At 64.3% G+C, this 54,106-nt stretch carries 64 protein-coding genes and 5 pseudogenes (1 of these 69 cut by a window edge); 51 read left to right on the forward strand and 18 right to left on the reverse strand.

The features are described from left to right. Window positions 1-161 precede the first annotated feature (161 nt). From BLS74_RS27905 to BLS74_RS34600, 7 genes are all read right to left on the reverse strand, one after another. Window positions 162-1,142, reverse strand: coding sequence for an acrylyl-CoA reductase (NADPH) (locus BLS74_RS27905; RefSeq protein WP_093110395.1), 981 nt, complete (start codon window positions 1,140-1,142; stop codon window positions 162-164). A 9-nt stretch (window positions 1,143-1,151) separates the two neighbouring features. Beyond that, window positions 1,152-1,787, reverse strand: a complete 636-nt coding sequence (locus tag BLS74_RS27910; protein ID WP_093110396.1) for a TetR family transcriptional regulator C-terminal domain-containing protein — start codon at window positions 1,785-1,787, stop codon at window positions 1,152-1,154. A 21-nt stretch (window positions 1,788-1,808) separates the two neighbouring features. Further along, on the reverse strand, window positions 1,809-2,693 hold the full coding sequence (locus BLS74_RS27915) for an enoyl-CoA hydratase (protein WP_093110397.1): 885 nt from the start codon (window positions 2,691-2,693) through the stop codon (window positions 1,809-1,811). 28 nt (window positions 2,694-2,721) lie between these two features. Beyond that, window positions 2,722-3,981, reverse strand: a complete 1,260-nt coding sequence (locus BLS74_RS27920) for a CaiB/BaiF CoA transferase family protein (protein ID WP_093110398.1) — start codon at window positions 3,979-3,981, stop codon at window positions 2,722-2,724. A gap of 21 nt (window positions 3,982-4,002) precedes the next feature. Continuing rightward, window positions 4,003-5,667 (reverse strand): GMC family oxidoreductase, encoded by a 1,665-nt coding sequence (locus tag BLS74_RS27925; RefSeq protein ID WP_093110399.1) that lies wholly within the window; start codon window positions 5,665-5,667, stop codon window positions 4,003-4,005. 87 nt (window positions 5,668-5,754) lie between these two features. Next, the gene (locus BLS74_RS27930; protein ID WP_093110400.1) at window positions 5,755-6,390 is read right to left on the reverse strand and encodes an acrylate utilization transcriptional regulator AcuR; all 636 of its coding nucleotides are present in this window, start codon (window positions 6,388-6,390) and stop codon (window positions 5,755-5,757) included. A gap of 211 nt (window positions 6,391-6,601) precedes the next feature. Beyond that, window positions 6,602-6,748, reverse strand: a complete 147-nt coding sequence (locus tag BLS74_RS34600; RefSeq protein ID WP_170855738.1) for a hypothetical protein — start codon at window positions 6,746-6,748, stop codon at window positions 6,602-6,604. Between the two features lie 111 nt (window positions 6,749-6,859). On the opposite strand from BLS74_RS34600, the gene urtA reads away from it, so the two are divergent. The 10 genes from urtA (at window position 6,860) to BLS74_RS27980 (ending at window position 17,329) form a co-directional block, all read left to right on the forward strand. After that, the gene (urtA, locus tag BLS74_RS27935) at window positions 6,860-8,053 is read left to right on the forward strand and encodes an urea ABC transporter substrate-binding protein (protein ID WP_093110401.1); all 1,194 of its coding nucleotides are present in this window, start codon (window positions 6,860-6,862) and stop codon (window positions 8,051-8,053) included. A 39-nt stretch (window positions 8,054-8,092) separates the two neighbouring features. Then, the gene (urtB, locus tag BLS74_RS27940; RefSeq protein WP_093110402.1) at window positions 8,093-8,995 is read left to right on the forward strand and encodes an urea ABC transporter permease subunit UrtB; all 903 of its coding nucleotides are present in this window, start codon (window positions 8,093-8,095) and stop codon (window positions 8,993-8,995) included. A 3-nt stretch (window positions 8,996-8,998) separates the two neighbouring features. Next, window positions 8,999-10,045, forward strand: a complete 1,047-nt coding sequence (urtC, locus tag BLS74_RS27945; RefSeq protein ID WP_093110403.1) for an urea ABC transporter permease subunit UrtC — start codon at window positions 8,999-9,001, stop codon at window positions 10,043-10,045. A 65-nt stretch (window positions 10,046-10,110) separates the two neighbouring features. Then, window positions 10,111-10,845 (forward strand): urea ABC transporter ATP-binding protein UrtD, encoded by a 735-nt coding sequence (gene urtD / locus BLS74_RS27950; protein WP_093110404.1) that lies wholly within the window; start codon window positions 10,111-10,113, stop codon window positions 10,843-10,845. A gap of 10 nt (window positions 10,846-10,855) precedes the next feature. Beyond that, window positions 10,856-11,545 carry an urea ABC transporter ATP-binding subunit UrtE gene (gene urtE / locus BLS74_RS27955; protein ID WP_093110405.1) on the forward strand — a complete coding sequence of 230 codons (690 nt, stop codon included), beginning with the start codon at window positions 10,856-10,858 and terminating at the stop codon, window positions 11,543-11,545. 50 nt (window positions 11,546-11,595) lie between these two features. Next, window positions 11,596-12,633: an aliphatic amidase gene (locus BLS74_RS27960; protein WP_093110406.1), complete on the forward strand. Its 1,038-nt coding sequence runs from the start codon at window positions 11,596-11,598 to the stop codon at window positions 12,631-12,633. 64 nt (window positions 12,634-12,697) lie between these two features. Continuing rightward, window positions 12,698-13,504: a CbbQ/NirQ/NorQ/GpvN family protein gene (locus BLS74_RS27965; RefSeq protein ID WP_244504039.1), complete on the forward strand. Its 807-nt coding sequence runs from the start codon at window positions 12,698-12,700 to the stop codon at window positions 13,502-13,504. Window positions 13,505-13,519: 15 nt separating this feature from the next. Next, complete coding sequence (locus BLS74_RS27970) at window positions 13,520-15,505, forward strand: nitric oxide reductase activation protein NorD (protein WP_244504040.1); 1,986 nt, start codon at window positions 13,520-13,522, stop codon at window positions 15,503-15,505. A 41-nt stretch (window positions 15,506-15,546) separates the two neighbouring features. Continuing rightward, the gene (locus BLS74_RS27975) at window positions 15,547-16,698 is read left to right on the forward strand and encodes a transporter substrate-binding domain-containing protein (protein WP_093110408.1); all 1,152 of its coding nucleotides are present in this window, start codon (window positions 15,547-15,549) and stop codon (window positions 16,696-16,698) included. A 1-nt stretch (window position 16,699) separates the two neighbouring features. After that, on the forward strand, window positions 16,700-17,329 hold the full coding sequence (locus BLS74_RS27980) for an ANTAR domain-containing response regulator (protein WP_244504041.1): 630 nt from the start codon (window positions 16,700-16,702) through the stop codon (window positions 17,327-17,329). Window positions 17,330-17,568: 239 nt separating this feature from the next. Here BLS74_RS27980 and BLS74_RS34605 read toward each other — a convergent pair whose 3' ends face one another. Beyond that, complete coding sequence (locus BLS74_RS34605; protein ID WP_170855739.1) at window positions 17,569-17,706, reverse strand: hypothetical protein; 138 nt, start codon at window positions 17,704-17,706, stop codon at window positions 17,569-17,571. Window positions 17,707-18,056: 350 nt separating this feature from the next. On the opposite strand from BLS74_RS34605, the gene BLS74_RS27985 reads away from it, so the two are divergent. After that, window positions 18,057-18,497 carry a hypothetical protein gene (locus BLS74_RS27985; protein ID WP_093110409.1) on the forward strand — a complete coding sequence of 147 codons (441 nt, stop codon included), beginning with the start codon at window positions 18,057-18,059 and terminating at the stop codon, window positions 18,495-18,497. Between the two features lie 51 nt (window positions 18,498-18,548). Here the strand turns inward: BLS74_RS27985 and BLS74_RS27990 are convergent, their stop codons facing one another. After that, window positions 18,549-19,868 carry a heavy metal sensor histidine kinase gene (locus tag BLS74_RS27990; RefSeq protein WP_280142670.1) on the reverse strand — a complete coding sequence of 440 codons (1,320 nt, stop codon included), beginning with the start codon at window positions 19,866-19,868 and terminating at the stop codon, window positions 18,549-18,551. Next, window positions 19,865-20,548, reverse strand: coding sequence for a heavy metal response regulator transcription factor (locus BLS74_RS27995; RefSeq protein WP_093110411.1), 684 nt, complete (start codon window positions 20,546-20,548; stop codon window positions 19,865-19,867). Before BLS74_RS27995 ends, BLS74_RS27990 begins: the two co-directional genes overlap by 4 nt. Before the next feature lie 164 nt (window positions 20,549-20,712). Between BLS74_RS27995 and BLS74_RS34035 the strand changes: the two genes are divergently transcribed. From BLS74_RS34035 to BLS74_RS28005, 3 genes are all read left to right on the forward strand, one after another. Next, on the forward strand, window positions 20,713-21,102 hold the full coding sequence (locus BLS74_RS34035) for a DUF4148 domain-containing protein (protein ID WP_139191761.1): 390 nt from the start codon (window positions 20,713-20,715) through the stop codon (window positions 21,100-21,102). A 204-nt stretch (window positions 21,103-21,306) separates the two neighbouring features. Next, complete coding sequence (locus BLS74_RS28000) at window positions 21,307-21,804, forward strand: cupredoxin domain-containing protein (protein WP_093110412.1); 498 nt, start codon at window positions 21,307-21,309, stop codon at window positions 21,802-21,804. A 78-nt stretch (window positions 21,805-21,882) separates the two neighbouring features. Next, a complete protein-coding gene (locus tag BLS74_RS28005; RefSeq protein WP_093110413.1) occupies window positions 21,883-22,233 on the forward strand; it encodes a copper-binding protein in 351 nt (116 codons plus the stop codon). 162 nt (window positions 22,234-22,395) lie between these two features. On the opposite strand, the pseudogene BLS74_RS35260 reads toward BLS74_RS28005, so the two are convergent. Together BLS74_RS35260 and BLS74_RS28015 are read right to left on the reverse strand one after the other, a co-directional pair. After that, window positions 22,396-22,545: pseudogene (locus tag BLS74_RS35260) on the reverse strand (NrsF family protein); the annotation flags it as partial. After that, window positions 22,542-22,838: pseudogene (locus BLS74_RS28015) on the reverse strand (sigma factor); the annotation flags it as partial. The pseudogenes BLS74_RS28015 and BLS74_RS35260, both read right to left, overlap by 4 nt. A gap of 185 nt (window positions 22,839-23,023) precedes the next feature. Here BLS74_RS28015 and BLS74_RS28020 point away from each other — a divergent pair. The 5 genes and pseudogenes from BLS74_RS28020 (at window position 23,024) to BLS74_RS28035 (ending at window position 25,880) form a co-directional block, all read left to right on the forward strand. Beyond that, window positions 23,024-23,290, forward strand: a complete 267-nt coding sequence (locus BLS74_RS28020) for a ribbon-helix-helix domain-containing protein (RefSeq protein ID WP_093110416.1) — start codon at window positions 23,024-23,026, stop codon at window positions 23,288-23,290. Beyond that, a pseudogene (locus tag BLS74_RS28025) lies at window positions 23,287-23,606 on the forward strand (type II toxin-antitoxin system RelE/ParE family toxin). The gene BLS74_RS28020 and the pseudogene BLS74_RS28025 overlap by 4 nt, the downstream one beginning before the upstream one ends. Window positions 23,607-23,960: 354 nt before the next feature. After that, a complete protein-coding gene (locus BLS74_RS35585; RefSeq protein WP_280142671.1) occupies window positions 23,961-24,110 on the forward strand; it encodes a YlcI/YnfO family protein in 150 nt (49 codons plus the stop codon). A gap of 220 nt (window positions 24,111-24,330) precedes the next feature. Continuing rightward, complete coding sequence (locus tag BLS74_RS28030; RefSeq protein WP_093110417.1) at window positions 24,331-25,536, forward strand: SorT family sulfite dehydrogenase catalytic subunit; 1,206 nt, start codon at window positions 24,331-24,333, stop codon at window positions 25,534-25,536. Between the two features lie 20 nt (window positions 25,537-25,556). Next, window positions 25,557-25,880: a SorU family sulfite dehydrogenase c-type cytochrome subunit gene (locus BLS74_RS28035; protein WP_244504043.1), complete on the forward strand. Its 324-nt coding sequence runs from the start codon at window positions 25,557-25,559 to the stop codon at window positions 25,878-25,880. A gap of 389 nt (window positions 25,881-26,269) precedes the next feature. Here BLS74_RS28035 and BLS74_RS28040 read toward each other — a convergent pair whose 3' ends face one another. Continuing rightward, on the reverse strand, window positions 26,270-26,581 hold the full coding sequence (locus tag BLS74_RS28040) for a HigA family addiction module antitoxin (RefSeq protein ID WP_093110419.1): 312 nt from the start codon (window positions 26,579-26,581) through the stop codon (window positions 26,270-26,272). An 80-nt stretch (window positions 26,582-26,661) separates the two neighbouring features. Further along, entirely contained in the window at window positions 26,662-26,853 is a 192-nt protein-coding gene (locus BLS74_RS28045) for a type II toxin-antitoxin system RelE/ParE family toxin (RefSeq protein WP_244504044.1), read from the reverse strand. A 49-nt stretch (window positions 26,854-26,902) separates the two neighbouring features. Between BLS74_RS28045 and BLS74_RS35590 the strand changes: the two genes are divergently transcribed. The 8 genes and pseudogenes from BLS74_RS35590 to BLS74_RS34610 all read left to right on the forward strand — a co-directional run bounded on the left by BLS74_RS35590 (window position 26,903) and on the right by BLS74_RS34610 (window position 30,710). Next, the gene (locus tag BLS74_RS35590; protein ID WP_280142672.1) at window positions 26,903-27,037 is read left to right on the forward strand and encodes a hypothetical protein; all 135 of its coding nucleotides are present in this window, start codon (window positions 26,903-26,905) and stop codon (window positions 27,035-27,037) included. A gap of 88 nt (window positions 27,038-27,125) precedes the next feature. Beyond that, window positions 27,126-27,698, forward strand: a pseudogene (locus BLS74_RS28050) (tyrosine-type recombinase/integrase); the annotation flags it as partial. Between the two features lie 94 nt (window positions 27,699-27,792). Then, the gene (locus BLS74_RS28055; RefSeq protein WP_093110422.1) at window positions 27,793-28,005 is read left to right on the forward strand and encodes a type II toxin-antitoxin system VapB family antitoxin; all 213 of its coding nucleotides are present in this window, start codon (window positions 27,793-27,795) and stop codon (window positions 28,003-28,005) included. Beyond that, window positions 28,005-28,388 (forward strand): type II toxin-antitoxin system VapC family toxin, encoded by a 384-nt coding sequence (locus tag BLS74_RS28060; protein WP_093110423.1) that lies wholly within the window; start codon window positions 28,005-28,007, stop codon window positions 28,386-28,388. The genes BLS74_RS28055 and BLS74_RS28060 overlap by 1 nt, the downstream gene beginning before the upstream one ends. Window positions 28,389-28,848: 460 nt before the next feature. Continuing rightward, a pseudogene (locus BLS74_RS28065) lies at window positions 28,849-29,237 on the forward strand (tyrosine-type recombinase/integrase); the annotation flags it as partial. A gap of 383 nt (window positions 29,238-29,620) precedes the next feature. Further along, window positions 29,621-29,875 (forward strand): AbrB/MazE/SpoVT family DNA-binding domain-containing protein, encoded by a 255-nt coding sequence (locus BLS74_RS28070; RefSeq protein WP_093110424.1) that lies wholly within the window; start codon window positions 29,621-29,623, stop codon window positions 29,873-29,875. Beyond that, window positions 29,869-30,189, forward strand: a complete 321-nt coding sequence (locus BLS74_RS28075; protein ID WP_093110425.1) for a type II toxin-antitoxin system PemK/MazF family toxin — start codon at window positions 29,869-29,871, stop codon at window positions 30,187-30,189. Before BLS74_RS28070 ends, BLS74_RS28075 begins: the two co-directional genes overlap by 7 nt. A gap of 176 nt (window positions 30,190-30,365) precedes the next feature. Beyond that, window positions 30,366-30,710, forward strand: coding sequence for a hypothetical protein (locus BLS74_RS34610; protein ID WP_170855741.1), 345 nt, complete (start codon window positions 30,366-30,368; stop codon window positions 30,708-30,710). Here the strand turns inward: BLS74_RS34610 and BLS74_RS28080 are convergent. From BLS74_RS28080 to BLS74_RS34615, 3 genes are all read right to left on the reverse strand, one after another. After that, the gene (locus BLS74_RS28080) at window positions 30,680-31,015 is read right to left on the reverse strand and encodes a DUF6454 family protein (protein WP_139191762.1); all 336 of its coding nucleotides are present in this window, start codon (window positions 31,013-31,015) and stop codon (window positions 30,680-30,682) included. The two genes, BLS74_RS34610 and BLS74_RS28080, sit on opposite strands and share 31 nt — an antisense overlap. A gap of 50 nt (window positions 31,016-31,065) precedes the next feature. Further along, entirely contained in the window at window positions 31,066-31,380 is a 315-nt protein-coding gene (locus BLS74_RS28085; RefSeq protein ID WP_139191763.1) for a hypothetical protein, read from the reverse strand. A 187-nt stretch (window positions 31,381-31,567) separates the two neighbouring features. Further along, the gene (locus BLS74_RS34615; protein ID WP_170855742.1) at window positions 31,568-31,711 is read right to left on the reverse strand and encodes a hypothetical protein; all 144 of its coding nucleotides are present in this window, start codon (window positions 31,709-31,711) and stop codon (window positions 31,568-31,570) included. A 402-nt stretch (window positions 31,712-32,113) separates the two neighbouring features. On the opposite strand from BLS74_RS34615, the gene BLS74_RS28090 reads away from it, so the two are divergent. After that, window positions 32,114-32,392, forward strand: a complete 279-nt coding sequence (locus BLS74_RS28090) for a hypothetical protein (protein ID WP_093110428.1) — start codon at window positions 32,114-32,116, stop codon at window positions 32,390-32,392. Next, window positions 32,389-33,162: a hypothetical protein gene (locus BLS74_RS28095; RefSeq protein WP_093110429.1), complete on the forward strand. Its 774-nt coding sequence runs from the start codon at window positions 32,389-32,391 to the stop codon at window positions 33,160-33,162. The genes BLS74_RS28090 and BLS74_RS28095 overlap by 4 nt, the downstream gene beginning before the upstream one ends. 979 nt (window positions 33,163-34,141) lie before the next feature. Here BLS74_RS28095 and BLS74_RS28105 read toward each other — a convergent pair. Continuing rightward, entirely contained in the window at window positions 34,142-34,405 is a 264-nt protein-coding gene (locus BLS74_RS28105) for a hypothetical protein (protein ID WP_139191764.1), read from the reverse strand. A gap of 478 nt (window positions 34,406-34,883) precedes the next feature. On the opposite strand from BLS74_RS28105, the gene BLS74_RS28110 reads away from it, so the two are divergent. The 22 genes from BLS74_RS28110 to mdcC form a co-directional block, all read left to right on the forward strand. Beyond that, a complete protein-coding gene (locus BLS74_RS28110; protein ID WP_093110432.1) occupies window positions 34,884-35,576 on the forward strand; it encodes a DUF2293 domain-containing protein in 693 nt (230 codons plus the stop codon). A gap of 169 nt (window positions 35,577-35,745) precedes the next feature. Then, entirely contained in the window at window positions 35,746-36,123 is a 378-nt protein-coding gene (locus BLS74_RS28115) for a hypothetical protein (protein ID WP_212733712.1), read from the forward strand. A gap of 20 nt (window positions 36,124-36,143) precedes the next feature. Further along, window positions 36,144-37,301 (forward strand): hypothetical protein, encoded by a 1,158-nt coding sequence (locus BLS74_RS28120; RefSeq protein ID WP_093110433.1) that lies wholly within the window; start codon window positions 36,144-36,146, stop codon window positions 37,299-37,301. 7 nt (window positions 37,302-37,308) lie between these two features. After that, complete coding sequence (locus BLS74_RS28125; RefSeq protein ID WP_093110434.1) at window positions 37,309-37,494, forward strand: hypothetical protein; 186 nt, start codon at window positions 37,309-37,311, stop codon at window positions 37,492-37,494. Between the two features lie 126 nt (window positions 37,495-37,620). Beyond that, on the forward strand, window positions 37,621-37,851 hold the full coding sequence (gene vapB, locus BLS74_RS28130; protein WP_093110435.1) for an antitoxin: 231 nt from the start codon (window positions 37,621-37,623) through the stop codon (window positions 37,849-37,851). Beyond that, window positions 37,852-38,256, forward strand: a complete 405-nt coding sequence (locus BLS74_RS28135; protein ID WP_093110436.1) for a type II toxin-antitoxin system tRNA(fMet)-specific endonuclease VapC — start codon at window positions 37,852-37,854, stop codon at window positions 38,254-38,256. 167 nt (window positions 38,257-38,423) lie between these two features. Further along, window positions 38,424-38,666, forward strand: a complete 243-nt coding sequence (locus BLS74_RS28140; RefSeq protein ID WP_093110437.1) for a CopG family ribbon-helix-helix protein — start codon at window positions 38,424-38,426, stop codon at window positions 38,664-38,666. A 25-nt stretch (window positions 38,667-38,691) separates the two neighbouring features. After that, window positions 38,692-38,940, forward strand: coding sequence for a type II toxin-antitoxin system RelE/ParE family toxin (locus BLS74_RS28145; protein ID WP_244504045.1), 249 nt, complete (start codon window positions 38,692-38,694; stop codon window positions 38,938-38,940). 418 nt (window positions 38,941-39,358) lie between these two features. Beyond that, window positions 39,359-40,270 carry a LysR family transcriptional regulator gene (locus BLS74_RS28150; protein ID WP_244504046.1) on the forward strand — a complete coding sequence of 304 codons (912 nt, stop codon included), beginning with the start codon at window positions 39,359-39,361 and terminating at the stop codon, window positions 40,268-40,270. Window positions 40,271-40,483: 213 nt separating this feature from the next. Beyond that, on the forward strand, window positions 40,484-41,410 hold the full coding sequence (locus BLS74_RS28155) for a Bug family tripartite tricarboxylate transporter substrate binding protein (protein ID WP_244504054.1): 927 nt from the start codon (window positions 40,484-40,486) through the stop codon (window positions 41,408-41,410). Window positions 41,411-41,436: 26 nt separating this feature from the next. After that, on the forward strand, window positions 41,437-42,324 hold the full coding sequence (locus BLS74_RS28160) for an amidohydrolase family protein (protein ID WP_093110440.1): 888 nt from the start codon (window positions 41,437-41,439) through the stop codon (window positions 42,322-42,324). Window positions 42,325-42,342: 18 nt separating this feature from the next. Then, on the forward strand, window positions 42,343-43,329 hold the full coding sequence (locus BLS74_RS28165; RefSeq protein ID WP_093110441.1) for a Bug family tripartite tricarboxylate transporter substrate binding protein: 987 nt from the start codon (window positions 42,343-42,345) through the stop codon (window positions 43,327-43,329). A gap of 38 nt (window positions 43,330-43,367) precedes the next feature. Then, entirely contained in the window at window positions 43,368-44,057 is a 690-nt protein-coding gene (locus BLS74_RS28170; protein WP_093110442.1) for an RraA family protein, read from the forward strand. Beyond that, window positions 44,054-44,980, forward strand: coding sequence for an NAD(P)-dependent oxidoreductase (locus tag BLS74_RS28175; RefSeq protein ID WP_093110443.1), 927 nt, complete (start codon window positions 44,054-44,056; stop codon window positions 44,978-44,980). Before BLS74_RS28170 ends, BLS74_RS28175 begins: the two co-directional genes overlap by 4 nt. Before the next feature lie 64 nt (window positions 44,981-45,044). After that, entirely contained in the window at window positions 45,045-45,992 is a 948-nt protein-coding gene (locus BLS74_RS28180; protein ID WP_244504055.1) for a Bug family tripartite tricarboxylate transporter substrate binding protein, read from the forward strand. A gap of 50 nt (window positions 45,993-46,042) precedes the next feature. After that, a complete protein-coding gene (locus tag BLS74_RS28185; RefSeq protein ID WP_093110445.1) occupies window positions 46,043-46,999 on the forward strand; it encodes a Bug family tripartite tricarboxylate transporter substrate binding protein in 957 nt (318 codons plus the stop codon). A 7-nt stretch (window positions 47,000-47,006) separates the two neighbouring features. Beyond that, window positions 47,007-47,894, forward strand: a complete 888-nt coding sequence (locus tag BLS74_RS28190) for an amidohydrolase family protein (RefSeq protein ID WP_093110446.1) — start codon at window positions 47,007-47,009, stop codon at window positions 47,892-47,894. A 63-nt stretch (window positions 47,895-47,957) separates the two neighbouring features. Beyond that, a complete protein-coding gene (locus BLS74_RS28195; protein ID WP_093110447.1) occupies window positions 47,958-48,893 on the forward strand; it encodes an SMP-30/gluconolactonase/LRE family protein in 936 nt (311 codons plus the stop codon). 712 nt (window positions 48,894-49,605) lie between these two features. After that, on the forward strand, window positions 49,606-50,520 hold the full coding sequence (locus BLS74_RS28205) for a LysR family transcriptional regulator (protein WP_093110534.1): 915 nt from the start codon (window positions 49,606-49,608) through the stop codon (window positions 50,518-50,520). A gap of 162 nt (window positions 50,521-50,682) precedes the next feature. Further along, complete coding sequence (locus BLS74_RS28210) at window positions 50,683-52,056, forward strand: SLC13 family permease (protein WP_093110449.1); 1,374 nt, start codon at window positions 50,683-50,685, stop codon at window positions 52,054-52,056. A 48-nt stretch (window positions 52,057-52,104) separates the two neighbouring features. After that, entirely contained in the window at window positions 52,105-53,787 is a 1,683-nt protein-coding gene (gene mdcA, locus BLS74_RS28215) for a malonate decarboxylase subunit alpha (protein WP_093110450.1), read from the forward strand. 14 nt (window positions 53,788-53,801) lie between these two features. Beyond that, on the forward strand, window positions 53,802-54,106 hold the 5' portion of the coding sequence (gene mdcC / locus BLS74_RS28220) for a malonate decarboxylase acyl carrier protein (RefSeq protein WP_093110451.1). 28 nt of this gene lie beyond the right edge of the window; the window shows 305 of its 333 coding nt (coding positions 1-305); its start codon is at window positions 53,802-53,804; its stop codon lies off the right edge, out of view.

Consider the following 54,106-nt stretch of genomic DNA (forward strand, 5'->3'; position numbering starts at 1 on the left):
GGCTTTGCGCGTGAAGACCTGCTGCTACGACTGGCCGGGCAGCTCGAGCAGTCGATGCCCTGGGCCGCCCGACGTCCGGCGCTTTGGGCAGGCCGACCGTAGGCCGAAGGCTCTCTGGAGGTCAAGGCCAAGTCTTCGCGGAAATGAACCGAGGGGGCGCCTCAGTCTGTCGTGCGGACAACGATGCGGCCTCTGATCTCGCCCGCCATCAGTGCATGGGCGGTATCGATGGCATCCGACAGCGTGATCTCGCGCGTGATGGTCTCGAGCAGCGACGCATCGAGATCCCGCGCGAGCCGTTTCCACGCTTCGTTGCGCAGTGCGAGCGGCGCCATCACGCTGTCCACGCCGAGCAGCGCGACGCCGCGCAGGATGAACGGCATCACTGTGGCGGGCAGGTCTGCCCCCTGTGCAAGGCCACAGGCCGCGACGGCGCCGCCGTAGCGCGTCTGCGCGCAGGCGTTGGCCAGCGTATGGCTACCCACCGCATCGACGACCGCGCGCCAGCGCTCCTTCTGCAAAGGCTTGCCCGGGGCCGAGAGTTCGGCGCGGTCCATCACCACCGCCGCCCCCAGCGCCTTCAGATACGGCGCCTCTGCGCTCTTTCCCGTCGTTGCAACGACTTGGTGGCCGAGCTTCGACAACAAGGCGACCGCCACCGACCCGACGCCGCCGGTCGCTCCTGTCACCAGCACCTCGCCCTCTCCCGGCTCGAGTCCGTGGCGCTCGAGTGCCATCACGCAGAGAATCGCTGTATAGCCCGCTGTCCCGATCGCCATGGCCTGCCGGGTCGTGAAGGTCTCCGGCAGGCGTACCAGCCAATCTCCGCTGAGGCGCGCGCGCTGCGCCAGGCAGCCCTTGTACTTCTCGCCGACGCCGAAGCCGTTGAGCACCACGCGGTCGCCGGGCCGCCAGGCCGGGTGGCTGCTTTCCCGCACGGTGCCTGCGCCGTCGACTCCGGCCACCATGGGCCACTCCCGCACCACGGGCGACCGGTTGGTGATGGCCAGAGCGTCCTTGTAGTTGAGCGTGGAGTAGTCGACATCGATCGTGACGTCGCCGGGAGGAAGAAATCCATCGTCGACCTCGCGAATTGCCGCGGCGAACTCGGGCGACTTGTCCAGCACCAGTGCCTTGAACATGCTTGCTCCTCAGATGTGAATCAATTGGTCGAAGTCTTCGACGACGAGCACCAGAGGTGCGGCAGTGCGCGCAAGGCGCGCGCGCAGAACGGCGCCTTCCCAGGCGGCCCAGAAACTTCGCGCCAGCCGGTCCGCGTCGAAATTGGCGCGCACCTCGCCCCCGTCCTGCGCCATCCGGATCGAAGCAGCCAGCTGAGTCTCCCAGTCCCGAATGGAAGCGTCCAGTCGCTTGCGGAAACCGTCATGGAGGCCGGCAACCTCCTGCCCCAGCGTGCCGACCAGACAGCCACGGCGCCATCGGAATCGACGCATGCCGACCGTGGATTCCGAGAGAAACGCCGCGAGCTTGTGAGTGAAGCTCGGATTGACCCCACTTGGCCGCGCGCCGAAGCATCTCTCCAGGCGCCTGAGAAAGTAGGCCTGATACGTCTCGAGCAGTGCGAAGCCGAAGTCGTCCTTGCTGCCGAAGTAGTGATAGAACGATCCTTTGGGAACACCGACGGTGGTCAGCACCTTGTCGACGCTGGTGCCTGCCCATCCGTTCTCCAGCACCGACTCCAGGCCGGCCCGGATCAGGTGCTCTCGGGTGTTCGAGCGTGCACCACGTCTTTGCACATGTGAACGGGGCATGTCAGTACATTTCATGACGAGTGGACGAACTGGCGTTCAGCGATGACGAAACACCGGCGCGCGTTTGCTCAGGAATGCGTGCATCCCCTCCTTCTGGCCGTCCGTGGCGAACGCGGCCTGGAACAGGCGCCGCTCGTGGAGCAGGCCCTCGGCCAGAGAGACTTCGTGCGCACGGTTCACGGCTTCCTTGGCCATGCGTACTGCGGGCGCGTTGTAGCCCGCGATGGTGTGCGCGGCCTCGAGTGCGGTCTGCAGGAGTTCGGCGGCGGGCACCACACGCGCGACGAGACCTGACGCTTTCGCCTCCGCGGCGTTGATGCTCCTGCCGGTCAGGATCAGATCCATCGCCAGCGCCTTGCCGACGGACCGCGTCAGGCGCTGCGTGCCACCGATGCCCGGAAGGATGCCCAGCTTGATCTCGGGTTGGCCGAAGTGCGCATCGTCGGCCGCAATGATGAAGTCGCACATCATCGCGAGTTCGCAGCCGCCTCCCAGGGCATAGCCGCTGACGGCGGCGATGATCGGCTTGGTGATGGCCTGCACGCCCTGCCATGCCGCGAAGACGTCGTTCGTCTGGAGCTCGGCCAAGGTCTTGTCGGCCATCTCGGCAATGTCCGCGCCGGCCGCAAAAGCACGCGGGCTTCCGGCGATCACGACGGCGCCGACGTTGGCGTCTGCATCGAATGCGCGAAGTGCCGCGACCACCTCGCGCGACAGCACTGTGTTCAGCGCGTTCAGGCTGCGTGGACGGTTGAGCGTGATCAGGCCAACGCGCTCGCGGCGTTCGACGAGGATCGTTTCGTACAGTGCCGGTACCGGTCCGTGCGGGGATGCGTTCCCTGCGGCGGGTTGGCGGTCTGTCTTGGCGATGGACGGCTGGGCGGTCAAAGCGGGCGAAGCCTTGGTTGCTGTGGCGGACATGTCTACTCCTTGTTTGGTGAGAGGTGCTTCAGGCTGTTTCGCTCAGAGTGGCATGCATAGCGCCTGACGGAACGTCTGCAGGACGCTTGGCCGGCGCGTAGTCGCCTGTCCCCGACATCAATTCGGCGAGGATGCGCTCGCGGTGTTCGTCCAGTCCTGGCGCCCGGATGGGGGTGTTCACGTCGATGTCTTCGAATCCGCTGAGCTTGATGGGATTGCCAGCCGTGTGCACGGAGCGCTCCGACGTACCCTGGACCTGAACGATCATGTTGCGTGCCAACAGTTGCGGATGCCCGAACAGCCTGTCGATGGTGTTGATGGGCGCGCATGGAACGCCAGCCTCGTTGAGGCGGTCGATCCAGTGCTCGATGGCCTTCGTGCCAGTGATGGCCTCGATGGCGGCGACCATCGCTGGCCGGTTGCGGCAGCGCAGGTCGTTGCTGAGGAAGCGCGCGTCGAGCGCAAGCTCCGGGCTGCCGAGCGCGTCGGCCATGAGCATGAAGAGCTGATCGTTCCCCGCGGCGATGACGAAGCGGCCGTCCTTCGCGGCGAAGGTTTCAAAGGGCGCCAGGGATGGATGGCTGTCGCCGGTTCTGGTCGGCACCTTGCCCTCGACATCGAAGCGTGCCAGGGCCGTCTCCATCAGCGCGGCCTGGCAGTCGAGCATGCCGATGTCGACCCGCATGCCTTGTGCATCCTGTGTGCGCTTGTAAAGGGATGACACGATGCCCACCGCCGCGAACAGGGCGGCGCTCAGGTCGCCGAAACTCGTTCCTACGCGGGCGGGCGGCGCGTCGGGCCAACCGGTCAGACTCATGACGCCGCCCATGGCCTGCACGACCATGTCGTACCCTGGCAGATCGCTGTAGGGGCCGGTGTGCCCGAAGCCGGAGATCGATGCGTAGACGATGTGTGGATGGGTGCGGGCGAGTCGTTCGGCGCCGTAGCCGAGACGGTCCATCACGCCTGGTCGGAAGTTCTCGACGACCACGTCGGCCTGCAAGAGCATCCGCTCGAGAAGGTCCCGGTCACGCGGGCTCTTGAGGTCGAGCGCGATGCTTTCCTTGCCTCGGTTGAAGCACATGAAGTAGGCCGACTCCTTCTCCACAAAGGGGCCGAAGGCGCGGGTGTCGTCGCCGGTGCCGAGCTTCTCGATCTTGATGACCCGCGCGCCGAGATCGGCCAGGATCATCGTGCAGTAGGGGCCGGCCAGAACGCGTGAGAAGTCAAGCACGGTGATGCCGTTGAGCGGTCCCTTGCGGCCGGTGTCCGTGGAAGATCTTTCCATTTCGTCGTCTCCTGTTGAGGTCTATTGCCCACCGGCGATCCAGCGCGAGGCCTTCTCGGCGATCATCAGCGTGGGGCTGTTGGTGTTGCCGCTGGTGATGGTTGGCATCACGCTGGCATCGACCACGCGCAGGCCCCGGAAACCGCGCACGCGCAGGTGGCTGTCGACCACCGCCATCTCGTCCGAGGCGTTGCCCATCTTCGCGGTGCCAACGGGGTGAAAAATCGTCGTGCCGATATCGCCCGCAAGGCGCGCGAGCTGTTCGTCGGTCTCGTACTGAGGCCCGGGCTTGAACTCTTGCGGCTGGTAGCGGGCCATGGCGGGTTGTGCTGCGATGCGCCGGGTGACGCGCAGCGAGTCGGCGGCAACCCGGCGGTCTTCCTCGGCGCTCAGATAGTCGGGCGCGATACGCGGCGCATCGGCGAAGTCGGCGCTTCGGATGCTGACGCTGCCTCTGCTCGTCGGATTGAGGTTGCACACGCTGGCCGTGATCGCAGGGAAGTCGTGCAAGGGCTGGCCGAAGGCATCCAGGCTCAGCGGCTGCACGTGGTACTGGATGTTCGCGTGGACGCGCGAGGCGTCGCTGTGCGTGAAGATGCCCAGCTGCGAAGGCGCCATGCTCATGGGGCCGCTGCGCTTCAACGCATACTCGAGTGCGATCCTCGCCTTGCCCAGGAGGTGGGTCGCCTGGGTGTTGAGGGTCGCTGCGCCCTGCACTTTGTAGACCGACCGTATCTGGAGGTGGTCCTGCAAGTTGCGCCCGACCCCCGGCACATGCGCGACCACAGGCACGCCATGCGACCGGAGCAGGGCGGCATCGCCGATCCCGGAGAGCTGCAGGATCTGCGGCGTGCCGATCGCGCCGGCGCTGAGGACGACCTCTCGGGTCGCCTTCACGGTGCGCCGCTCTCCGCCCTGCACGAGCTCGACGCCGCGGCAGACGCGAACGCCGTCGGCGTCCTGCTCGAACAGCAGACGGCAAACCTGTGCTCCGGTCCAGACCGCCAGGTTCCTGCGCTGCTTGCGAATGGGACGAAGAAACGCCTTTGAGGCATTCCAGCGCCATCCGCCACGTTGATTCACTTCGAAGTAGCTGACGCCGCGGTTGTCCCCGCCGTTGAAATCTTCGGTGGCCGGAATGCCGGCCTCCTGCGCGGCGAGGGCGAACGCATCGAGCACATCCCAGCGCAGCCTCTGTTTCTCAATGCGCCATTCGCCGCCCGTACCATGCAGTGCCCTGAAGGCCGTCAAGTCATCGGACTGGGCGGCCTTCGATGCATCGAGACGGTAGTGGTCCTCGTGCGCGCGGAAGTCGGGCAGGCAGTTGTCCCAGGTCCACGCAGCGTCGCCCGTCGCCTCTGCCCATTGCGCATAGTCGCGGGCCTGGCCGCGCATGTAGATCATTCCGTTGATGCTCGAGCATCCGCCCAGGGTCTTCCCCCGTGGATACAGCAGCGAGCGACCATTGAGTCCCGGGGATGCCTCAGTGCGGAAACGCCAGTCGGTGCGCGGGTTGTCGATGCAGTACAGATAGCCGACAGGGATGTGGATCCACGGGTAGCTGTCCGGACCGCCTGCCTCGAGCAGCAGGACGTCGCGATGGCTGTCCGCGCTCAGGCGGTTCGCCAGCAGGCAGCCCGCGGTGCCCGCCCCGATGACCACGTAATCGAAGGTCTGCACGCTCATGGCATGCCTGCGCGGTTTCTGCGTTCAAGGACTGTTGTCTTCATTTAATTAGACCGATCGTCTATTGAAAGTCAAAAAAAAGGGCGGTCAGGCCCCGATGCTTTGGCGAAAAATCCTGGCGAACATCTGAAGCGGTGCGGCCTTGCGTTCGAGCTTGGCGCGAAGCACCGCACCTTCCCAACCGGTCCACAGGAATGCGGCCCATTCCGTGCAGTCCGTCGATCTGTCGATCTCGCCGTCGCGCTGGGCCTGTTCGAGGACCGTCGCGGTACGGCGCTGCCAGCCAAGAAGCACGTCGGTCAGCTGCGCGCGAAAGGCTTCGGGCAGCGTGCCCATCTCCTGGCCCAGGTTGCCGACCAGGCAGCCACGACGGAACCCGAAGCGCTTCATGCCACGCTCGGCGTCGGCGAAGAAGGCATCGATGCGGTCCAGCGGAGACCTGGCTTCGTCCAGAAAGAAGCGGTCGAGCTTTCGAACGAAGTATTCGTCATAGCGTGCGATGAGCGCCGCGCCGAACGCTTCCTTGCTGGCGAAGAAATGATAGAAGGAGCCCTTCGGAACACCCACGGACTTGAGGATCTCGTCGATGCCGGTCGCCGAGAAGCCCTTCTCTGTCAGCACCGCCACGCCGGCATTGAGAAGGGCCTCGCGCGTCGCGCGATAGTCGCCTTCATCCTTGGCGGGGCGGCCACGTTTGCGTGGCAGGACAGCAGTGGAGTTCATGGCGCGATTATTAGACCATCTGTCTCAACAAATCAAGCAGTTTCGCGCGACGTCGGCCCTGCCCGAGATGCATCGGCAGCCATTCCTCCAATGAAAGGAATGGTCGAGCACATGGACCGGCCCTCGGTGGGATCCTCCTGAGCCTGCCGAATTAGACCGGTCGTCTTGGGTTTGTTATCGCAAACCCCTATTCGCAGCGGCAGGCTGCGTGCTAAATTTCTTCGCAGACGAGAACTTCGTCGCTCATCATTTCGCACCGACTGCCAGTGTTGCCAGTCAGGTGCAAGGCAACAAGGCCTGAACCGGTTAATCCCCGGGTCAGGCCTTTTTGCTTTTTCGGCTTCTGGAACGCCTTCATCGAAATGGACGCAGCTGCGCCCAGGGATGAACTCGGCCTCAAGGAATCGAGCGAGATGCCAGCGGTGGAGCCGTCAGACCCAAACACCTCAACCCTTGAAGGAGAGATCTGATGAGCCCAATGAATCGCCGCGACCTGGTCAAGACAGGCGGCACCATGTTTGTTCTTGGCGCTGCCTCGGGCACCGCGCTGTTCACCGCCGCCGCCAATGCGCAGGAGAGCGTCAAGCTCGGCCTGCTGCATTCGCTCTCGGGCACCATCGCCATCGCCGAGGCCTCGCTGGTCGATGCGGAAAAGATGGCCATCGACGAGATCAACGCCGCTGGCGGAGTGATGGGCCGCAAGATCGAGGTGGTGGTCGAGGACGGTGCGAGCGAGAACGCGGTGTTCGCCGAGAAAGCCCGCAAGCTCCTGGAACGCGACAAGGTCGCGGCGATCGTCGGCTGCTACACATCGGCTTCGCGCAAGGCGGTGCTGCCGGCGCTCAGCCGCGCCAAGGGACTGCTCTTCTACCCGACCTACTACGAGGGCCAGGAGCAGGACAAGCATGTGGTGTACACCTCGCAGGAGGCCACGCAATCGGTGGTTGCCGCCGTCGAGTGGCTTGCGCGCGAGAAGGGCAAGACCTTCTTCCTCGTCGGCTCCGACTACATCTATCCGCGCACCTGCAACAAGATCGCCAAACCCACGATCGCCAAGCTGGGCGGCAAGGTGCTGGGCGAAGAGTACGCGCCGCTGGGCCATACCGAGTTCTCCTCCATCATCAACAAGATCAAGGCCGCCAAGCCGGACTGCATCTACAGCACCGTCGTCGGCGGCTCGAACGTCGCGTTCTACAAGCAGCTGCGCGCGGCAGGGCTCGACGGCACGAAGCAGACGCTCCTGTCCACCGTCGTCTCGGAGAACGAGATCGAGGGAATCGGCAAGGACAACGCCGTCGGCTACTACGCCTGCATGGGCTACTTCCAGAGCGTGAAGAACCCCGCGAACGAGAAGTTCGTCAAGGCCTTCAAGGCGAAGTACGGACAGGATCGCGTCATCGGTGACCCGATGGAGGTCGCCTACAACTCGGTCTACCTGTGGAAGCTTGCGGTCGAGAAGGCCAAGTCCTTCGATCCGGAGAAGGTGCTGGCCGCAAGCGCGGGCGTCGAGCTCGATGCGCCCGAAGGCAAGGTGCGTGTGCACGCGACGAACCAGCACGTCTGGAAGACGGTGCGCGTGGGCAAGGCGCTGGCGAACGGGCAGTTCGACATCGTCTGGGAGTCGCCGAGCCTGATCGAGCCGAACCCCTTCCCCACGCTCTAACCGCCCGCGCGGGACACCCTCCAGACACCGGAGTCTTCCATGAACATCGACATTGCAGTGATGCAGGTCTTCAACGGCGTGAGCCTGTTCACGATCCTGCTCCTCATGGCCATCGGGCTGGCGATCGTCTTCGGCCTGATGGGCGTGATCAACATGGCGCACGGCGAGCTGATGGCGCTCGGCTCGTACGTGACCTACCTGACGGCGACGGCGTTCTCGAAGTTTGCGCCACAGTGGATGGGGGTCTACCTGTTCGCCGCGATCGCGCTCGCCTTCGCCGTCACCTACGTCTTCGGGTACTTACTGGAGCGCGGCTTCGTCAGGTTCTTCTACAACCGTCCGCTCGACACGCTGCTGGCGACCTGGGGCCTGAGCCTGATCCTGCAACAGGCCTATCGCTCGATCTTCGGCGCCCAGGAGGTGAGCGTGCCGCTGCCGCAATGGCTCAGTGGCGCGTGGGAGCCGGTGGCCGGTATCCAGCTGCCGATCAGCCGGATCTTCATCATCGGACTCACCATCGCGGTCGCTGTCGGCGTCTATCTCCTCCTGAACCGTACGCGCTGGGGTCTCAAGGTCCGGGCGGTGACGCAGAACCGCGCCATGAGCGAGGCCGTGGGCATCGACACGCAGCGGCTTGATGCGCTGACGTTCGCGCTCGGCGCCGGGCTGGCCGGCATCGCGGGTTGCGTGTTCACGATGATCGGCTCGACGAATCCGGGCACCGGCCAACTCTACATCGTGGACTCGTTCATCGTCGTCGTCTTCGGCGGCGTGCAAAGCCTGATCGGAACGGCGCTGTCGGGCTTCGCCATCGCGCAGTCGCAGACCACGCTGGAGTACCTCATGAGCGGTTCGATGGCGCGCGTCACGATCCTCCTGCTCGTGATCGTGGTGCTCTACTTCCGGCCCCACGGCCTGTTCGCAACCAAGTCGAGGAGCTGAGCGATGAGAACCCTTCTACGCGCCGCAGACACCCGTGCCACGATGCTCGTTGTCGCGCTGCTGATGGCCATGGTCGCGGTGCTCGATCCGTTCCGCCTGAACCTCATGGGCAAGTACATGGCCTTTGCGTTCGTCGCCCTCGGGATCGTGCTGCTCTGGGGCTACGGGGGCGTGCTGAGCCTGGGGCAGGGGCTTTTCTTCGGTGCCGGCGGCTACATGATGGCCATGTTCCTGAAGCTCGAAGCCTCGGCGCCGGAGCTTCCGGACTTCATGGTGTGGAGCAGCATCGAACACCTGCCACGGTGGTGGCAGCCCTTCCGCAGCCTGCCGCTGACGCTGCTGCTGATCTTGAGCGTCGCGCCGGTCGTGGCCTATCTGTTCGCCTATGCCATCTTCAAGAAGCGCGTGGGCGGCGTGTACTTCGCGATCGTGACACTCTCGCTGGCGCTTACCGGCACGGTCCTCATCGTCGGACAGCAGGGCGACACGGGCGGCGCCAATGGCATCACCGATTTCCGCACGCTGCTCGGCATGGACATCGTCAGCGACGACGCGAAGCAGGCCCTCTACATCATCGAGGCGGCAGCCCTTGGCGTTGCGATGCTGTGCTGCGTGGCGCTCATGCGAAGCCGCTTCGGCAAGGTGCTGATTGCCATTCGGGACAAGGAGGACCGCGTGCGCTTCAGCGGCTACAACACCGCCCACATGAAGGCGTTCGTGTTCGCGATCTCGGCCCTCCTGTCGTGCATCGGCGGCGCCTTCTACAGCCTCCAGGTCGGCTTGATCTCGCCGACCGCGGTGGGCGTGGTGGCCTCGATCGAGATGGTGATCTTTGCGGCCGTCGGCGGCCGCCTGTCCATCCCGGGTGCGGTGGTGGGCGCCTTGCTGGTGGGCTTCCTGAAGTCGTACCTGTCCGAGGCGTTCCCGGAGATCTGGCTCTATTTTCTCGGCGCGCTCTTCATCGCGGTGGTGGCATTCATGCCGCTGGGCATGGCTGGCGTCGTCCAGCGCCTGGCCCCGGGCCGCGTCGCGGCAAAGGTGACGCCATGAGTGCCGTGCTGCCGCTGTCCACTTCCAACTCGGGGAACCCCACCGTGTCTTCCGTTTCATCCGCCATGGAGCAGATTCTGCAGGTCGAGGACCTCACGGTCTCCTTCGACGGCTTCAAGGCGGTCGACGCGCTGAGCCTGTCCATCCACCGCGACGAGCTGCGCGTGATCATCGGCCCGAACGGAGCGGGCAAGACCACGCTGCTGGACATGATCTGCGGCAAGACGCGTCCCACCTCCGGCAGCGTGCGCTTCAACGGCCGCGAACTCGTCGGCCTGCCGGAGCACGAGATCGTGCGCGCCGGCGTCGGGCGCAAGTTCCAGACGCCCTCGGTCTACGAAGACCTCACGGTGATGGAAAACTTCGAGATCTCGATCCCCGGCGGACAGGATGTGCTGGGCTCGATCTTCTTCCGCCGCAAGGCGCACGTGCTCGACCACATCCATGCCGTGGCGCAGGAGGTGTTTCTGCAGTCGATGCTGCAGCAGAGGGCGGGCCGGTTAAGTCACGGCCAGAAGCAGTGGCTCGAGATCGGCATGCTCCTGATCCAGGCGCCCGAACTGTTGCTGCTTGACGAGCCCGTCGCGGGCATGAGCCCGCGCGAACGCGAGCAGACCGGCGACCTGCTGCGCCGCATCTCGCGCGGCAAGTCCGTGATCGTCATCGAGCACGACATGGATTTCGTCCGGCGCATCGCGAGCAAGGTCACCGTGCTGCATCAGGGGCGACTCCTCAGCGAAGGCAGCGCAGCGCAGGTGCAGTCGGACCCTCGCGTCATTGACGTCTACCTCGGTCACTGAAGGAGCGGACATGCTGGAAGTCAGCCATCTCAACGTCTTCTATGGGGAATCGCAAGCGATCCGCGATGTCTCGTTTCGTGTGGGCAACTGCGAATCGGTGGCCATCATGGGCCGCAACGGAATGGGCAAGACCACCTTGCTCAAGTCGCTGATCGGCATGCTCCCATCGCGCTCGGGCAGCATCCGCGTCGAGTCGCAGGAGCTGGCAGGCAGTCCGAGCCACGAGCGAGTCGCCAAGGGCTTGGCCTTCGTGCCGCAGGGCCGAATGATCTTCTCGCAGCTCACCGTCGAAGAGAACATTCTCGTCGGCCTCAGGAACGCCGCGCAGCGCACGGTGCCGGAGTACGTCTATCGCTTCTTCCCGGTGCTGGCGGAGATGAAGGCTCGCCGCGGCGGCAACCTGTCGGGCGGCCAGCAGCAGATGCTGGCCATTGCCCGTGCGCTCGTCACCGACCCCAAGGTGCTGATCCTCGACGAACCGACCGAGGGCATCCAGCCATCAATCATCAAGGACATCGCGCGCATCCTGAACCTGCTGCGCGTCGAGCGGCAGATCGCGATCGTGGTGTCCGAGCAGGTGCTGAGCTTCGCGCTCGACCTGGCCGACAGGTTTCTGGTCATCGACGGCGGGCGCATCGTCCACGACGAAGCGCGCGCGCGACTCGACCAGGAAAAGGTCAAGTCGTTCCTGACCATCTGACCTCGGCCTTTCTCACCCACTTCTTTCACCTCAACCACCAGGAGTCTGTTATGCGACACGGAGATATTGGAAGCAGCAACGATTGTGTCGGCGTGGCCGTCGTCAACTACAAGATGCCCCGCCTTCACACGAAGGGCGAGGTGCTCGCCAACGCGCGCAAGATCGGCGAGATGGTCGTCGGCATGAAGCAGGGCCTGCCGGGCATGGACCTGGTGATCTTTCCGGAGTATTCAACGCACGGGATCATGTACGACCCGAAGGAAATGTACGAAACGGCGTCGACCGTTCCGGGCGACGAGACCGAGATCTTCGCGGACGCCTGCCGCCGCGCGAACGTGTGGGGCGTGTTCTCGCTGACCGGCGAGCGCCATGAAGAGCACCCGAACAAGGCGCCTTACAACACGCTGATCCTGATGAACAACAAGGGCGAGCTTGTCCAGAAATACCGCAAGATCATGCCTTGGACGCCGATCGAAGGCTGGTACCCGGGCGACTGCACCTATGTGTCCGACGGCCCCAAGGGCATGAAGGTCAGCCTGATCATCTGCGACGACGGGAACTTCCCCGAGATCTGGCGCGACTGCGCGATGCGCGGCGCCGAACTCGTCGTGCGCTGCCAGGGCTACATGTACCCCGCCAAGGAACAGCAGATCATGGTCGCGCGCACGATGGCGTGGATGAACAACGTCTACGTGGCCGTGGCCAACGCGACCGGCTTTGACGGCGTGTATTCGTACTTCGGGCATTCGGCCCTGGTCGGCTTCGACGGTCGCAGCCTGGGCGATTGCGGTACCGAGGAAATGGGCATCCAGTACGCCGAGATGTCGGTGAACGCCATTCGTGACGCGCGCAAGAACCAGCAGTCGAACAACTTCCTCTACAAGCTGGTCCATCGCGGCTACACGGGCAAGATCAATTCCGGCGAGGGCGCGGCCGGGGTGGCGGGCTGCCCCTACGAGTTCTACGGCAAGTGGATCAAGGATCCCGAGGGCACCCGCAAGATGGTCGAGGGACTGACCCGGGCGACGCCCGGAACACCCGAGTGCCCGATCGAGGGCATCCCACACGAGGCGGCGCAACACCGCTGATTCCCACCGATCCATGGGGCGGTGGCAGGCGTCCACCGTCCCCTGCCATTCCAAGAGGAAAGCCGTGTCAGCCTCCATCAACAGCTACAGGTTGTCTGCAGAACCCTTCTACAAGCCGTCAGGCAACGAGATCGCGCTTTACGAACAGGCCTACGCCCATCGCATGCCCATGCTCCTGAAGGGCCCGACGGGTTGCGGCAAGACCCGCTTCATCGAGTACATGGCGTGGAAGCTCGACCGGCCACTGGTCACGCTCGCGTGCAACGAGGACATGACGGCATCCGACCTGGTCGGCCGCTACCTGCTGGACGCCGACGGCACGGCCTGGCACGACGGCCCGCTGACGCTGGCTGTTCGCCACGGCGGCATCTGCTACCTCGACGAAGTGGTCGAGGCGCGGCAGGACACGACCGTCGTGATCCACCCGCTGACCGATGCGCGGCGCATGCTTGCGCTCGACAAGAAGGGCGAGGTGGTGCAGGCGCACCCCGATTTTCAGCTGGTCGTGTCGTACAACCCGGGCTACCAGAGCCGCAGCAAGGACATGAAGCATTCCACGCGGCAGCGCTTCGCCGCGCTGGAGTTCGACTATCCCGAGGCCGGGACCGAGAGCGCCATCGTGGCGCAGGAGGCCGCGGTTCCGCTGGAAACGGCGCGCAGGCTGGTGAGCATCGCGCATCGGTCGCGCGCGCTGAAGCACCGCGGGCTCGACGAAGGCATCTCAACGCGCATGCTGATCTACGCGGGGCGGCTGATCGGCTCCGGCATCAGCCCACGCCAGAGCTGCGAGATGACGATGACGCGGGCCCTGACCGACGACCCCGATATGGCGAAAGCCCTGCAGGGCTTCGTCGAAGCACATTTCGACTGAACGGCAGTGGTCGCCATGATCTCCACCGGCGCCGATGACTTTACCGTCGTGGTGGATCGCGCACTGGCGTCCTCGCTCCAGTCGCCGACAGTGGGGCGACGCGAGCAGCTGCTGAGGTGGCTCCATGCGCTGCACGACGACGATCCGGGATGCGCGATCGCGGTGGCGGGCAAGCTCGCATTGCTCCTCGCACGCGCGCCCGTCGAGGCATTGGGTCGATGGATCGTGACGGGGCTGCGCGTGCATACCGGAGACCGAGCGCGGCTGCGCGCCTACCTTGCCCTGGCCGACCCCGGTGCGGTCGAGTCGCTGCATCGGGAGATCGCCGAAGGCGGTGTCCAGGGCGCTGCCACCTCACTTGGCTGGCTGTTGCAAGGACTGACGGAGCGCCCGATGGCGATCCACGCGCGCGACCCTGACCATCTGTACGCGGCGCCGTTGCGGCCCACGCTGACGCCGACCCACTTGCTGCTGCCCAACGACTACACCGCGCTGGACGGCGCGGATCGCTACCGGCTCTACCGTGCGGCGGCCGCACACGCGGCGGCCCATCTGCTGCATTCGACGCCAGCTCGTCCCACGGGCAAGCTCAAGCCGATGAGCCTGGCGGTCATCTCCGCGATCGAGGACGCGCGCGTCGAGCGCCTGCTGTTGCGCGACTATCCGGGCCTGCGCAGATGGTTCGCGGAGGCGCTTGCCCATGCGCTGCAACCTGGTGCCCTGAGCTTTTCGGGGCTCGTGTCGCGAATGAACCTCGCGCTCGTCGATCCGCAGTACCAGGACGACAACTACTGGGTCAACAAGGCGCGGGATCTTTTCGAGTCACAGGCATCGCTTCGGCTGGACGACTACGCCGCGTTCAGGCACATCGGATCCCTGCTCGCCAATGACCTGGGCCAGATGCGGGTGACCTTCAGAGCCGAACTCTACCGGGTGCCGGCCGCCTACCGGGACGACAACACCTTCTTGTGGGCCTGCGACGGCGAGCACGCACAGCCTCACGAAGTCGAACTCCAACACACGCCACCGGCACAACGCCGTCCACGCGCAGCGGAAGGGAGCGATGCCGACCCGCCCCCCGATGCATCTGGAATCCGTGAGGTCGAACTGGGCCGCCACGCATACCCCGAGTGGGACCATCGCGCAGCGGTCCTGCGCAGCGACTGGTGCACGGTGATCGACAAGCTGCCATCGTGGCGAACATTGCAAGGCGACCTTGCGAGCCCGGCCGTGCCGGGCGCGGGCGAGACACTGCGCCTGGTGTGTGCCCACCGGCTCAGCCGCGCCCATCGTCTGCGTCGACAGTGGGAGGGCGACGATCTCGACCTCAACGCGGCCATCGAGGTGACGGTGGCGCAGCGGGCGCGTACGGCCACCGACCCACGACTGTTCATCCGGTCCGACAGCCAGGCGCGCACAAGCAGCGTGCTGGTGTTGCTGGACCTCTCGGAATCCACCAACGCCAGGCTCGATGGTGCGGGCGCCAGCCTTCTCGACGTCGAAAAGCAGGCCGCGTTGCTGCTTGCGCGCGCGGTCGCCTGCAGTCCCGACCGGATCGCGATCCATGGCTTCTCCTCGAATACGCGTACCGAGGTCAGCAACTACCGGTTGCTCGAGTTCGGCTCGCCGCTGGACGAACTGGCCGAGGCCATGATCGCATCCGCGCCGGGTCGCCATTCGACGCGGATGGGGGCTGCACTGCGCCATGCGGTGCGCGCGTTCGCCGACGAACCCTCGGACAACCGGATCGTCCTGCTCGTGACGGATGGTGCGCCATCCGACGTCGATGTCCATGAGCCAAGCCACCTCGTCGAGGATGCTCGCGTGGCGGTACACGAGGCTCGCGGCGAGGGCGTTCACGTGCACTGCCTGGCGGTCGATCCTCAGGCGGACGCCTATGTCCGCAGGATCTTCGGATGGGGCCATTTCGACATCCTGGACGATCCCCACACGCTACCGGCCAGGCTATGCCGGCTGTATGCTCGCTTGAGTACCGCATGAAGCGCTGAAACAATCCGCAATCCAACCTGAGGACCCAGCCCGTGGCCAACAAAGATCCCGTTCGCGTAGGCGTGCTTTACTCGAAGACAGGGGTGACCTCGACCATCGGAAAGTCGCAGCTGCAGGGAACCCTGTTGGCGATCGACGAGATCAACGAGGCGGGCGGCCTCGACGGCCGGGAGCTGGTGCCGGTCTTCTACGACGCGCAGTCAACACCGGCGGTGTATGCCAAGCTGGCCGAGCGCCTGATCCTCGAAGACAAGGTCAACGTGATACTTGGCTGCTACATGTCGAGCAGCCGCAAGGCGGTCCTGCCGCTGGTCGAGAAGTGGAACAAGTTGCTGTTCTATCCGACTCTCTACGAAGGGTTCGAGTTCTCCAACAACATCATCTACACCGGTGCGGCGCCCAATCAGAACAGCGTTCAACTCGCAGAGTTCATGACTGCCAATTTCGGAGCGCGGGTGTACCTGATCGGGTCGGACTACATCTATCCGTACGAGTCGAACCGCATCATGAGCGAGTTGGTGCTCCAGCGGCAAAACAGCGAGAAGGTCGCGGAGCGCTATGTGGCGCTGGACGCCATCGAACAGGATTTCCGGCCGATCATCGACGAGATCCGGGAGTTGCAACCCGACTTCATTTTCTCCACCGTCGTCGGCGATTCCGCGGCCTGCCTGTACCGAGCCTATGCAGAAGCCGGCTTCGACCCCAGGACCATGCCCATCGGGAGCCTGACCACTTCGGAGGCCGAGGTATCGCAGATGGGCGGGGCCGGCATCGGGCATTTCACGTCGGCACCCTATTTCCAATCCATCAACTCCGAGACCAACCTGCGCTGTCTCGAACGGTTTCGGCAGCGATTCGGCGCGGATTGCGTTCCGAACCTGTGCTGGGAAGCGGCCTATTTCCAGACGCATGTGTTTGCGAATGCCTTCGTGCGCGCCGGAACCGACGATCTGACGCAGCTCATGCCCCAGATCCTCGGCAGCGAACTCGACGCACCGCAGGGCAGGATTCGCATCGATCCGACGAACCACCACACCTGTCTTTATCCGCGTATCGGCGTGGTCAACTCGAAAGAGCAGTTCACCATCGTCCGCGAAGCGACGCGCGCGGTGCACCCGGATCCGTACATGGTGACCCATTCGATGGGTGACTGGGCCGCCGAGCTGAGCACGCTGGAGCTTTGACGTGGAGATCGATTCCGTCCGTCAGAAGGCAGGTCCGACACCGACCCAGCTGAAGAATCTCCGGATGCTGCGGGTCGCAGTCTGTCATCCCGACGACGCAGACGGCCAGCAAATGACGCAGCAGCTTCGCCGCATCGGCTGCCATGTCCAGGCGTTCTGGCCGCCGCTGCCCGTGTTGCCGGAACTTACCGACGTGGTATTTCTGGCGGTTCGTCCCGACAGCATCGATATGAACTTCGAGTGGTTCAACGCGGACGAGGGACCCACCATCATCGCCGTGGTGAACTACGAGAACCCGACGATCGTCGAGATCGTTCTTCGCATCGGGGCCAAGGCGACGCTGCCGTCGCCGGTACGCTCCTTCGGCCTGCTGTCTGCGCTGGTGGTGGCTCGACAGGTACATGGCGATCTCAAAGCCCAGAAGCGTCAGCTTCGAAAGCTCAGCGGCAAGGTGCTTGGCGTGCGGCGTATCGAGGAGGCGAAGAATGTCCTGATGCGCTCAAGAAGCATCAGCGAAGCCAAGGCTTACGATCTGCTCCGCGAACAGGCTATGAGCAAGCGGGTCAGCATCGAGGAGATCGCCCAGACGATCTTGAACGCCAACGAAATCCTTTCGTTAGGCAAGACCTGAGGCTGCTCTCGCGGCGGGGTCCTACAACTCTGCGGACTCAGCGGCGGCGCCCGTGGTCATCAGTTCGATTCGGCTTGCAGCCAGCCAAATCCGATCACCGGCGTCAGAAGCTAAACCTGCGCTTTCAAGGCAGTCAAGAACCCCCTCACGCCAAGTGTGAGGCCGCTACGGTGCAGCATCCCAGCGCCCCCAGGCCTTGCAGCCAGCGGCGCCGCGTCAGGGCCAGGGCGCGGCCATGCTCAGTGCTTGGGCGTGCGGCCATCGAACGAAACCAGTTTGCCCAGCGGCTGGTAGTTCTCGCCGTCGAAGCGCATCAGCTGCAGGCTCTCGATGGGATAGGGGTCGGCGCCCGCGCGCGTGCTGAGTGAGATAGACATCAACTTGCGCGGCAGCATGCGCCAGGCGCGTCTGCAGGAGTGGCAGCGCCGCGAGCACGGCAATGAGCGGGCGTCATGAGTAGTCGCTTGTGTATGAGTTGAGGAACTGTCGAAGGCAGGCAGCCGCATTCTGCTTTCGGCGAGCGAGTGTTCTCGCTTCGATCTGCGGGGTATCTCTGTCCCAGCGCATCAGGGAAAAAACCGCCTTGATTACAAAACTGTAATCGCACAGTTCGCGTTCTGGTGGTTCAACTTCCTAAAGTTGGTGCACCGAAAGGGATGAAGCCATCGCGATGGAGGCCTCACCTCCGCCGGAGAACTCAATCACTCTCTCAATCAAAGGATCGAAAATGAAGCGCTCTTCCAGGACTCCCCTTGTGCTTGCCGTTCTTCTGACCGCAATCGCCGGCCCCGCCTTGGCGGGGAACTATGCCGAAGGCGATCCCAGGCCCGCGCCACTGACCGCTTCCACGAGCCGTGACGCCGTTGTCGCCGACACGCAGCGCTGGCTTCAAAGCTCGCCGGCCCAGGGGTATCCCGAAGGCAACCCGCGATCGATCGTCAGCGTCGCCCAGAATTCCCGCGCGCTGGTCCAGGCGGACACGATGATTTGGATGCAATCCGGCTTGGCCGCAGCACAGAACGGCGAAGCAGGTGCCGACGTCTCTCGCCCTGCCTACAGGCAAGCGGCTGCCGAGTACGCGCGACTGCGCTCCAGTTCCGAGTTCGGCGCGCTGGTGGAAAGCATCGCGCGCAAGGGGTCGGCATTCACGGCGACGGCCAGCCGCTGAGACACTACGCGGTGCTGCAGGGGGCGTTCAGCACGCCCTGCAGTCAGTCGGCTAGCTCTGGGCATGTGCGATGGAGAAGGAAATCTCGGTGATGCCTGATCCCGATACTGCGCGTGTTTCGCCCCCATGCATCCGCGCGATGGCGGCAACGATGGCCAAGCCCAGCCCGTGATTCTGGGACGACCCGGACCGCGAGCGCTCCGCCCGAAAGAAACGCTTGAAAAGGTGCGGCAGCGCTTCCGCTGGGATCTCCTGACCTCGATTGGCAATCTTCAGCCAAACGGACTCCTCCTGCCCCTCAATGGTGACAGCGATCGAAGAGTGCGCCGAGGCATAGCGGATCGCGTTACCCAGCAGGTTCGAGACAGCACGGCGGACTAGAGAGACGTCGATGCTGATCTGCGCATCGCCGGCGACCCGCACATTCAGCTGCGACGCCTCCAGCGCGGCCTCGTGAAACTCGGCTACCGCGCGTACCTGCTCCGCAAGGCTGACCGCCTTGGATCGCCGCGCGGTCACCCCCCGGTCCGCGTGGGACAGAAAAAGCATGTCGATCACGATCGCGGACAGGCGTCGTGCCTCTTCCAGGTTCGACAGCAGTGCTTCCTGCAACTCGCCTGTAGACCTCGGCCGGGCCAGTTCGACCTCGGCCGCACCGATCAGATTCGCGAGTGGCGTGCGCAGTTCATGCGCAACGTCGGCGTTGAACGACTCCAGTTGCTGGTAGGCCTGTTCGGCGCGTTCCAGTACTGCGTTGAATTGCGAAACCCAGGGGGCGATCTCCGAAGCGTAGAGCGTAGCATCGATGCGATGGCCGGGGTACTCGGGGCCGGTCGCTGCCGTTTGCTCGGCCAGCTTCTTCAAAGGTCGCAATCCCCGGCGAACAAGAAGAGCTCCTGTCAGCGATACGAGCAGTGTGCCGACGATGACGGCCCCGAGCAAGGTCCAGGCGAGGCGGCCCAGCAGCTTGGCGTCCTCCCTGACATCGATCCCGAGCCGTAGCTGCGTGACCGTATCCGCGCGCTGGACGTCTCTCCATTCAGTCGGCATCCAGACCCAGCGCGCCGATGATCGAGAGGGTGTGAAGGCATAGATCACCTCGCCGTTTCGTTGCAGCACGATGCTGATTTCGTCGTGAGACAAGAAGAAGTCATCCAGCTTGTGGCGCAGGTCGCCCCGATCCTGGCTGGCCCCGAATTCTTCGACCACGTGGCGGACCAACTCGGTGTTCCTCTCGAACTCGCTGGCCTGCTTGAGCTGGAAGCTCCAGGCGGTAACCGCATAGATCGCCGCGCAGATGATGCTCAGCCCGACGAAGGTCTGCACCGCAAACCATCGCGACAGGGACGCTTGGATCGACCCCGTACTCACGATGAGTCCCCTTGCCGGCTCTCCAGCACGTAGCCCATGCCTCGCACCGTGTGCAGGAGCTTCTCGTCAAAGGGATCGTCGATCTTGCTGCGCAGCCGCCTGACCGCTACCTCCACGACGTTGGTTTCGCTGTCGAAATTCATCTCCCACACCTGCTCGGCGAGCACGGTGCGCGACAGCACCTGCCCCTGACGGCGCATCAGCAGTGTCAACAGCGCGAACTCTTTTGCCGTGAGGTCGAGACGCTGGCCGTTTCGCGCAGCCTTGCGCGTGGTCAGATCCAGGCTCAGGTCTTTCAGGGCATAGCGGGTGACCTCCTGCAGCTTGCCTCGTCGCAACAAGGCCTGGATCCTGGCGAGCAGCTCCGAGAAAGCGAACGGCTTGGAGAGATAGTCGTCCGCACCGCTTTGCAGGCCTCGTACCCGATCGGCGACCTCATCGCGCGCGGTCAGCATGAGCACCGGCATGGCTTTGGACTTCCGGACGGCTTCCAGAACCGCAAAGCCATCGATGCCGGGGAGCATCACGTCCAGCACCAGCACGTCGTAGTCGCCGTCAAGCGCCAGATTGCGGCCTTCGATTCCGGTGCGCGCGAGGTCGACCGCAAAGCCGCTTTCGGAGAGGCCCTTGCGGAGGTAGTCGCCGAGCTTGGGTTCGTCTTCGATGACCAGGATTCGCATCGCTGAATGTTATGGCTCTTCAGCTGCATGCGCGGATTACATATTTGTAATCCATGTGTTGGGCAATTGACGGGTTGGATTCCTAAAGTAACTCGACATGCTGATCGATCGATTCGCATGGCCGGATCGGTTGTCGATCACGGCGAACTCAAAGGAGACTCATTATGCTGAACCGTAAAGGCCTTGCACTCGCGCTCGCTGTTGGCGCCACGTTTGCCGCACCGTTGGCAGCGTACGCGGATCCGTCCCACTTCGCTCCGACAGAAGCCGGTGTGATCTATCACCCCGAGCATGCCGGCGCTGGCATGCCCAGCACTCAGGTATCGGCTGAACTCGAGGCTGCGCGCAAACAGTCCAATTGGGACGCGGTGTCACGACTGGGTGCCTCGCCGGCTCGACCGATGGGAGATGCTGGCAAGACAAGCGCCCAGGTATCGGCTGAACTCGAGGCCGCCCGCCAGCAGCCCAACTGGGATGCCGTCTCGCGTTTGGGTGCCGCGCCCGTATCTCCCAAGAAGGGCACGGGCAACGCGAGTGCGGAGGTATCGCGATAGGTGCCGTGGCATTCTCGCTATGACCGATGCGTCGCTTGACTTGTGCTCCAGCGCAGCCTGCGCCGCGCCGCTGCGAGATGGAGGCTTGGACCTACGCTCCTCCGGGAGTGAGGTCCCAAGCTCCTGACAATTTTCTTCCGCAGGCCGGACGCCCGTGCATGCCGTTGACTCTACTTTCCGCAACCCCTGAATCAAAGGACCTTCATGAAAACCCTCCGTTACATCACATTGGCTGCGTTGACCGCTTTGGCAGCAACGGGCGCCTATGCCTCAGGGACGCATGCCGGCGGTCACCACGCCGAGGACCTCATCGGCAAAGCTGGCGTCGCCGCCAAGGCAACCCGTACGGTCAAGGTCGACATGACCGACGGCATGCGCTTCAACCCGGCCAGCATCGACGTGAAGCAAGGCGAGACCGTGCGCTTCGTCGTCACCAACTCCGGAAAGCTCAAACACGAGCTGGTACTCGGCACCGAGAAGGAACTGAAAGAGCACTACGAGGTCATGAAGAAGAACCCGGAGATGGAGCATGCCGACGCGAACATGGTGACACTGGCCGCCGGCAAGACCGGCGAAGTGGTCTGGCAATTCACGAAGGCCGGCAAGGTGGACTTCGCCTGCCTGCAGCCGGGCCACTACGACGCCGGCATGAAGGGCGCCGTGAACGTGACCAAGGCCTCAGAGAAGCCGGCACAAAAGTAATCCACACATCAAGAGAACTCGGCAGCCGAAACTGCGCCGAGCAGCTCGACATCTCTCATTCATTCGAAGGAATCGACAATGCACAAGCTTCGAAGCGCTCTCCTTGCTTCGGTTACAGCCCTCATGTTCGCCAGCGTTGCGCACGCACAGCCCGCTGTCGGCGACACTGCGTCGACGACCAATGCAAAGGATTTATCTGCCTCAACGGAACTTGCCGAAGGCGAGGTGCGCAAGGTCGATAAAGACAACAAGAAACTGACGTTGAAGCACGGCCCGTTGAAGAACCTCGACATGCCGGGCATGACGATGGTGTTTCAAGTCAGCGACGACGCCATGCTCGACAAGACACAGGCCGGCGACAAGGTCCGTTTCAGGGCCGAAAAAATCGACGGGAAGATCACTGTCACCAAGCTTGAACTTGCCCGCTAGGGCCGCTAGGGCCGCTGGTGGTCTGCAAAAACAGGCCCGCGACTTGCATGATCTGAAGCCATGATTGCCAAACGCGTGACCGCCTGTTGATTGGAGTTCAAGTTGGACCCACTATCAACTTGGTGACCGAACCGGCGTCAGCAGCGATGGTCCGGTTGCTATTCACCAACGCAGGAGCCGCTGGCCAATCGCGGCGCCGGCCAGCACCGGCAGCGTCATGCCGGCCACATACCAGATTGCCAGGAACGACGCGGCCAGTTCCGGGCAATGCAGCGCATAGACCGCGGCCCCCGCGCCACCGGCCATCGCGCCTCGCGGCTGGCCTTGCTGCGCAGCAGGTCGATCATCTTGTAGCGCGCGATCGCATGCACCCAGGCCGTCAGCGGCTGGTCGCTCTGGTAGGTGTGGCGCTGGTTGTGCATGGCGAGCAGGCATTCCTGGACAAGGCCTTCCACTTCGTCGGGCCAGCCGAACAGCCGCCTGCCCAGGAACGCGCGCAGGTGTGCGCTGAGCTTCTGCAGGAAGGCGTGGTAGGCCTGGGCGTCGGCGTCCAGGCCGCGCACGAACAGGTCGTGCAGCACCGTCTCCGCTTCGCCTTTTGCCATCGGGCCCCCACTTGTCGTGAGGTGTAGTAAAGATGCTTCTTTTGCGTAGTAAAGTTGCTCCATCTGAATTTCCTGACGCATCGTCCCCTGAAGCGCGCGAGCCGGCGATGGCGAATTGGCTCGCTGGACCTTCGTCGGTCGATTGTGTAGGATTTAATCCCATTGAACGAGTTGGGAGCGTGTTCATGCGCACAACGCAACAACTGAGCATCACGCTGCCCAAGGAGATGGCCGAGGCCGTGAAGGCGAAGGTCTCGGCGGGCGAATACGCCACCGAGAGCGAGGTCATCCGCGATGGACTGCGCGCCCTGATGGCGCAGGACCGCGCCATGCAGAGCTGGCTGCGAGATCAGGTCGGTCCGGCCTACGACGCGTTGAAGGCTGATCCATCGCGCGCCGTCACCGCCCGTCAGGTGCGCGCCAGGCTGGCGGCCGAGCGCGCCAAGGGGTGACGCCTTACCGCGTCGTCTTCTCGCCCGAGGCCGAGGAGCAACTGGCCAATCTGTACCACTACATCGCGCACGCGGCTTCTCCGGACATCGCGGCGAACTACGCCGAGGCGATCGGCGCCTACTGCGAGAGCCTTCAGACGTTCCCCCATCGCGGTACCAAGCGCGATGATGTGCGCCCGGTCTGCGCATCACCCACTACAGGAAGCGCACGGTTATCGCCTTCGATGTCGCCGCCGAACAGGTTTCCATCATCGGCATCTTCTACGGCGGACAGGATTACGAGAGCCTCTTGCACGACGAATCCGAGAACCCTTGAGCGTGGAGTCCTAACCTCACTCCGGCGTCCACCCCCGGCGATACCTGAAGCGCGAGCCGATCAGCGCAGCAGTTCCGGCAGCAACGCTACCTTCCGTCCCTGTGCCAGCATCGCCTCGACGAGGCGGCGGCTTTCACGCTCGACGCGTTCCGTCTCCAAGACCCGGATAGCCCCGATGCGCGAAGGTCACGCCGTAGCAAGGGCACGTGCCCAGAGCACACTCACAGCCTGGGCCGGGCTTGCCGGCCCGACCCCAACCGCGCTCTCACTTCTGACTTCGAGATGATCCATCCTCGGCGAGAGCAAAATATGGCCCATTTCGCACGCATAGCAATTGCACTACAATGCACATCTATGAAAAGCGCTCAATTGCCTCCGGTGCGCGTCACGCCAGCTGTGCGGCACCAGATCGAGAGCGTCCTGCATGACGGAGAAACGCTCTCTCAATTTGTCGAGCAGGCCGCAGTCCAAGCCGCGCAGCGCCGCCCGAGACGATGGCGATGACGGGCCATCGGAGCGTCGCGACCGTCATGGGGTACTTCCGGGCCGAGAGCGCACTGGGCAGCAGGGTCAGCCGGATGCTTGACGAAGATTGAATGCCTGCAAGCTGGGGTAATCGTTCCGTCGGTGCAGAGCCCCGAAGATGTCCTGTCAGTAACTACCCGGATGTGAGCTTCTTGTCTGGGCACTATGTTTGAATATCCTTGCCGACAGGGGCCCGTCCATGAAGTCCCATCCAGATCTCGCCCGTCGCAGCTTGCTTGCCGGGACCGCGAGCGCTTTGGCTGCAGCTGGCTTCCCAAGGCTGGCGCAAGCGCAGTCTGGTCCGGCATCTGCGCGCGCCAGCCTGCCGCCGTACGTCGCCTGGAAGAATGCCGACCACCTGATCGTACATACCGCTACGACGATCGAGACGAAGCGATCCGCCTACGGCACGAGCATCATCACTCCGGCGGACCGGCTGTACATCCGGAACAACTTGCCGGCGCCGGACGTCTCCATCGTCGCCAATCGCGACGTCTGGTCGGTATCGGTTGAAGGAGTCAGGCAGCCGCGCACGCTGACGGTTGCGGAACTGAAGATCGTGGGGTTGGAGACCGTGGCCGCGGTGCTGCAATGCTCCGGTAACGGACGCGGCTACTTTGCCGACAAGCCGAGCGGCACGAAGTGGACCATTGGAGCCGCCGGCTGCGTGATCTGGAGCGGGGTGCCGGTGCGAGACGTGGTGGCCGCGCTGGGCGGTATTGCGGAAGGAGCGCAGTTCATGACCGGCACAGGTGGCGAGATGCTGCCTGCGGGCCTGGATCCGAATTCCATCATCGTCGAGCGTTCCGTGCCGCTGCGCGCCTTCGAAGACGCGCTGCTGGCCTGGGAGATGAACGGCGAGCCGGTTCCACACGCCCATGGTGGACCGTTGCGCCTGGTTGTGCCCGGCTACAGCGGCGTGAACAACATCAAGTACATCAAGCGGCTCGCATTCACTCACGAGCAGACCGAGGCGGCGATCCAGAAGACAGGTTACCGCATCTCTCCACCTGGCGCGAAGGGAGATCCCAGCCATCCTTCGGTCTGGGAGATGGACGTCAAGTCCTGGATCAATGGGCCGGGGCACGAGACGGGGCCCGTCAGGGCCGGATGGGTCCAGATCCATGGTGTGGCCATGGGCGCGACTCGCGCGTTGCGGCGGGTGGATGTTTCACTAGATGGCGGGCAAACCTGGCGGGAGGCGCGCTTGGTGGGCCCCGACCTGGGCCCATTTGCGTGGAGGCAGTTCGTTCTGCCGGTGCGTCTCCAGCCGGGGCAGTATCTGCTCGCGTCGCGTGCTCAAGACGCCCAGTTCAACTGGCAGGTCGAAGCCACGCCGTCGAACGGCGGCGGATATTTGAACAGTGGGTGGCGCGTACATGCCTTGCCCATCACCGTCGTGTGATGCGACCCGCACTGTGGCACTTGACGCTCAGCGCGTATTTGGCAGGTGTCGCGCTGGCAGCCCATGCGGACCAGGAAGGTCGCCAACTGTTCATCTCGGTCGTGCCGGCATGCGCCCTCTGTCACACCCTGAAGGACGCCGGTGCGACTGGCGCGGTGGGGCCTTCGCTGGATGAGCTGAAGCCCGACGCACCGAGGGTTGCAAAAGCCGTACGCAACGGCATCGGCCAGATGCCTGCTTTTCCCCAGCTCACGGAAGCGCAGGTTCAGGCACTGGCCCGTTACGTCGAAGAAGCGACCAGGTCATCGGCCCCGACGGCGGGCGAGCATCGGCGACCGCATTAGAAGATGACCGATGACATCGGGAGTCATTGTCGAAATCCAGGGCAACGCGGATGCGCCGCATTGCCCTCCCTGCCATATCCATGCACCGCTAAGAAGAAGCAGGCGGCCATCTTCGACACTTCAGTTGAACGGCCCGCCTTGGGTGGGATCAAGTTCTGCAGACCATCCTTAGCTATTGGCCCGAAGCACGGCAAGCCGCGCACTGACGACAACCTCAAAAAAGCCGCGTTGACGCTTTGAAGGAGAGCAAGCGACCACGCGTGTGATGGGCAAGCGGGCGCAGGTTAGATCTGCTCGCTTGCGACTTGACACGGATCGAGGGCACAGCGGAAGCGGATTGGTCGACTTTGTGGACGCCAAGGGAGAAAAGCGCTCTGTGTACAGAGAGCTCAGGCGGAGATTGCATGCTCGCGCGGACGCACCTCTTTCTCGATCTGCTTCGCGGCCTCCTTCTCGGCCATCTTGAGGTCGTAGACGCTCTGCATGTTGAGCCACCATTGCGCCGAGCCGCCGAAGTAGCGGGACAGGCGCAGGGCCATCAGAGGGGAAACGCCGCGCTTTTCGCGCACGATGTCGTTCACGGTCGGCGCGGCGACGTGCAGTTCCTTTGCAAGCGCGCTGGCGCTCATCTTGAGGGGCTCCAGAAAGTCCTCCCGGAGCGTCTCGCCGGGGTGAACCGGGCGCATTCCGTTCTTAAACATGGCTCTTGCCTTTCTGCCCAAAGGGCGATTCGCATCTTGCGAAGATAAGTCGCTGGGCGTTTGGCGCCGCCCGGCCTGCGCTAGTGTGGGTCGTAAATCTTCACGCTCTCGGGCCCGTCGCCGATCCACTGCCAAGCTAGCCGCCACTGGTCATTGATCCTGATGTGCCAGAAGCCATCGTAGAACTTCAGGTCATTGCCCGGCGGCGAGCCCATGTCGTCGTTCGTGACAGCCGCGTCAAGCTGCGTCAGCTTGCGGGTTGCCACTCTCACGGAACTCTTCCGCAAAGGGAAGAACAAGAGGTTTGCAGCCATCGGTGTCATGTTCACACTCAAGACTCGGGGCGCGCTCGGCGTTCCCGACATCGCCAAGATTCTGAATGTGACGGTGGAAGCGGTGCGCCAGTCGACCACGCCGCGCGCAAGGCGGATGCGGCTTCCCAGCCCGGCCTGGTGAGCGAGCTGCCGCCGGACGTGCCCAGACGCGCCGCGCCTACGCCAAGCGCGGCGCGCGGCCGCGCAAGCAGCGCGCGCTCACCAGGGATCCGCTGCAGGCGGTGCTGGCGACCTGCGACGACACCCTGCGCGGAAAACGCGATCGCGCCCTCCTCCTGTTCGCATGGGCCACCGGCGGGCGACGGCGCTCCGAGGTCGCCTCGGCCACGCTCGAGAGCCTTCAGCGCGTTGGCGGGGATGGCGCCCGCTCCTATCTCTACACCCTCGCGCACTCCAAGACCAACCAGGCCGGCGCCGAGCGCCCCGAGGACGTGAAACCCCTGGTGGGCAGCGCAGGCCATGCAGGAGTGGCTCGCCGCGAGCGGCATCAAGGAAGGCGTCCTCTTCCGCCGCATCCGCAAGGGGGGCATTTAGGCGAGCCACTCGCGCCAGCGGCGGTGCGCGACATCGTGAAGGAGCGATGCGCGATGGCAGGGGTGGAGGGGAAGTTTTCTGCGCATTCGCTCAGGGCCGGGTTCATGACGGAAGCCGGCCGACAGAACATGTCGCTGCCCGAGACGATGGCCATGACCGGGCATCACAGCGTCGCGACCGTGATGGGCTACTTCCGCGCCGAAAGCGCGCTGGGCAGCAAGGTCAGCCGGATGCTGGATGAACCGTGAAGACGTTCTACCGCATTCTGTAGCCGAGAAGCTCCGGTAGCCTACCCACTCGCATCCAGATTGATGCACAATTGCATCATTTCAGGCGACTGACATGCGAACGACTGTGACAATCGACGATGCGCTGTACGCAAAAGCCCTGGATGTGGCAGATCCCGGGATGGATAAAGCCGAACTGTTTCGCGAGGCCATAGAAACCTTTGTTCGCGTCCGGGCTGCTAAGCGCCTCGCCGCGCTGGGTTCGTCTGCACCTAGCATGCGAAGTGTTCCTCGCCGGCGCCCTCGGCGCCCAGCAACGCACTCCTGATGGGGCCCGTTCTTGTCGACACCTCCGTGTGGGTCAGTCACTTCCGGCACCGGAACAACGCCCTGATGGCGCTGTTGCAGGCGGATCTCGTTCTGACACATCCGATGATCGTTGCCGAGCTGGCATGCGGGACGCCGCCGGAACCGCGACGGCGAACACTGGGCGATCTGGACCTTTTGCAGAAGGTTCAGCAGGCGACTCTCACCGAGGTCAGGGACTTCATCGAACGGGAACGCCTCTACGGGCTCGGTTGCGGTCTGGTGGATCTCTCACTGCTCGCATCCACGATGCTCATGCGGCCCGCCGAACTCTGGACGCTCGACAAAAAACTTGGCGCCCTTGCCGTGCGCTTGGGCGTCATGCATCGGCCAGCACTGCACTGAGCTCGCGCGATCCGCCGTAGTTTCGACTAGGTACGACTGGCGGCCACGGGTTCGAAGCCCAGGACTGCCTTCGTCTCGAAATGCGCCGCCAGTGTCATAGTGCTCGACGGGCGGCGCAGCGCGGGCGGCCAGATCTACCCCTCCGTCACCGACGCGTTGTCACGCTGGTCGACGAGCTCGGGCCGGACTCACGATCGCGGGCGTGGCGGGCGTGGCGCGCGAAGACGCGGGGGCGGCATCGGGCGTCGTCAATGCGGCGTATCAGCTGGGAGGCTCGCTGGGGCTCGCCATTCTGGTGCTCGTCTTCGTTGCCGCCGGCTCGGTCATGGGGACGCGCGGACCGTGCTCGCCCATCGCATCGGCAATGCCCTCGGCGTCGAGTCGCTCATGCTTGTGATGGCCTTTGTGCTCGTGATATCCCTCATCGTCCGTCCGCGCCCGGGTGCCGCGCCAACTTGAAAACTAGGCCGGCGCCGAACGCCCCGAGGACGTGAAACCCCTGGTGGGCAGCGCGGCGCAAGCCATGCAGGAGTGGCTCGCCGCGAGCGGCATCAAGGAAGGCGCCCTCTTCCGCCGCATCCGCAAGGGGGGGGTCATCTAGGGGAGCCACTCGCGCCAGCGGCGGTGCGCGACATCGTGAAGGAGCGATGCGCGATGGCAGGGGTGGAGGGGAAGTTTTCTGCGCACTCGCTCAGGGCCGGGTTCGTGACGGAAGCCGGCCGACAGAACATGTCGCTGCCCGAGACGATGGCCATGACCGGGCACCACAGCGTCGCGACCGTGATGGGCTATTTCCGCTCTGAAAGCTCACTCAACAGCAGGACCAGCCGAATGCTCGATGAGGAGTGAGGCGTTCCTGGTATCCGCGCTCGGCTTAATCGACGCCGCAAGCCATGGCCGTGCCGATCGACGGAGTTCACGTGCCGCCGCGGTCGCTCGGGGGCGTCGCGGACCGAGAAGCCTCAGACTCTAGGAATCTCGTCGCTGCCGCACAGCATAAGTGGCAGTCTTCGGCTGCGTCTGCGCCAGCAAGAGCCGCAGATACCCGATCGCGCGGGTCTTGCCGATGCGCGACAGTACGCCAGAGCTTCGCGATCGAACATCTGCGCAAGACGCGCATGACCACCGAGGACAGCAGCGGAGGCACAGGACAAGGAGTTACCACAAAATAATAACAACCCGCTTGACAGGTCGCGATGCACGGAATAACATTGTTGCCACCTGAGAAAGCCATGCAAGTCACCATTAGACCATTCGGAAACAGCAAGGGCGTTGTCCTTCCCAAGCCACTTCTGGCGCAGGCGGGACTGGGCGATGAGGAAGCTGCTGAGATGACCGTCGAGAAGGGGGCCATCGTCTTGCGCAAAGCGGCGCGTCCGGCGCGAGCCGGTTGGGCCGAGGCCGCTATGGCGCTGGCCGCCAACGGCGGCGACGAGTTGGTCATGGGTGAATTCAGCAACGAAGCCGATGCGGAGTTGGCTTGGTGAGGCGTGGGGAGATCTGGCTTGTGAACCTGGACCCCACGGTCGGTAGCGAGATCAAGAAATCCCGCCCTTGCGTGGTAGTGTCCCCGGCTGAGCTGAACGACCATCTGCGCACCGTGATTGTGGCGCCGATGACCTCCAAGGGGTTCGCGGCGCCGTTTCGGGTTGCGCTGACGCACGGCGGCACCAAGGGTTTGATCCTGCTGGATCAGGTGCGCACGGTCGACAAAGCTCGCTTGGCCAAAAAACTTGGCGCGGTATCAGCGAAGACACTGGCGGCGACATTGGCGACGCTGCAAGAAGTCTTTGCAGCCTGAACAAGGGCCGCGGGGACCATCGACACGGGCGAGGGAGTGGCCAAATTCAGGGGGCGCTTCCAGTAACTGACCTCAACAGCTGGATCCGGCGCGCCTGACGCAAACCGCCGAAGACGCTGCGCGCGCTCCTGCGCGAGGGCGAATCGGCCAACACGCGCGCCTCTTACGCCTCGGCAATGCGCTACTGGTGCGCCTGGTACGCCGCTTGCTATGACCAGGCGCTGCGAATGCCCGTTCCGGTACCGGTCGCCATCCAGTTCATCGTCGACCACGCCGCGCGCAAGGCGGATGCGGCTTCCAAGGCCGACCTGGTGAGCGCGCTGCCGCCGGACATCGACCAGGCGCTCGTGGCCAACGGCTATAGGACGCGGCTCGGCGGTGCAAACGACCGGTGGGCTCGGGCTGGCGCAGCGACGAGACCTGCGCCGGGGTCGCCGGCGAGAGGAAGTGCCTGCGGTGCCGTGGACCGCTTGGACGCCACGACGGCGGATCAGCGGTTCACCCAAGGAATCGCGTCGTAGATCAGCAGTTCGGCCTGATTGTCGGACTCGGCCATGAAGTAACCGCGCATCGACTTGCCATCGGCGTTCGGCTCGAGCCAGAACGCGTTGTGGGTCAGCGCCAGTGTGGCCTTCATGCCACTGCCTTCATCGATGAACAGGTTGACCGGAATCTGGTGCTCCAGGCGGTTGCTGCGCAGGTCCAGAAGCTCGAGTCCACCGAATGCGATATTGCCCAGCGGGCTCGAATAGCCGCCGACGCCGCGAGGGTGCTGTCGAAGTCGACTGTTGTCCAAAGGATGAGGCGGGCGCCCCAGCGAGCCCACCCGTGGACCATCGCGACCGCGGCCATCAAAGTGTTCTTTCCTCGCGTCCCCTACGCGACGCGCGTGATAGTGACGTTTATCTCGCCACGATTGTTCCAGTACGCAAACCAGGCATCGTTGGCGAATAGGTTCAGCTCTTCATCGCGGCTGCCGCCCTGCCCCTCATAGGTCCACTGAAGGTGCTTCCCAACTGGGAAAAAGTGTTCATCGGATCGTCCCACGGCACCGATCAGCTGGAACCATCTTCCTGACTTGCAGCGCAAGGCCCACTGCGCCATCGACTGCACGAAAGTGGGTCTGTCCCGCCCATCGGCATCTGAGTCGAGCTTCCAGTCCTGCCAGTGGCTCTTGTCCGCGGTGATCACGTATTTAGCGCCGCGCTTGAGGACCACACCGGTCGGAACGTAGCGGGAGGCGCTCGACACACACACGCTAGTGGACTGACCGATGGCTAGCTGCGCAGCGTGGCGCCTGTGTGCGCTCAACGCGCGCCCCTCGTACCTTGCGCGCCCTTGGCGCGTTGAGCATCCAAACAAGCCAAGATCATGGCGCTCATTGATCCGGTGCGTTGAAGTAGCAGGTCAGACCGTCTTCGTCGCCCTTGATCCCATAGATCTTCCGGTCGATCTCGTCTGCCTCCAGATCGCGCCGCGAACTCAGGATGCGTCCGAACACGTTCTGCATCTTCTTTGGCATCTTGTCCTGGACAAAGTACCCATGGCCGCCGCCGCCATTCCTCGCATTGGTGCAGCTGATGTAGGCGCATGTGGGGGACGCGAAGACGATCGGATGTTGGGTCTGTCCCGAGCTTCAGCTGTGTGTCGCCCGTCAAACCGTTGTCGGCGATGCTTGCTCCGGCTAAGACCGTTACAGCGCCGCAGGCGGGCTTGATGCGGGCCTTCATCATGCTGTCGGCAGTGAGCGTTTGACCTACGCGGCGCCGAGGGGCAGGAGTTGCACTTCAATATCGCGGTTCATCGCTCCATCATAGAGACTGGAGTCGGTGGCCGTCTAGGTCGGCGGACGGTAGCGCGCGGCCGCCGGTAGACCAGGAAAACATCTGCGAAGTTTCGACGCCGCGATGCTCCAATTCCTTGGATGCACCCGAACGACTTTCCACTCCTTCGCGCGGCCGCGCAGAGCTTGACTCGGCTCGACGCCGCCCTGGTGGTCATCAGCAATGGAATTGCGGACGGCGCCACTCGGAACGTCGCCCTCCAGGACGCGAAATTCACCCTCTCGAATGCTGTGGAAAACGCCTGGCGCAAGCACGTCAGCGATCACTACTTCACGGGCGAAGCCTGGCGCAACGGCAAGATGTCGGAGGTTCTGAGGGAGCTTTTCTACAAGCTATTGCCTGCTAAGGTTGCAGCATGACGGCGACGTCCACGCGAACCCTATTCCCGATCATTCGCGACCGTGCGGGCCCGGTTGAACCCATTCCCGCGGCGCTCGCGGCCATCACCGGACAGCCCCTAACCGCGGTGGTCAGGGTGCTTGGGCAGTGCATCGCGGATCTGACGGGGCTAGCCGGGGTTCCCGGCACGGTAGCTCCCGAGGATGCCTGCCACGCAGCACTTCACCGGTTTGGCTACGAGCCGCACCGGCTTTATGCCGACGCGCATCGTCGTCCGCTCATGGGGCAGCTGTTTCGCGCATACGCGCAGTCCCCTGGGCCAGCGGAACGACTGTTGGCGATCTGTGACTCCGGCGACGCCTTCGCATTCCTGGGCAACCAGGCGGCGGCCTGGTCGAGCAGCGCCCCAACCGACCTCGGTGCTCTCGTTCGAGCGGGGGCCCTCGACATGGATGCGCCCGTGAGGTTCGCATTCACGATGACACCCCACCGCGCGGTCCCGCTAGTCTCCCCAGACCATGAGTTCCTCGAATCGGTCGCCGGACCGGCGTTCGCCCTGGCCGACGCCTACAACATCGAGGTGCTTCCGGTGGGCTGGCCGTACTGGAAGCTCTCCTTCCCTGGCGAGATGACGGATGGAACACCAGGTTCGGGCGACAGGCTGGTTTGCGGCGAGCACGAGCTTCTGAGCGTTATCAATGACCGCGTGCGCCAGGTCGAGCAAGCTGGAGCGATGACCGGCGAGTTGCTGGCGCGCATCGGACGCGGTCCGTCGGGGCCCTCTCCCTAGGCGCCTGCTGCAGGGCCGCTCGCCTGCTGGCGCTCTCGGTGCTCGGCGTGTCGGCGAGTAACTCTCGTGGTGTAAGGAGCGCACCTGCGGCGAAGATAGGCTGGATGTCTGCGCCTCTCACCGCTTCTTGGTTGTTCCTCCTCGCTTCCTTATCTGCTCCCTCGTGGTCGCAAGCCGTGAATCGAGGCCAGCTTGAAGCATCCGCGTCGATCCTGCTGCGTGACGTCGCTGCCGAGCTGTGCGGCAAGAGCGCCCGTCCCGCGGATGCTGACCTGGCTCAGCCGTCGCCGACGTCTCGAAGCCGCTTGAACGACGCAGAGTTGGTGTTCAAAAGCCTTGGCTATGGGCAGGCATCGATCAACGGGTTCGACACGCGCCTGCAGGGTCTGCCGGCCGGGCCGGAATGCCGCGCGCACGCGATCTCGGCGCTATGGCAACACTTCACCGCGTTGGGCCGCCCGAAGGCGGCTTCGGGCAGCGAGAGTGCTGGAGGCCCCGAGATGGTCGACTTGCCTGCAGTCGCCGAGCTTCCGCAGCTCCCCATGGCCACGGAACGGCAGAGGGCGTCGTCCACGCCGAGCAGGCCACGCCGGCAAGGCTCCCAGCAACTGCCGAGCCTGAGCGTCGCGCCCCTTGTTGGACCCGAGGTAAGCAGGCCATCGGATGCTGCGGCGGCGCCGGCGCCCATGGCGGAGAGCGCGCCCGCCAGCGGACCAATTGCCGCAGAAGGCGCGAGCGGCGGTGGAACTACGTCTGCACAGGTCCTAGCGGCGACCTCGGGCGCCCGGTTGCCGTTCGCTACGAGGCACCTGGGATGGGTCGGCGTGGGTCTGATGATGGTAATCGCCGCGCTCGGAGGCTGGTGGCTCCGGCGGGGGAGGAAGGTCACGAGTGCCGAGCTGGCGCGCCGGCGTCTGCGACCCACCTGAGCATCCAGGTACGACCTCAGGCGGAATGCGCGAGTGCGCGGCCACGCCGGTCACTTCTTCGGACGCGGCTTGATCGCCTTTGGCCTATCGCCTCCAAAGTCCTGGGCCTCCATCGGCAGGCTGGCGCACGCGATTCGCATCGGCTCGGGCTCGCCAGAGATCGTGACGACAACCCTGGTCCAGCCGTCGGTCGTTCTCCCGAAGACTGCCGTCCCCTCGACGCCAGGGGTGCGCACCGCGCGCAGGATCCGCGCGTCGTTGACTTCGAAGTCCTCGGGGGCGTAGACGAAGGGGATGGTTTCGGTAGCGCTCATGGGGACCCTACAACCAGCCGGTGTTGAGACCATCTGTACGATTTTCCGGGCTCCATGTGACGCATCCTATGCGACGTTCCCGGGCGCGGAAAGTGGACGAATTCCGCCTCTAGCGCGGACAGGAAAAACATGGCAAGTTGGGGTGATCATACTTTTCGTGATTGGTACGGTTTCACCGTTTTGATGAGGAGTGCCGGCCGCTTGCGATTGCGCGCAACAGGCCTTGCTTCGCTGTTTCGCTATCGCGCGGTTGGCACGGCGAACGCGGCATCCATATGCCGAGCCCGCTTGACCTCATCGCTGTGCAGGTAGATGGACGTGGTCGACACCGAGGCGTGCCTCAGGTTGTCGCACACGGTGGTGAGCTCAGCCCCACGCGAGAGAGCATGTCACGGAAAGACGCCATCGGAGCGACCGACCCGACCGTGTCGCCGAGTCTGTACGCCACGCAAGCATTTGCAGCAAACGGGTGTCTGCCATGCCTGAGACGCAGGAACTGAAGGTCTTCATTTCCACCGGTGAGTCGACTTGCGGCGATTGCGGCGAGAAGCTGGGTCGCCACGCGTGGATCTTCCTGGCCGGCGAACGCGGTGCGCTTTGCTTGTCCTGTGCCGACCTGGAGCATCTTGTCTTCCTGCCGCCCGGGGTCGCTGCACTGACGCGCCGGGCGCGAAAGTACTCGATGCTGTCCGCCGTGGTCCTCCGATGGAGCCGCGCCCGCCGCAAGTACGAGCGGCAGGGCGTCCTGGTCGAGGAAGCGGGCCTCGCCCGGGCGGAGGCGCAATGCATGGCCGATGACGACGCGCGGGCAAGGCGGCGCAACCGCGAGGCCCAGCGGCGCGCGGACCAGGACCAGACCTATGTGCAGTGTTTTGCGCAGCGCGTGCGTGAGTGTTTCCCAAGCTGTCCTGCCGGAGCCGAACACGCCATCGCGGAGCGCGCCTGCCTCAAGTACAGCGGTCGGGTCGGGCGCTCGGCCGCCGCCAAGGACCTCGACGAAAAAGCGGTGTTCCTCGCCGTCGTCGCGCACATCCGCCATGTCGAGACGCCCTACGACCGGCTCCTCGGTGCCGGAGTGGATCGCGAGCTGGCCCGCCGGCAGGTCGAGGACCAGGTGCGCGGCATCGCACACGAATGGGAAACCTCTCCCGTCGCTGCCGCGAAACCATAGTGCAGACCCGTACTGGACATCTTCTTGTCGGCCGCCTCGAAAGGGTACCAAGAAAGCTGCCCGAGGCCGGAACTGCTTGGACCCATTTCGGCTTCGCCGAGTCGACCAATAAAAGCAGCCCATGGATCGTCGTCGCGGTTCAAGTCGCCAAGGTGAGGACGGTGCCAAGATGACGATCATGAAGCAGAACCCCTTTTCCGGTCCTTGGCGCATCGTCTGGATGTCCGGCTGGGACCAGAGCTACGTGGACATAGAAGTAGAAGTGCCCGGCCACATCATCTTCAGCGCAGACCGGTCCGGCAGCTTCCAGTTCGGACTGGTACAAGCACAGATGGACTGCAAGATCGACAAGCGGCAGGGCCAACGCATCGAGTTCACCTGGCACGGCTTCGACGAGGGCGATGAACTGACTGGGCGCGGGCATGCTGAGATCGTTGACGGCGAGTTGCACGGTCACCTCTACATCCACCTCGGCGACGATTCCGCGTTCCGCGCGGTCGGGGAAACGGCCGCCAAGCGCAAGTCCGCCCGCAAGCGAACGGGCTGAGCCTACGCTGATGCAATCATATGAGCGAGTACCAATACTACGAATTCGCGGCCATCGACCGGCCGCTGACCCGCACCGAGATGGCCGAACTGCGCGCCGTCTCCACACGCGCGGAGATCACGCCTTCGGGCTTCGTCAACCACTACGAGTGGGGAGACCTGAAGGCTGATCCAGCCGAATGGATGCGTCGCTACTTCGATGCCTTCGTCTACACCGCCAACTGGTGCAGTTGCCGGCTGGCCTTGCGCGTGCCGCTGGCCACGTTCCGCAAAGCCGAACTGGCGCCCTTCTCTTCTCGGCATGCGCTGACAATCGAGACCAGCGACACGCACTGGATCATCGACTGGTCGCTCGACGAGAGCGAAAACTACGATCGCTTCGGCATGGAAGACGGAAGCGGCTGGATGCGGCGCCTGGCGCCGCTGCGCGATGAACTATTGCGCGGCGACCTGCGGCCGCTCTACCTCGGGTGGCTGGCCGGAGCCGCTGGCGGCGAACTCGCGGACGGCGCGCTGGAACCGGAAGTGCCGCCCAGCCTGTCGGCGTTGTCACCTCCTCAGCAGGCCTTGGTCGAATTCCTGGAAGTCGATCCCGACATGCTCGCGGCGGCGATGGCAGGCAGTGGATGCGCTTCTGAGGCTGATTCAGCGCAAGGCGATCGCATCGATGCGTGGCTGAGTGAATGGTCGCATGACGAGATGGCAAACATGTTGAAGCTGATCGCACAGGGCCGTGGGCACGAAGCGGAGCGCCAGGTCAGATCCCGCCACGCAGCTTGGCTGAAGGCACGACGCCCTTCGTCCGCATCTTCCGCATCGCGGCGCAGCGTGGGCCAACTGCGTGCACTCGCCCAATCGGCCTCTGGCGCTCGCTTGGAGCGCGAGACAAAGGAACGCGCGAAGCAGGAGACGAAGCACCGGCAGCAACGCGAAGCGGCCCTTCAGTTGTTGATGACCGATGTGGACAAGCGCTGGGCTGCCATCGACGCACAGGCTCGGCGTGGTTCGGCATCGGGTTACGAGCATGCGGTGCGGACACTGGTCGACTTGGCGGAGGGCTATGCACTCACGTCTAGCCGCAAGGAGTTCGACCGCGCGCTGCGGCGCTTTCTGATTCGTCATGCAACGCGTGGCGCATTGTTGCGCCGTCTGACCGAAGCAGGTCTGTGGTCAGGATGAATTCGTCATGACTGCACACAGCGGCGACGAACTCGCGCGGTTGCGCGCCGAGAACGCTCGGCTAGCCGGGCTGCTCGAGGCCCATGGCATAGCCTGGCGCGTGCCCGAAGCCGCGGCCGCGCCGCAGACGTGGTTGGTTCCCAACCTCGCGCCCGACAAGGGCGCGGTCCTCCCGAAGCCGCACGCCTGCTGAGGGCCGGGCGCCGGCTGACGCTGGCCGACATCGTGACCGATGTGCATTTCCCGAGGGAATCCCCTGCGCCCCGTTGACGCGGTCAGCGTGAATGTATATACTGTTTGTATATACGCAGGAGACCCGATGACTTACGCCCGTGTTTTCCAGTCCGGCAACAGCCAGGCTGTGCGCTTGCCGAAGGAGTTTCGATTCACAGCCGAGCAGGTGGAGATCTTCCGCCAAGGCAACGACATCGTTTTGCGTGAGCGGCCCGCCAGTGCAGCCGCCATCTTTGACGCCCTCGTCGGCATGCCTGCCGACTTCATGGCCGATGGCCGCAGCGACAGCCCTCCCCAGGAGCGGGAGTCGTTCTGAATGGCCATTCGCTATCTTCTCGACACCAACATCTGCATCTACATCGCCAAGCACAATCCGGCCACCGTTCGAGCGCGCTTTGAGCAACTTAGCGCCGACGTCCTGGCCATGTCGGTCATTACGCTGGGCGAACTGCAACACGGCGCGGAAAAAAGCCAGGCCCGCTCCAAGGCCCTGGCTGCGCTGCGGCAACTGCAGAGCGCCATCCAGGTCGAACCACTCACACAGGCGGTGGGCCAGCACTACGGCCAGATCCGCAGCGTCCTTGAGCGCAAAGGCCAGTCCATAGGCAACAACGACCTTTGGATCGCCGCCCACGCCCGTGCCGAAGGTTGGGTGCTGGTCACCAACAACGAGCGTGAGTTCAGCCGAGTCGACGACCTGGCCGTTGAGAACTGGGTTTGATGAGCCATCGAAATCAGCCGAAGATTTCGAGTACGCGAGGAGCGTGCTCTTCGACCGCAGCACGCAACAGTGGTTCGTGAGGCAGCTATGGTAGGCGCATGCATGCGATATTGTAGTAGGATGTGTACATCCGACCACTCTTCTCGTGCCACCGCTCCAGATCTTCCATGTCTACCACCATGACTGTTCGACTTGACGACGAAGTCAAGGATCGCCTCGACCATCTGGCCGAAGCGACGCAGCGCAGCAAATCGTTCTTGGCAGCCGAAGCGATCCGTGCCTATGTTGACAACAACGAATGGCAGATCGGCGAAGTCCAGGCCGCGCTGAGGGAAGCCGACGCAGGCGACTTCGCCAGCGACAAGGAGATCGCCGCACTCGCACGAAAATGGAAGGTGAATGCGGGTTAGGTGGCTGCGTAAGGCGCTGCACAACTTGGACGAAGAGGCCGCGTATATTGCGACCGACGACGCGGCTGCGGCGAGGCTGGTCGTCGGACGCATTCTCGACTCTGCAGCCCAGCTCGCTCATCAGCCTGGCCTTGGCCGCCCTGGGCGTGTGCCTGGAACGCGCGAATTGATCGTGCAAAAGACGCGTTACATCGTGCCCTATCGCGTGCGCGGGGACGCGGTCGAGATTCTGCGAGTGTTTCACACATCCCGCCGCCTGCCGCAGCACTGGTAGATCAGCGCGGGCACGAAAGCCTGATCTCCAGCACGCCGCCCCAAAATGAAAACTGAGCGCTCGCGCCACAGAATCGATCACCCTCCTTCGCCCTCACAAGCGACGCCGATAGCCGCCCTGACTTTGTGTGACTGACTTTGTGTACGGCAACAAGATTGATTATCTTAAGTGACGCCATCTGCTCGCAGCAGAGGCCGGTGTCAAGGTGAACTGCAGCGCCCTCTTCGCCTTCAGGTGATCCACCAACGCGTCGTGCATGCCTGCGAGCGCCATGCCCACCTCCATCAATAGAAGCCACGAGTATGAGCATTCGCCAGCACATTGAGCGTCCGCTTCGAGCTGCGGACTACCGCTACTAGGCCGCCAGTGGCACCACGCTGTTGCCCTAAAGTCTTGGATCAGTGCTTTAAACAAACTTGTGGAGTTCACCCTGGATCTGCGCGATCTCCAGTACTTTGAAGTTATTGCCGAGCTCGAGCACATGGGGCGCGCGGCCGAACGGCTGCACCGGACGCAACCCGCGTTGACAAGCTGCGTACGGCGGCTGGAAGAGGCGTGCGGCGCCCTGCTCTTCGAGAAAACAGGCCGCGGCATCCGCCTAACCAGTGCGGGGAAGGCGCTTCTCAAGTGGGCCCAGCGCACACGCTTCGACGTGGAAAGCGCGCGCCGCGAGATCGGCGACATCGGCAGAGGCCTGACTGGAAACATCAAGATCGGCATCGTGCCGACGGCCGCGCAGTTCCTTTTGCCGCCAGCCGCGCGCGACCTGATGCGCGAGGCACCCGAAGTCACTTTGCGGACCACCGTGGCGCTGGTTGACATCCTGAAGCCGCTGCTGCGCGCCGGTGATATCGATCTAATGGTCGGCACCGAGGGCGCTACTGAACCGGGGTTCGCTTCGCAGAACCTGGCCGAGGACGTGATCGTGGTCGCCGCCGCCGACACGCACGCGATCTTCGACAAGCCGAAGCCGGGCCTGAAGGACCTGGCGGGCTATCGATGGGTGCTTCAGCCCCCTGGGGCGCCGACGCGGGACTGGCTCGACCAGACCTTTGATCGCCATCGAGTTCCCCGGCCCGTGGTGCAGGTCGAAAGCACGATGCTGCTGATGCTGCCGACGCTGATCGGTGAGACCGGCCTGCTGAGCTTCATCTCGCGTCTTCACCTGCAGGCCGGGCGTTCCGGCGCGGCGTTGCGCGAAGTGAAGCTGCCGGCCACGACCATGCGCCGGCGCATGGTCGTGACCTATCGCGACAGCGGCTACATCTCCCCGGCAGCACAACGGCTGATCCATCTGTTGGCGAAATATGCCGATTCGCCACCGAGGTAATACCCAAAGTCAAATCTATCGATCTTCAAAAAGTATCGATTGGACTGAATAAGCCCCACGCCGAATACTTGCCTCCACTGAACGCACCGCCCGCAATCGAGCAGGGTGGGCTAAACAGGAGACAAGTTCATGCAACATCGTGCCCTCGCCGCCGCGGCTTCGCGCCGCCTCATCGGCGTCGCCGCCACCACGCTCGTTGCCGGTGCGACGCTCATGGCCCACGCAACGGCGTCCGCACAGGCCTATCCATCGCGCCCGATCAAGCTGATTGTTCCCTTTCCGGCCGGCGGCGGCACCGACCTGATTGCGCGTGAAGTTGCCAACAAGGTGGCCGTCGCCAACGGATGGTCGATCGTCATCGACAACAAGCCCGGCTCCGGCGGCAACTTGGGAGTGGATGCCACGGCCAAGGCTCCGGCCGACGGCTACACACTGGTTCTGGGCCAGACCAGCAACCTGGCCATCAACCCCACGCTTTACGCCAAGCTGCCTTACAACCCGGAGAAGGACCTGACTCCGATTGTCGAGGTTGCAAGTGCGCCGCTCGTCCTCGTGGTGGCGGCGGACTCGCCGTACAAGACGCTCGCCGATGTCGTGACCGCTGCCAAGGCCAAGCCCGACTCGCTGAACTACGCCAGTTCCGGCAGCGGCACGGTGGCGCATCTCGCGACCGAGTTGTTCCAGAAGACGGCAGCAGTCAAGTTCACGCACGTTCCGTACAAGGGCGCTGCGCAAGGTTCGACCGACCTGATTGGCGGCCAGATCCAGATGTATATGTCGTCGGTGCCTACGCTGATCGGTTACGTCAAAAACGGGAAGATGCGCGCCATCGCCGTGACCTCGCCCAAGCGCACTGCCGACCTGCCGTCGGTGCCCACCATTGCGGAATCCGGCTTCAAGGGTTTTGAAGCCGTCACCTGGTTCGGCGTTGCCGGGCCGGCGGGCTTGTCGAAGGACGTGGTCGCCAAGCTGAACGGCGCATTCAACAAGGCGCTACAGGATCCGGAAGTCAAGAAGAAGCTAGCCAGCCAGGGCGCCGATGCGCTCGGTGGAACTCCTGAGCAGTTCGCCAAGCTGATCCACGACGACATCGGCCGCTGGGGCAAGATCGTCAAAGAGTCCGGCGCCAAGGTCGACTGACGCATTCAGCAGCAGACGAGCGCGCGATGCAGACGTTGGACAAGGAGAAGGCGGTCGCGCCTTTCTCTTCGGGGCAGGGCCGCACGAACGTCGAGGTGCCGGCGGGCGCCTGCGATTGCCATGTGCATGTGTACGACGCCCGCTTTGCGCCCGTGCCGGACGCGCGCCTCCTGCCGCCTGATGCGAGCGTCGACGATTACCGGCAACTGCAGCAGCGCACCGGGACCGACCGCGTGGTGTTCGTCACGCCATCGACCTACGGCACCGACAACCGGCCGATGTGCGAGGCGATTGTTGCCTACGGCCAGGGCGCGCGGGGAATCGCCGTTGTCGACGAGCAGATATGCGATGCCGAACTTGAAGCGTTGCATGCCAAAGGCGTACGTGGCATCCGCCTCAATCTCTCGCTGGGTGTCACGAACTCAGCGCAGCAGATCGACGTGTTGGCCGCGCGTGTCGCGCCCTACGGATGGCATCTGCAATTGCTGGCAGCTCCGGACACGCTCGCTGCCCTCGAGGCCCGCCTTCTGCAACTCCCGGTTCCTGTGGTCTTCGATCACATGGGCCGCATCGCACCATCGCTGGCGCAACGACATGCAGCCCACCGATTGATTCTTCGCCTGATCGACTCAGGTCGCGCCTGGGTCAAGTTGTCGGGCGGCTACATCGTGAGCGAGGAAGGCCCGCCGGCCTACACCGACATCGCACTGCTGGCGCGGGGCTACCTGCTGGCCGCACCCGAACGCGTGGTGTGGGGAAGTGACTGGCCCCATGCGTCTGCCACTGCGGGTCACCAGCCCCTGCCCGACGACGCGCAGCAAATGGACCTGCTCGCGCAATGGGCTGGCGATTCGACCGCCCTGCGGCGCGTGCTGGTCGACAACCCGGCCGCGCTCTACGACTACCAAACCTGATTCTTGACAAGGACAGCCATGACCAAGCTTGACCGGCGCACCGCCCTGACGATAGCCATTTCACTTCTTGGGCTTGCTGCCATGCCCTCCACGGCGCAGGTCACCTGGCCGATCGGGAAACCCATCACCTGGGTCGTGCCCTACCCCCCGGGTGGCACCACCGACATTCTGGGCCGCGCCATTGCACTGCGGTTGGGCAACTCGCTCGGCGCCACGGTGATCGTCGACAACAAGGCTGGTGCCACCGGCACGATCGGCTCAGCGTCCGTCGCCAAGGCGGCACCAGACGGCTACACCTTGCTAGGCACATCGATTGGCCCTCAGGCCATCGTGCCGAGCCTCATGCCGAAGATGCAGTACGACCCGGTCAAAGCATTCGAGCCAGTTGTTCTGATCGGCACGATCCCCCATGTCCTCATCGTCGGCGCGGCCCAGCCCTTTCGCACGGTGGCCGAACTCGCCGCGGAGGCGAAGGCCCATCCGGAAGCGGTTTCGTTCGCCTCCGGTGGCAAAGGCACGATCCTCCAGATGCAGGGCGAACTGCTGCGCTTGCAAACCGGCACCCGAATGACTCATGTGCCCTACAAGGGCGATACCCCGGCCATCCAGGACGTGCTGGCCGGCCATGCGACCTTTATGTTTGCGCCGGTGGCTGCGGCGCTGCCGCACATCCTGAGCGGCCGGCTGCACGCGCTGGCCGTGACCTCTGCGGTCCGGCTGAAATCCATGCCCGAGGTGCCCACGATGGGTCAGGCCGGCTTCAAGGATTTCGTGGTGGAGCAGTGGCAGGCAGCCTACGCGCCGGCCGGCACGCCTTCGGCCGTGGTGCAGCGGCTGAACCAGGAGATCGTGCGCATCCTCAAGGACGCCGAGGTCGTCGCCATGGCGGACAAGCTCGGCGTCACGCTGGTGGGCAGCACGCCGCAGCAACTGGCAGAAACCCAGAAAGCAGACCTTGCCAAGTGGGCCAAGGTCATCAAGGACGCCGACGTCAGGGCCGACTGACCCACTTCCATTCCTCCTCTTACATCCGAAAGAATCCCATGCCTTCCAATCTTCCCGACATCATTCGCGACTTCGAACGCGTGCCAGCGCACATCGTGGCGCAGGCCGCTGAATTGCAGCCGGCCATCCTGGCCGATGTGGCCGGCCGTCGCGGCGCCGTGGATGGCCGCATCAAGGCGCTGCGTCCGCGCATGAAGCTCGCCGGCACCGCCTTGACCGTCGAAGTGCGGCCGGGTGACAACCTGATGATTCACGCCGCCATTGCAATGGCCAAGCCAGGCGACGTTCTCGTCATCGACGGCAAGGGTGACCAGACCTCGGCGCTGATGGGCACCATCATGATGACGGCCTGCAAGCAACTGGGCATCGCCGGCGTGGTGATGGATGGCGCCTGTCGCGACAGCATCGAGATCGACGAAATGGACTACCCGGTGTTCAGCGTCGGCACCAACCCGAACGGTCCTACCAAGAACATCGGCGGCCGCATTGGCCATCCGATTTCCGTCGGCGGTGTGACCGTGCACGCCGGCGACTTCGTGATCGCCGATGGCGATGGCGTCGTGGTGGTCGAGCGCGAGAAGATCGAAGGGCTGTTGCCGCTCGCGGCCAAAAAGGTGAAGGATGAAGCCGCACGCATCTCCGCCATCAAAACTGGCGATACCGCTGCGAAATGGCTGAACGCTGCTCTCCGAACAGCCGGTGTGCTCAAGGAAGGGGAGGCGCTGTGAGCACGATCCTCGTCACGGGTGCTGACCTCGCGCCGCAGGCGCTCGCGCTGCTAGTGGGTCACGATGTCATCTATGCCGGCAAGACGCCGACCGAAGATGACCTGGTGGCACTTTGCCGTGCGCATGATCCGGTGGCCATCATCGTGCGCTACGGCAAGGTCGGCAGCGTCGTGATGGACGCAGCGCCGTCGCTGCGCGTGATCTCCAAGCACGGCAGCGGCACCGATACCATCGACAAGGTGGCGGCGCAGGCCCGCGGCATCGACGTGGTCGCGGCAGCCGGTGCCAATGCCGCGGCAGTGGCCGAGCAGGCACTGGCCCTCTTGCTGGCGTGCGCCAAGTCGGTGGTGGCCCTGGATGCACGCATGCACGCCGGTCATTGGGACAAAGCCACGCACAAGAGCCTCGAGCTCGGTGGCCGCACCATCGGTCTGGTCGGCTTGGGCGCGATCGGACTGCGCTTTGCGCGCATGGCCCATGCCCTCGGAATGCGCGTGATCGGGTTCGATCCATTTGCGAAAGACTTGCCAGCGTACGTGGAATGCGTCGACTTGCCGACGATCTGGCGCGAGTCCGATGCGATCTCACTGCACTGCCCTCTGACAGAAGACAACCGCGGCCTGCTCAATGCCACCACGCTGGCTCAGTGCAAGCGCGGCGTCCTCCTGGTCAACACGGCGCGCGGCGGGTTGATCGACGAGGCCGCGCTGCTGAGCGCAGTACGTTCCGGTCAGGTTGCAATGGCCGGTCTCGACAGCTTCGCAGTAGAGCCGATGACTGCCGGCCATCCGTTCCAGGGTGAAAAGAACTTCGTACTGAGTCCCCACATTGGTGGCGTGACCAGCGATGCCTACGTGAACATGGGCGTCGGCGCCGCCAAGAATGTGTTGCAAGTGCTGACACGCCAGCCAGCCACGACCTGATGGCCCAGTGATGCAGAACAAGAAGGAGACATCCGTGAAACGATACTTCGCCATCGCATGGCTGATGGGAACGACTGGTCTGTTCGTCACGCTGTCCGCCCAGGCGCAGTCGACCTGGCCAGCCAAGCCAGTGCACGTCCTCGTCGGTTTCTCGGCGGGTGGGCCGACCGATGTCGTCGCGCGTGCATTCGCCGACTATGCCTCTCGCACGCTGGGCCAGCCTTTCGTGGTGGACAACAAGGCCGGCGCCAATACCATCCTGGCGGCCGAGGCGGTGGCGTCTGCGCCAGCGGACGGCTACACGCTCCTGCTCGGTGCAACCAACCACACGATGATTCCCGCGCTTTACAGCCAGCGGGTGAAGTTCGACGCTGTGCGCTCTTTTGCGCCGGTGTGCTCGCTGGCCGTCAGCCCGACGGTGCTGGTCGTCGGCCCATCGATGCCGGTCAAGACGCTTGGAGACTTCCTGAAGGAGGTCAAGGCCGCCCCCGGCAAGCGCACCTACGGCACGCCGGGCAGCGGCAGTTCCGGCCATTTTGCAAGTGAGCAGTTCACGCGGCTGACCGGAACCTCGATGAATCACATCCCCTACAAGGGCGCGGCCCAAGCCACGACCGACATGATCGGCGGGCAGGTGGACAGCTCTTTTGCCACGTTGGGGTCGGTGCTGCCTCAGGTGCAGGCAGGCAAGCTGAACGCGCTGGCCGTCGCCGCGCCCAAACGTTCGGCGCTGCTGCCGAACGTGCCGACTTTCGAGGAGGCCGGCGTGAAAAGGTATTCCGCCGATGCGTGGTATGGCCTGCTCGCGCCCGCGAACACGCCGGAAGCGACCTTGGCGGTGCTGCGTCGGGTTGCGACCGAGTTCGCCCAGTCACCTGCCACGGCAGAGAAGTTCAGGCTCCTGGGTATGGAAGCGCAGAGTACCTGCGCTGAAGCCTTCGGCGCGCAACTGACGCGCGAGGTGAAGGCTTACGGTGAGCTGGCCCGTGCGCTTGACCTCAAACCTGAATGAGCGCTCGCCGTTCGCCAGATTCCCGTCCGACATTCTTCGAGAACCAACCCATGAAAACCTTGATCCGTCGCGTGCTCGCTGCATGCCTCTTTGTCGCCGCTTCCGCACAGGCGGCGTTTCCGGACCGACCAATCACGCTAGTCGTGCCCTACGCACCCGGAGGCTCGGCTGATGCGCTGGCGCGCGTGCTCGCGGTGCGCATGGGCGCGAAGCTCGGCACCAGCGTGATTGTTGACAACCGCCCCGGGGCGAGTGGCACCATCGGCGCAAGCTATGCCGCCAAAGCGCCGGCCGATGGCTACACCATGCTCTACGACGCCACGCCCTATTCGATCAATCCGCACCTGTTTCCGCGCATGCCCTTCGCGAGCAACGCCCTGCAGCCGCTGTCGCTCGTCTCGCTGGCGCCGAACATCATCATCGTCAAGGCCGAGTCGCCGATCAAGGATGTGAAGGACCTGGTGGCCAAGGCCAAGGCGACACCCGGCAAGCTGAACTACGCCTCCGGCGGTAGCGGCACGGTGCAACGTCTGGCGGCAGAACTGCTGCGCCAGAAGCTCGATCTCGACATGGTGCATGTTGGCTACAAGAGCGGGGGTCCTGCCATCGTCGACGTGACCGGCGGTCAGGTCGACTTCATGTTCAGTACCATCGCGGCGTCATACCCGCTGGTCTCATCGGGCAAGCTGCGCGCGCTGGCCGTGTCGTCGCCCGAGCGTTCGAAGCGCCTGCCCGACGTGCCAACGGTGGCCGAATCGCTGGTGCCTGGCTATGAGGCATTCGAGTGGAATGGTTTGCTGCTGCCGGCCGGCACGCCAGAGCCCGTCGCTGCGAAGTTGCACAAGGCCCTGGTCGACGTGCTGAAGGAAGACGAGGTGAAGCAGCGTTTCACCGACGTCGGCGTGCAAGCCGTCGGGTCCACGCCAGCCGAGTTCGCCACTTTCCTGAAGAAGGAAGACGCGAAGTGGGCCGAAGTGATCCGCAAGGGCAACATCAAGCTCGACTGAATTGCCGATGGCTGCCCTCCCGCCCACGCGTCCCGTCCCGCATTCGGTTGGTCTTGAACGACCGTCGCGCGCGCTGCCCGCCGGTGCGTGCGACAGCCACATGCATATCTTCGATCCGCGGTTCACGCCGTCGCCGCACTGGAAGCGCCAGCCGCCCTGCGCAGAGGTGGCCGCCTACCGCCAGCTCCAGCAACGGCTCGGGACGTCGCGAACGGTGGTCGTCAACCCGTCGACCTACGGCACCGACAACGCCTGCATGCTCGACGCACTTGAGCAGCTTGGTGATGAAGCGCGTGGTGTTGCGGTGGTAGGCGTCGACGTGGATGACGCCGAACTCGAGCGACTCAACGCGCAACGCGTATGTGGACTGCGCGTGAACTTCGTGACGCCGCAATCCTGGGGCATCACCACGACGGAAATGCTGCGGACGCTTGCGCGCAGGGTCGCCCACCTTGGCTGGCACATCCAGGTCTTCGTGCACCCCGAACAACTGGTTGAACTCGCGCCGGTGCTCGAGGCGTTGCCAACCCCACTCGTGGTTGACCACATGGCCCGCATCGATCCCGCCGAAGGTCTGGACAGCGTCGCCTTCACCACGTTGCGTCGGCTGCTCGACCGGGGCAACACATGGGTGAAGCTGTCCGGTGTCTACATGCGCTCGCGCGAAGGCGCTCCCGCATACCGCGACGCCCAAGCGCTCGGGTGTGCATTGGTGCAGGCCGCACCGCAGCGCATGGTGTGGGGCAGCGACTGGCCGCATACCACCGAGGCATCAGGCTCCGTTGACGACGCAGACCTGGTCAATGTGCTGCGCGGCTGGTGTGGCGACGACGGGGTGATGGACCGTATCCTCATCGACAACCCGGCACGACTCTACGGCTTCGGCGGCGCCTGACCACACGCGTTCAAGCCTGCCTTCACAACTGCGGCGGCATCGAAGCCGCGACGGAGATCCACGGTGTTCTTTCTGCAAGCCCCCCAAGTTCACGAGCTCGAGGTGTTCTCGCGAATGCCCGAAATCTTCCGGCGGCGCAAGACAAGCGCGTGGGCCGACGCCAACCGTGGCGGCCAGGTCACGGACTCGTTTCTCGAAGGACCGGTTTTCGATGACGCCGGAAACCTTTACGTAGCCGATATTCCCTTTGGGCGCATCTTCCGCATCGACCCCGCTGGTGCATGGACGCAGGTGACCGAGTACGACGGCGAGCCCAACGGGATGAAGTTTCTGGATGCGCACACCCTGCTCGTCACCGACTACAAGAACGGTCTTATGCGCATCGACGTGCGGGATGGCGCCGTCACACCGTATCTGCAGCGGCGCAATAGCGAAGCCTTCAAGGGCGTCAACGACTTGGTGCTCGACGAACAGGGGAACATCTACTTCACTGACCAGGGCCAGACCGGGTTGCACGACCCGACCGGGCGTCTTTACCGGTTGCGACCGGACGGCCAACTCGACCTGTTGCTGGCCAACGTGCCCAGCCCGAACGGCGTGGCACTGTCACCGGATGGCAAGTTGCTCTACCTCGCCGTAACACGCGGCAACTGTGTGTGGCGCGTGCCGCTTCTGACCGACGGGAGTGTGGCGAAGGTAAGTCAGTTCTTCACGTCGTACGGTCCGAGCGGCCCGGACGGCCTCGCCGTGGACGCACAGGGGCGCCTGCTGGTTGCGAACCCTGGGCTTGGCTATGTCTGGGTGCTCAATGCGCGTGGCGAACCCGTGATCGTGTTTCGCGGCCCGACAGGCGCTTCGACGACGAATCTGGCCTTTGGCGGCAGTGGAAGGTCGACTCTTTTCATCACCGATTCGACGCATGCTCAGGTGCTTATGGCCGCGTTCGATTCCGCAGGGCTTGTATTGCATCGCGGTCGCAACACCGATGGCTTTGCTTGACTCCTGGGCGATTTGATCAAGGCGCAGAGCCTGAGACGCGTTAGCCTCGCCCTGGCGCAGCACATCTTCAGGAGATAAGTTCTCCACCGTGCCGGTGGACAAGGCTGTGGAAAACGACGTGCACATCGCGGCAGACTGTTGTCACGCGGGCGTCACCCTGCTCTGCCCGCAAAAGCGGCATCGCGCCCGCTGAAATTGAGACAGCCGCCGGCATCGAGGATGCCGCCCAATCTGGGCGGGTGCCGAAGCGACCTCTACCAGCGCCGGCCGACTGTCAGTCTGAAGCATGACGCATTCGTATGACGCCGGGATTAAGTGACGGTTCCAATGCGCAACGGCAGCGCACTGCGGTGCTCGATCAGCGGCAAGGCTGCAATGAAGCGGCTGGTGCTGCTCGCCGAGATCGTGCCGGCCGCACAGTCCCTGACGCTCGGCTTGGTCCAAGAGGTCGTGGACGACGCCGGCCTGGGCGCGCGGGTGGCAGCGATCTGCGCGCAGGTGTCGCAGTGGTCGCCGACCTCCGTAGCGGTCACCAAGCGTGGTGGAAGGAGATGGGCGACGAGCTGTTCGCCAGGGCCGCCACTGCCGGCGCCTACCTGGGCGCCAGGAAGTTCACCAAGCGTAAGCCAGCAGCCGTACCCTGATGGCGCACGCGGACGGCGTGCAGCCATCCTGGCTGCGGCTACGATTCGATTTTGATCCACAGGCTGCCATGCTTCCCCGCATTGACGAAGAAGTCACATTCCGCAAGCTGGAGATTCTTCTGGCCTTCATGGAGGCCGGCAATCTCGCCCGCGCGGCCGAAAAGCTCGAGATCAGCGCCGTCAGCGTGCACCGCGCCTTGCATTCGCTGGAAACTGGGCTGCGCTGCGCGCTGTTCCGGCACGAAGGCCGCAACCTGCACCCGACTGAAGCCGCTCATGCGCTGGCGGAGGTGGCACGCGAGGTGCTTCGCATGATGTCCGCGGGCATCCGCGCTACGCGAGAAGTCGCTGGCTACTCGGCCGATCGGATCCGCATCGGCTCTCTCTATTCTCTGACGAGTCGCACGGTGCCGCAGCTGATCATGGGAATGAAACTGCGCAAGCCGGAACTGCACACCGAGCTCGTCCTCGGGTCCAATGCCGACCTGCTGCAGAAGCTTCGGGAAGGCGCGATCGATGCCGCACTCATGGCGATCCCCGAAGATGCTTCTGACGTCGAATCGGAGCCGCTGTTCCAGGATGACATCCAGTTCGCCGCACCAGTGGACTCTCCTTATTCAGCGCAGAAGGAGATCGACCTGAGCGCCTGCGCCGGCGAGCGCTTCGTGAGCCTGAGCGAAGGCTTCGTCACCTACAGCGGTTTTATGGAGTCGTTTCGTGTTGCCGGCTTCACACCGAACGTGGTGATGAAGACGGGCGACATCTTCTCCCTGATGAACCTGGTAAGCGGGGGCGTCGGCTACACGCTGTTGCCGGGCCGTGTGCGCGGCGCCATGCCTCAGAAGGTGCAGTTGATCCCGTTGCAGACCAAGTACCTGATGCGCCAGACCATCGCGCTCAACTTTCTGCGCACGCGCGAACGCGATCCCAACCTGCTCGCGTTGCTGTCAGTGTGCCGCCTGGCGAAAGCGGAACTCGGCTGAACGGGAGCCATCGACTGGGGGCTCGGGTTAACCCTCGATCGTTTCAATTCGCGTAAGGATCGACGCGACAGCTTCATTGATCGTCCTGGAGGGGGTGCGTACCTTACGCACCCAGATGCACAGCCCGATGCGTCGAACCCCAAAACCTCCGGAGACGCGTTGATGAGTTCTCATTGGATTTCGATTTACGCACTGGTGGGCATGTTCGTGCTCGCCACGGTGCTGCCGGTCAACATGGGCGTGATCGCCTTCGTCGGCGCGTTCCTGGTCGGCACGCTGGTAGCCGGCATGAACGCCAAGGCGATCATGGGCGGCTTCCCCGCCGACCTGTTTCTCACCCTGGTCGGCATCACCTACCTGTTCGCGCTGGCGCAGAACAACGGCACCATCGACTGGCTGGTCAAGCTGGCGGTGCGCGCGGTGCGCGGGCGCATCGCCGCCATTCCTTGGATCATGTTCTTCATCGCCGCGCTGCTCACGGCAGTGGGTGCGGTCAGCCCCGCGGCGGTGGCCATCATCGCGCCGATCGCGCTCGGCTTCGCCGCCAAGTACGGCATCAATCCCCTCCTCATGGGGCTGATGGTCGTGCACGGCGCGCAGGGCGGCGGCTTCTCGCCGATCAGCATCTACGGCGGCATTACCAACAAGATCGTCGCCAAGGCCGGCCTGCCGCTCAACGAGATCGCGACGATGCTGGCGAGCCTCGGCGTCAACCTGTCCGTGTCGCTGCTGCTGTTCTTCCTCATGGGCGGCATGAAACTGCTGCGCCAGAAGGCCGACGTGACCGGCGCAGTGCCAGCAACGCGCCGCACGGCGCATGCACAGGGCGGAGCGCAAGTGTTCGGCGGCGCGGAGGCCGAATCGTTCGCGGAAGAGCGGCGCGTCGCGACTGCGGCTGGCGAGTCGCTCATGGACGCGGCGCCGGCGGTCCCGGCCGACCAGGGTTCGCGCCTCTACCAGATCGTCACCGTGCTGGGTCTGCTGGCGCTGGCCGTGCTGACGCTGTTCTTCAAGCAGGACATCGGCTTCGTCTCGATCACCATCGGCCTCTTGCTGACGCTGATGGCGCCCAATCTGCAGAAGCGCGCCCTGGGTCAGGTGTCGTGGCCGGAGATCATGCTGATCGTGGGTGTCAGCACCTACGTGGGCGTGATGGAAAAGATGGGCACCATCGATTTCGTGGGCCACAGCGTGGCGGGTCTCACCTCCCCCATGGTGGCCGCGTTGCTGTTGTGCTTCGTCGGCGCCGTGGTCTCGGCCTTCGCCTCGTCGACCGCGGTGCTCGGCTCGCTGATCCCGCTGGCGGTGCCGTTCCTGCAGGGCGACGCTGGCGTCAGCGCAGTCGGCTTCATCGCGGCGATGGCCGTGTCCTCCACCATCGTCGACGTCAGTCCGTTCTCCACCAATGGCGCGCTGGTGCTCGCCAATGCCAAGGGCGTGGACCGCGACGTATTCTTCCGGCAGCTGATGGTGTACGGCGCCATCGTGACCCTGGTGGCCCCCGTGGTGGTATGGCTGCTCTTCGTGGTGCTGTGAGGCGGCGCTCTCATTCGGCCGACATCCATTCAATCCCATCGGACTCCCATGAACTCCAGATCCTGGACCTCCAAGGCCAACGACCGCGCCGCCCGGCTGGCGCGCGCGGCCGCTGCACTTGGCACGCGGCTCGCCGGCAAGCGCGTCGATACCGAAGCGATCGCCACCTTGCTCGAAGCGGTGCTCTCGCCCGGCGACCGCGTCTGCCTCGAGGGCAACAACCAGAAGCAGGCCGACTTCCTGGCGCAGGCGCTGGTGCAGGTCGATCCGCTGCGGGTCCATGGCCTGCACATGGTGCAGTCGGTGCTGGCGCTGCCCGAGCATCTGGACATCTTCGAGAACGGCGTGGCCGCCCGGCTGGACTTCAGCTTCTCGGGGCCGCAGGGTGCACGCCTGGCCAAGCTGGTGTCGGCCGGCCGGATCGAGATCGGCGCGATCCACACCTATCTCGAGCTCTTCGCGCGCTATTTCGTCGACCTGACGCCCAAGGTCGCGCTGGTCGCGGCGCAAGCGGCGGACGCCGAAGGCAATCTCTACACCGGCCCCAACACCGAGGACACGCCGGCCATCGTCGAGGCCACGGCGTTCTCGGGCGGCATCGTGATCGCCCAGGTCAACGAATGGGTCGACGGCAAGACCACGACGCTGCCGCGGATCGACATCCCGGCCGACTGGGTGAGCTTCGTCGTGAAGGCGCCTCGCCCCAATTTCATCGAGCCGCTGTTCACGCGCGACCCCGCGCAGATCAGCGAAGTCCAGATCCTGATGGCGATGATGGCGATCAAGGGCATCTATGCCGAGTACGGCGTGCAGCGTCTGAACCACGGCATCGGCTTCGACACCGCCGCCATCGAGCTGCTGCTGCCGACCTATGCCGAATCTCTCGGCCTCAAGGGCAAGATCGGCAAGCACTGGGCGTTGAATCCGCATCCGGCACTGATCCCGGCGATCGAGGCGGGCTGGGTCGAATCGGTGCATTCCTTCGGCTCCGAGCTGGGCATGGAGGACTACATTCGCGCGCGCTCCGACGTGTTCTTCACCGGGCCCGACGGCAGCCTGCGCAGCAACCGCGCGTTCTGCCAGGCGGCCGGGCACTACGCCTGCGACATGTTCATCGGCTCGACCCTGCAGATCGACCTCGACGGCAACAGCTCCACCGCCACGCTGGGTCGCATCGCCGGCTTCGGCGGTGCGCCCAACATGGGCGCCGATGCGCGCGGCCGGCGCCATGCCAGCCCCGCCTGGCTCAAGGCCGGGCGCGAGGCGCGTGCCGGGCGCAGCGGCGCGGCCGGCACGCCGCGCGGGCAGAAGCTGGTGGTGCAGATGGTCGAGACCTTCCGCGAGCACATGCAGCCGGCCTTCGTCGAAAAGCTCGACGCCTGGACACTGCAGGAGCAGGCCGGCATGGCGCTGCCGCCGATCATGATCTACGGCGACGACGTCTCGCACATCCTCACCGAGGAAGGCATCGCCAACCTGCTGCTGTGCCGCAGCGACGCGGAGCGCGAGCAGGCGATCCGCGGCGTGGCCGGCTACACCGCGGTGGGCCTGGCGCGCGACAGGCGCGCGGTGGAGAACCTGCGCGACCGCGGCGTGATCCGCCGGCCGCAGGACTTGGGGCTAGACCCCCGCCAGGCCACGCGCAACCTGCTGGCCGCACGCAGCATGCGCGACCTGGTGCGCGCCTCGGGCGGGCTGTACCAGCCGCCCAAGCGCTTCAGAAACTGGTAACAGGAGATTCGACAATGAGCGACGTTCCCGCAGGGCTCGAAACCCTGGACTTCTTCTTCTCCGGCGGCCGGCCGGCCGGCGCTTTCCCGACGGTGCTGGTCGGCGTCGTCGGCTCCGGCAACCTCGAGGTGATGCTCGAGCCCGCCGACGGCAATGACTGCGCGGTGCGTGTCGAAACCTCCGCGCGCGGCTTCGGGCCGATCTGGCAGGCCGTGATGAACGACTTCCACGCGCGCCATCCGCTGGCAGGCGTGCGCGTCTCGATCAACGACATGGGCGCCACGCCCGCGGTGGTGAGCCTGCGGCTCGACCAGGCCGT

The organism is Variovorax sp. CF079 (genome assembly GCF_900101545.1).
Lineage (GTDB): Bacteria > Pseudomonadota > Gammaproteobacteria > Burkholderiales > Burkholderiaceae_C > Variovorax.

Bases quoted from the DNA above. Each gene is read 5' to 3' on its own strand.
- BLS74_RS35590 (WP_280142672.1), top strand. From the start codon at position 26,903: ATGTTCACACTCAAGACTCGGGGCGCGCTCGGCGTTCCCGACATCGCC.
- BLS74_RS28115 (WP_212733712.1), top strand. From the start codon at position 35,746: ATGACGATCATGAAGCAGAACCCCTTTTCCGGTCCTTGGCGCATCGTC.
- BLS74_RS28125 (WP_093110434.1), top strand. From the start codon at position 37,309: ATGACTGCACACAGCGGCGACGAACTCGCGCGGTTGCGCGCCGAGAAC.
- BLS74_RS27905 (WP_093110395.1), bottom strand. From the start codon at position 1,142: ATGTTCAAGGCACTGGTGCTGGACAAGTCGCCCGAGTTCGCCGCGGCA.
- BLS74_RS34600 (WP_170855738.1), bottom strand. From the start codon at position 6,748: ATGAAGGCGTTCCAGAAGCCGAAAAAGCAAAAAGGCCTGACCCGGGGA.
- BLS74_RS34605 (WP_170855739.1), bottom strand. From the start codon at position 17,706: ATGTCTATCTCACTCAGCACGCGCGCGGGCGCCGACCCCTATCCCATC.
- BLS74_RS35585 (WP_280142671.1), top strand. From the start codon at position 23,961: ATGAAAAGCGCTCAATTGCCTCCGGTGCGCGTCACGCCAGCTGTGCGG.
- urtE (WP_093110405.1), top strand. From the start codon at position 10,856: ATGCTGGAAGTCAGCCATCTCAACGTCTTCTATGGGGAATCGCAAGCG.
- BLS74_RS28180 (WP_244504055.1), top strand. From the start codon at position 45,045: ATGGGAACGACTGGTCTGTTCGTCACGCTGTCCGCCCAGGCGCAGTCG.
- BLS74_RS28140 (WP_093110437.1), top strand. From the start codon at position 38,424: ATGTCTACCACCATGACTGTTCGACTTGACGACGAAGTCAAGGATCGC.
- BLS74_RS28095 (WP_093110429.1), top strand. From the start codon at position 32,389: ATGACGGCGACGTCCACGCGAACCCTATTCCCGATCATTCGCGACCGT.
- urtC (WP_093110403.1), top strand. From the start codon at position 8,999: ATGAGAACCCTTCTACGCGCCGCAGACACCCGTGCCACGATGCTCGTT.
- BLS74_RS28190 (WP_093110446.1), top strand. From the start codon at position 47,007: ATGGCTGCCCTCCCGCCCACGCGTCCCGTCCCGCATTCGGTTGGTCTT.
- BLS74_RS34035 (WP_139191761.1), top strand. From the start codon at position 20,713: ATGCTGAACCGTAAAGGCCTTGCACTCGCGCTCGCTGTTGGCGCCACG.
- BLS74_RS28185 (WP_093110445.1), top strand. From the start codon at position 46,043: ATGAAAACCTTGATCCGTCGCGTGCTCGCTGCATGCCTCTTTGTCGCC.
- BLS74_RS27930 (WP_093110400.1), bottom strand. From the start codon at position 6,390: ATGAACTCCACTGCTGTCCTGCCACGCAAACGTGGCCGCCCCGCCAAG.
- BLS74_RS27960 (WP_093110406.1), top strand. From the start codon at position 11,596: ATGCGACACGGAGATATTGGAAGCAGCAACGATTGTGTCGGCGTGGCC.
- BLS74_RS27920 (WP_093110398.1), bottom strand. From the start codon at position 3,981: ATGGAAAGATCTTCCACGGACACCGGCCGCAAGGGACCGCTCAACGGC.
- BLS74_RS27970 (WP_244504040.1), top strand. From the start codon at position 13,520: ATGATCTCCACCGGCGCCGATGACTTTACCGTCGTGGTGGATCGCGCA.
- urtB (WP_093110402.1), top strand. From the start codon at position 8,093: ATGAACATCGACATTGCAGTGATGCAGGTCTTCAACGGCGTGAGCCTG.
- urtA (WP_093110401.1), top strand. From the start codon at position 6,860: ATGAGCCCAATGAATCGCCGCGACCTGGTCAAGACAGGCGGCACCATG.
- BLS74_RS28005 (WP_093110413.1), top strand. From the start codon at position 21,883: ATGCACAAGCTTCGAAGCGCTCTCCTTGCTTCGGTTACAGCCCTCATG.
- BLS74_RS28055 (WP_093110422.1), top strand. From the start codon at position 27,793: ATGCGAACGACTGTGACAATCGACGATGCGCTGTACGCAAAAGCCCTG.
- vapB (WP_093110435.1), top strand. From the start codon at position 37,621: ATGACTTACGCCCGTGTTTTCCAGTCCGGCAACAGCCAGGCTGTGCGC.
- BLS74_RS28060 (WP_093110423.1), top strand. From the start codon at position 28,005: ATGGGGCCCGTTCTTGTCGACACCTCCGTGTGGGTCAGTCACTTCCGG.
- BLS74_RS28040 (WP_093110419.1), bottom strand. From the start codon at position 26,581: ATGTTTAAGAACGGAATGCGCCCGGTTCACCCCGGCGAGACGCTCCGG.
- BLS74_RS28135 (WP_093110436.1), top strand. From the start codon at position 37,852: ATGGCCATTCGCTATCTTCTCGACACCAACATCTGCATCTACATCGCC.
- BLS74_RS28160 (WP_093110440.1), top strand. From the start codon at position 41,437: ATGCAGACGTTGGACAAGGAGAAGGCGGTCGCGCCTTTCTCTTCGGGG.
- BLS74_RS28155 (WP_244504054.1), top strand. From the start codon at position 40,484: ATGGCCCACGCAACGGCGTCCGCACAGGCCTATCCATCGCGCCCGATC.
- BLS74_RS28165 (WP_093110441.1), top strand. From the start codon at position 42,343: ATGACCAAGCTTGACCGGCGCACCGCCCTGACGATAGCCATTTCACTT.
- BLS74_RS28105 (WP_139191764.1), bottom strand. From the start codon at position 34,405: ATGAGCGCTACCGAAACCATCCCCTTCGTCTACGCCCCCGAGGACTTC.
- BLS74_RS28020 (WP_093110416.1), top strand. From the start codon at position 23,024: ATGCGCACAACGCAACAACTGAGCATCACGCTGCCCAAGGAGATGGCC.
- BLS74_RS28210 (WP_093110449.1), top strand. From the start codon at position 50,683: ATGAGTTCTCATTGGATTTCGATTTACGCACTGGTGGGCATGTTCGTG.
- BLS74_RS28120 (WP_093110433.1), top strand. From the start codon at position 36,144: ATGAGCGAGTACCAATACTACGAATTCGCGGCCATCGACCGGCCGCTG.
- BLS74_RS28110 (WP_093110432.1), top strand. From the start codon at position 34,884: ATGCCTGAGACGCAGGAACTGAAGGTCTTCATTTCCACCGGTGAGTCG.
- BLS74_RS28000 (WP_093110412.1), top strand. From the start codon at position 21,307: ATGAAAACCCTCCGTTACATCACATTGGCTGCGTTGACCGCTTTGGCA.
- BLS74_RS28090 (WP_093110428.1), top strand. From the start codon at position 32,114: ATGCACCCGAACGACTTTCCACTCCTTCGCGCGGCCGCGCAGAGCTTG.
- BLS74_RS28170 (WP_093110442.1), top strand. From the start codon at position 43,368: ATGCCTTCCAATCTTCCCGACATCATTCGCGACTTCGAACGCGTGCCA.
- BLS74_RS28070 (WP_093110424.1), top strand. From the start codon at position 29,621: ATGCAAGTCACCATTAGACCATTCGGAAACAGCAAGGGCGTTGTCCTT.
- BLS74_RS28030 (WP_093110417.1), top strand. From the start codon at position 24,331: ATGAAGTCCCATCCAGATCTCGCCCGTCGCAGCTTGCTTGCCGGGACC.
- BLS74_RS27985 (WP_093110409.1), top strand. From the start codon at position 18,057: ATGAAGCGCTCTTCCAGGACTCCCCTTGTGCTTGCCGTTCTTCTGACC.
- BLS74_RS28205 (WP_093110534.1), top strand. From the start codon at position 49,606: ATGCTTCCCCGCATTGACGAAGAAGTCACATTCCGCAAGCTGGAGATT.
- mdcA (WP_093110450.1), top strand. From the start codon at position 52,105: ATGAACTCCAGATCCTGGACCTCCAAGGCCAACGACCGCGCCGCCCGG.
- BLS74_RS27910 (WP_093110396.1), bottom strand. From the start codon at position 1,787: ATGAAATGTACTGACATGCCCCGTTCACATGTGCAAAGACGTGGTGCA.
- BLS74_RS27915 (WP_093110397.1), bottom strand. From the start codon at position 2,693: ATGTCCGCCACAGCAACCAAGGCTTCGCCCGCTTTGACCGCCCAGCCG.
- BLS74_RS27995 (WP_093110411.1), bottom strand. From the start codon at position 20,548: ATGCGAATCCTGGTCATCGAAGACGAACCCAAGCTCGGCGACTACCTC.
- BLS74_RS34615 (WP_170855742.1), bottom strand. From the start codon at position 31,711: ATGCCAAAGAAGATGCAGAACGTGTTCGGACGCATCCTGAGTTCGCGG.
- urtD (WP_093110404.1), top strand. From the start codon at position 10,111: ATGGAGCAGATTCTGCAGGTCGAGGACCTCACGGTCTCCTTCGACGGC.
- BLS74_RS27925 (WP_093110399.1), bottom strand. From the start codon at position 5,667: ATGAGCGTGCAGACCTTCGATTACGTGGTCATCGGGGCGGGCACCGCG.
- BLS74_RS34610 (WP_170855741.1), top strand. From the start codon at position 30,366: ATGCGCTACTGGTGCGCCTGGTACGCCGCTTGCTATGACCAGGCGCTG.